82 protein-coding genes, 1 tRNA gene and 1 pseudogene (1 of these 84 running past the window's edge) are annotated in these 52972 nt (G+C 26.4%); 68 read left to right on the top strand and 16 right to left on the bottom strand.

Annotated features, from left to right (window positions below):
• Positions 1-237 carry the 5' portion of a helix-turn-helix domain-containing protein gene (locus NBW53_RS09620; RefSeq protein ID WP_250278018.1) on the bottom strand. 342 nt of this gene lie to the left of the window's left edge, so only the first 237 of its 579 coding nucleotides appear in the window; its start codon is at positions 235-237; its stop codon lies off the left edge, out of view.
• Positions 238-431: 194 nt separating this feature from the next.
• Positions 432-956: a helix-turn-helix domain-containing protein gene (locus NBW53_RS09615; protein ID WP_250278017.1), complete on the bottom strand. Its 525-nt coding sequence runs from the start codon at positions 954-956 to the stop codon at positions 432-434.
• A 174-nt stretch (positions 957-1130) separates the two neighbouring features.
• On the opposite strand from NBW53_RS09615, the gene NBW53_RS09610 reads away from it, so the two are divergent.
• Genes NBW53_RS09610 through NBW53_RS09600 form a run of 3 tightly spaced genes read left to right on the top strand, consistent with a single transcriptional unit; the run spans position 1131 to position 2301 of the window.
• Positions 1131-1343 (top strand): helix-turn-helix domain-containing protein, encoded by a 213-nt coding sequence (locus NBW53_RS09610; RefSeq protein ID WP_250278016.1) that lies wholly within the window; start codon positions 1131-1133, stop codon positions 1341-1343.
• Position 1344: 1 nt separating this feature from the next.
• Positions 1345-2109: a phage antirepressor KilAC domain-containing protein gene (locus tag NBW53_RS09605; protein WP_250278015.1), complete on the top strand. Its 765-nt coding sequence runs from the start codon at positions 1345-1347 to the stop codon at positions 2107-2109.
• Positions 2110-2163: 54 nt separating this feature from the next.
• Positions 2164-2301: a hypothetical protein gene (locus tag NBW53_RS09600; protein WP_250278014.1), complete on the top strand. Its 138-nt coding sequence runs from the start codon at positions 2164-2166 to the stop codon at positions 2299-2301.
• 37 nt (positions 2302-2338) lie between these two features.
• Here the strand turns inward: NBW53_RS09600 and NBW53_RS09595 are convergent, their stop codons facing one another.
• Positions 2339-2551: a hypothetical protein gene (locus NBW53_RS09595; RefSeq protein ID WP_250278013.1), complete on the bottom strand. Its 213-nt coding sequence runs from the start codon at positions 2549-2551 to the stop codon at positions 2339-2341.
• A gap of 132 nt (positions 2552-2683) precedes the next feature.
• On the opposite strand from NBW53_RS09595, the gene NBW53_RS09590 reads away from it, so the two are divergent.
• Positions 2684-3496 carry a phage antirepressor gene (locus NBW53_RS09590; protein WP_250278012.1) on the top strand — a complete coding sequence of 271 codons (813 nt, stop codon included), beginning with the start codon at positions 2684-2686 and terminating at the stop codon, positions 3494-3496.
• A 56-nt stretch (positions 3497-3552) separates the two neighbouring features.
• On the opposite strand, the gene NBW53_RS09585 is transcribed toward NBW53_RS09590, so the two are convergent.
• Positions 3553-3717: a ribbon-helix-helix domain-containing protein gene (locus NBW53_RS09585; RefSeq protein WP_250278011.1), complete on the bottom strand. Its 165-nt coding sequence runs from the start codon at positions 3715-3717 to the stop codon at positions 3553-3555.
• Between the two features lie 169 nt (positions 3718-3886).
• On the opposite strand from NBW53_RS09585, the gene NBW53_RS09580 reads away from it, so the two are divergent.
• Genes NBW53_RS09580 through NBW53_RS10200 form a run of 3 tightly spaced genes read left to right on the top strand, consistent with a single transcriptional unit; the run spans position 3887 to position 5032 of the window.
• Positions 3887-4045 (top strand): ribbon-helix-helix domain-containing protein, encoded by a 159-nt coding sequence (locus NBW53_RS09580; RefSeq protein WP_250278010.1) that lies wholly within the window; start codon positions 3887-3889, stop codon positions 4043-4045.
• An 8-nt stretch (positions 4046-4053) separates the two neighbouring features.
• Positions 4054-4863: a phage antirepressor KilAC domain-containing protein gene (locus NBW53_RS09575; protein ID WP_250278009.1), complete on the top strand. Its 810-nt coding sequence runs from the start codon at positions 4054-4056 to the stop codon at positions 4861-4863.
• A 34-nt stretch (positions 4864-4897) separates the two neighbouring features.
• Positions 4898-5032, top strand: coding sequence for a ribbon-helix-helix protein, CopG family (locus tag NBW53_RS10200; protein ID WP_408646997.1), 135 nt, complete (start codon positions 4898-4900; stop codon positions 5030-5032).
• On the opposite strand, the gene NBW53_RS09570 is transcribed toward NBW53_RS10200, so the two are convergent.
• Positions 4998-5189, bottom strand: coding sequence for an Arc family DNA-binding protein (locus NBW53_RS09570; protein ID WP_250278008.1), 192 nt, complete (start codon positions 5187-5189; stop codon positions 4998-5000). The genes NBW53_RS10200 and NBW53_RS09570 overlap by 35 nt on opposite strands.
• Before the next feature lie 320 nt (positions 5190-5509).
• Here NBW53_RS09570 and NBW53_RS09565 point away from each other — a divergent pair, with 320 nt between their 5' ends.
• Both NBW53_RS09565 and NBW53_RS09560 read left to right on the top strand, forming a co-directional pair.
• Positions 5510-6259, top strand: a complete 750-nt coding sequence (locus tag NBW53_RS09565) for a phage antirepressor KilAC domain-containing protein (RefSeq protein WP_250278007.1) — start codon at positions 5510-5512, stop codon at positions 6257-6259.
• Between the two features lie 60 nt (positions 6260-6319).
• Positions 6320-6520, top strand: coding sequence for a hypothetical protein (locus NBW53_RS09560; protein ID WP_250278006.1), 201 nt, complete (start codon positions 6320-6322; stop codon positions 6518-6520).
• A gap of 24 nt (positions 6521-6544) precedes the next feature.
• Here NBW53_RS09560 and NBW53_RS09555 read toward each other — a convergent pair whose 3' ends face one another.
• Positions 6545-6838 (bottom strand): hypothetical protein, encoded by a 294-nt coding sequence (locus NBW53_RS09555; RefSeq protein WP_250278005.1) that lies wholly within the window; start codon positions 6836-6838, stop codon positions 6545-6547.
• A 132-nt stretch (positions 6839-6970) separates the two neighbouring features.
• On the opposite strand from NBW53_RS09555, the gene NBW53_RS09550 reads away from it, so the two are divergent.
• From NBW53_RS09550 to NBW53_RS09375, 37 genes are all read left to right on the top strand, one after another.
• Complete coding sequence (locus tag NBW53_RS09550) at positions 6971-7129, top strand: hypothetical protein (protein WP_250278004.1); 159 nt, start codon at positions 6971-6973, stop codon at positions 7127-7129.
• Between the two features lie 82 nt (positions 7130-7211).
• A complete protein-coding gene (locus NBW53_RS09545) occupies positions 7212-7373 on the top strand; it encodes a hypothetical protein (protein WP_250278003.1) in 162 nt (53 codons plus the stop codon).
• Positions 7374-7417: 44 nt separating this feature from the next.
• Positions 7418-7579, top strand: a complete 162-nt coding sequence (locus NBW53_RS09540) for a hypothetical protein (RefSeq protein ID WP_250277401.1) — start codon at positions 7418-7420, stop codon at positions 7577-7579.
• A gap of 94 nt (positions 7580-7673) precedes the next feature.
• Entirely contained in the window at positions 7674-7817 is a 144-nt protein-coding gene (locus tag NBW53_RS09535) for a hypothetical protein (protein ID WP_250278002.1), read from the top strand.
• Positions 7818-7913: 96 nt separating this feature from the next.
• A complete protein-coding gene (locus NBW53_RS09530) occupies positions 7914-8078 on the top strand; it encodes a hypothetical protein (protein WP_250278001.1) in 165 nt (54 codons plus the stop codon).
• On the top strand, positions 8071-8289 hold the full coding sequence (locus NBW53_RS09525; RefSeq protein ID WP_250278000.1) for an LIM domain-containing protein: 219 nt from the start codon (positions 8071-8073) through the stop codon (positions 8287-8289). Before NBW53_RS09530 ends, NBW53_RS09525 begins: the two co-directional genes overlap by 8 nt.
• Positions 8290-8466 (top strand): hypothetical protein, encoded by a 177-nt coding sequence (locus tag NBW53_RS09520; protein WP_250277999.1) that lies wholly within the window; start codon positions 8290-8292, stop codon positions 8464-8466.
• Positions 8453-8623, top strand: a complete 171-nt coding sequence (locus NBW53_RS09515) for a hypothetical protein (RefSeq protein ID WP_250277395.1) — start codon at positions 8453-8455, stop codon at positions 8621-8623. The genes NBW53_RS09520 and NBW53_RS09515 overlap by 14 nt, the downstream gene beginning before the upstream one ends.
• A gap of 9 nt (positions 8624-8632) precedes the next feature.
• Positions 8633-9451: a DUF1351 domain-containing protein gene (locus NBW53_RS09510; RefSeq protein WP_250277394.1), complete on the top strand. Its 819-nt coding sequence runs from the start codon at positions 8633-8635 to the stop codon at positions 9449-9451.
• On the top strand, positions 9444-10355 hold the full coding sequence (locus NBW53_RS09505; protein ID WP_250277393.1) for a recombinase RecT: 912 nt from the start codon (positions 9444-9446) through the stop codon (positions 10353-10355). Before NBW53_RS09510 ends, NBW53_RS09505 begins: the two co-directional genes overlap by 8 nt.
• On the top strand, positions 10342-10989 hold the full coding sequence (locus tag NBW53_RS09500; protein ID WP_250277998.1) for an MBL fold metallo-hydrolase: 648 nt from the start codon (positions 10342-10344) through the stop codon (positions 10987-10989). The genes NBW53_RS09505 and NBW53_RS09500 overlap by 14 nt, the downstream gene beginning before the upstream one ends.
• Positions 10982-11599 (top strand): hypothetical protein, encoded by a 618-nt coding sequence (locus NBW53_RS09495; protein ID WP_250277997.1) that lies wholly within the window; start codon positions 10982-10984, stop codon positions 11597-11599. Before NBW53_RS09500 ends, NBW53_RS09495 begins: the two co-directional genes overlap by 8 nt.
• Positions 11592-11999, top strand: a complete 408-nt coding sequence (locus NBW53_RS09490; protein WP_250277996.1) for a single-stranded DNA-binding protein — start codon at positions 11592-11594, stop codon at positions 11997-11999. The genes NBW53_RS09495 and NBW53_RS09490 overlap by 8 nt, the downstream gene beginning before the upstream one ends.
• Before the next feature lie 9 nt (positions 12000-12008).
• Entirely contained in the window at positions 12009-12188 is a 180-nt protein-coding gene (locus NBW53_RS09485) for a hypothetical protein (RefSeq protein WP_250277390.1), read from the top strand.
• On the top strand, positions 12185-12538 hold the full coding sequence (locus tag NBW53_RS09480) for a DUF1064 domain-containing protein (RefSeq protein WP_250277388.1): 354 nt from the start codon (positions 12185-12187) through the stop codon (positions 12536-12538). Before NBW53_RS09485 ends, NBW53_RS09480 begins: the two co-directional genes overlap by 4 nt.
• Positions 12539-12549: 11 nt before the next feature.
• Entirely contained in the window at positions 12550-12765 is a 216-nt protein-coding gene (locus tag NBW53_RS09475) for a hypothetical protein (RefSeq protein WP_250277387.1), read from the top strand.
• 11 nt (positions 12766-12776) lie between these two features.
• Positions 12777-12911 carry an LIM domain-containing protein gene (locus NBW53_RS10085; protein WP_284345807.1) on the top strand — a complete coding sequence of 45 codons (135 nt, stop codon included), beginning with the start codon at positions 12777-12779 and terminating at the stop codon, positions 12909-12911.
• Between the two features lie 10 nt (positions 12912-12921).
• Positions 12922-13734, top strand: a complete 813-nt coding sequence (locus NBW53_RS09470; RefSeq protein WP_250277995.1) for a DnaD domain-containing protein — start codon at positions 12922-12924, stop codon at positions 13732-13734.
• The gene (locus tag NBW53_RS09465; protein WP_250277994.1) at positions 13628-14407 is read left to right on the top strand and encodes a DnaA ATPase domain-containing protein; all 780 of its coding nucleotides are present in this window, start codon (positions 13628-13630) and stop codon (positions 14405-14407) included. The genes NBW53_RS09470 and NBW53_RS09465 overlap by 107 nt, the downstream gene beginning before the upstream one ends.
• Before the next feature lie 141 nt (positions 14408-14548).
• Positions 14549-14905: a hypothetical protein gene (locus NBW53_RS09460; RefSeq protein WP_250277993.1), complete on the top strand. Its 357-nt coding sequence runs from the start codon at positions 14549-14551 to the stop codon at positions 14903-14905.
• A 19-nt stretch (positions 14906-14924) separates the two neighbouring features.
• Positions 14925-15374: a DUF1492 domain-containing protein gene (locus NBW53_RS09455; RefSeq protein WP_250277992.1), complete on the top strand. Its 450-nt coding sequence runs from the start codon at positions 14925-14927 to the stop codon at positions 15372-15374.
• Positions 15375-15519: 145 nt separating this feature from the next.
• A complete protein-coding gene (locus NBW53_RS09450; protein WP_250277224.1) occupies positions 15520-15933 on the top strand; it encodes an HNH endonuclease in 414 nt (137 codons plus the stop codon).
• 148 nt (positions 15934-16081) lie between these two features.
• Positions 16082-16543 carry a phage terminase small subunit P27 family gene (locus tag NBW53_RS09445; RefSeq protein ID WP_250277223.1) on the top strand — a complete coding sequence of 154 codons (462 nt, stop codon included), beginning with the start codon at positions 16082-16084 and terminating at the stop codon, positions 16541-16543.
• Positions 16521-18269, top strand: coding sequence for a terminase large subunit (locus NBW53_RS09440; protein ID WP_250277991.1), 1749 nt, complete (start codon positions 16521-16523; stop codon positions 18267-18269). Before NBW53_RS09445 ends, NBW53_RS09440 begins: the two co-directional genes overlap by 23 nt.
• Positions 18270-18520: 251 nt before the next feature.
• On the top strand, positions 18521-19612 hold the full coding sequence (locus tag NBW53_RS09435) for a phage portal protein (RefSeq protein ID WP_250277990.1): 1092 nt from the start codon (positions 18521-18523) through the stop codon (positions 19610-19612).
• A complete protein-coding gene (locus NBW53_RS09430; RefSeq protein ID WP_250277989.1) occupies positions 19599-20357 on the top strand; it encodes a head maturation protease, ClpP-related in 759 nt (252 codons plus the stop codon). Before NBW53_RS09435 ends, NBW53_RS09430 begins: the two co-directional genes overlap by 14 nt.
• A gap of 10 nt (positions 20358-20367) precedes the next feature.
• Complete coding sequence (locus NBW53_RS09425) at positions 20368-21522, top strand: phage major capsid protein (protein ID WP_250277988.1); 1155 nt, start codon at positions 20368-20370, stop codon at positions 21520-21522.
• A 19-nt stretch (positions 21523-21541) separates the two neighbouring features.
• On the top strand, positions 21542-21814 hold the full coding sequence (locus tag NBW53_RS09420) for a head-tail connector protein (protein WP_250277218.1): 273 nt from the start codon (positions 21542-21544) through the stop codon (positions 21812-21814).
• 1 nt (position 21815) lies between these two features.
• Positions 21816-22145: a phage head closure protein gene (locus NBW53_RS09415; RefSeq protein WP_250277987.1), complete on the top strand. Its 330-nt coding sequence runs from the start codon at positions 21816-21818 to the stop codon at positions 22143-22145.
• A complete protein-coding gene (locus NBW53_RS09410; protein ID WP_250277986.1) occupies positions 22145-22582 on the top strand; it encodes an HK97 gp10 family phage protein in 438 nt (145 codons plus the stop codon). Before NBW53_RS09415 ends, NBW53_RS09410 begins: the two co-directional genes overlap by 1 nt.
• On the top strand, positions 22582-23004 hold the full coding sequence (locus NBW53_RS09405; RefSeq protein ID WP_250277985.1) for a phage tail terminator family protein: 423 nt from the start codon (positions 22582-22584) through the stop codon (positions 23002-23004). The genes NBW53_RS09410 and NBW53_RS09405 overlap by 1 nt, the downstream gene beginning before the upstream one ends.
• Before the next feature lie 14 nt (positions 23005-23018).
• A complete protein-coding gene (locus tag NBW53_RS09400; RefSeq protein WP_250277984.1) occupies positions 23019-24179 on the top strand; it encodes a phage tail sheath C-terminal domain-containing protein in 1161 nt (386 codons plus the stop codon).
• 16 nt (positions 24180-24195) lie between these two features.
• On the top strand, positions 24196-24624 hold the full coding sequence (locus NBW53_RS09395) for a phage tail tube protein (protein WP_250277983.1): 429 nt from the start codon (positions 24196-24198) through the stop codon (positions 24622-24624).
• A 10-nt stretch (positions 24625-24634) separates the two neighbouring features.
• A complete protein-coding gene (locus NBW53_RS09390; RefSeq protein ID WP_250277982.1) occupies positions 24635-25033 on the top strand; it encodes a hypothetical protein in 399 nt (132 codons plus the stop codon).
• Positions 25034-25056: 23 nt separating this feature from the next.
• Positions 25057-25200, top strand: coding sequence for a hypothetical protein (locus NBW53_RS09385; protein WP_250277981.1), 144 nt, complete (start codon positions 25057-25059; stop codon positions 25198-25200).
• A gap of 29 nt (positions 25201-25229) precedes the next feature.
• Positions 25230-27485 (top strand): hypothetical protein, encoded by a 2256-nt coding sequence (locus tag NBW53_RS09380; RefSeq protein WP_250277980.1) that lies wholly within the window; start codon positions 25230-25232, stop codon positions 27483-27485.
• A gap of 394 nt (positions 27486-27879) precedes the next feature.
• Positions 27880-28302 carry a phage portal protein gene (locus tag NBW53_RS09375; RefSeq protein ID WP_250277979.1) on the top strand — a complete coding sequence of 141 codons (423 nt, stop codon included), beginning with the start codon at positions 27880-27882 and terminating at the stop codon, positions 28300-28302.
• On the opposite strand, the gene NBW53_RS09370 is transcribed toward NBW53_RS09375, so the two are convergent.
• Complete coding sequence (locus tag NBW53_RS09370; RefSeq protein WP_250277209.1) at positions 28292-28459, bottom strand: hypothetical protein; 168 nt, start codon at positions 28457-28459, stop codon at positions 28292-28294. The two genes, NBW53_RS09375 and NBW53_RS09370, sit on opposite strands and share 11 nt — an antisense overlap.
• On the opposite strand from NBW53_RS09370, the gene NBW53_RS10220 reads away from it, so the two are divergent.
• The 14 genes from NBW53_RS10220 (at position 28392) to NBW53_RS09300 (ending at position 35466) form a co-directional block, all read left to right on the top strand.
• Positions 28392-29291, top strand: coding sequence for an XkdQ/YqbQ family protein (locus tag NBW53_RS10220; protein WP_456300776.1), 900 nt, complete (start codon positions 28392-28394; stop codon positions 29289-29291). The two genes, NBW53_RS09370 and NBW53_RS10220, sit on opposite strands and share 68 nt — an antisense overlap.
• A 1-nt stretch (position 29292) precedes the next feature.
• Positions 29293-29571, top strand: a complete 279-nt coding sequence (locus NBW53_RS09360) for a hypothetical protein (RefSeq protein WP_250277207.1) — start codon at positions 29293-29295, stop codon at positions 29569-29571.
• Positions 29572-29575: 4 nt separating this feature from the next.
• Entirely contained in the window at positions 29576-30028 is a 453-nt protein-coding gene (locus NBW53_RS09355; RefSeq protein WP_250277978.1) for a DUF2634 domain-containing protein, read from the top strand.
• Complete coding sequence (locus NBW53_RS09350) at positions 30018-31085, top strand: baseplate J/gp47 family protein (RefSeq protein WP_250277205.1); 1068 nt, start codon at positions 30018-30020, stop codon at positions 31083-31085. Before NBW53_RS09355 ends, NBW53_RS09350 begins: the two co-directional genes overlap by 11 nt.
• Complete coding sequence (locus NBW53_RS09345; RefSeq protein ID WP_250277204.1) at positions 31078-31614, top strand: putative phage tail protein; 537 nt, start codon at positions 31078-31080, stop codon at positions 31612-31614. The genes NBW53_RS09350 and NBW53_RS09345 overlap by 8 nt, the downstream gene beginning before the upstream one ends.
• Positions 31615-31625: 11 nt before the next feature.
• Positions 31626-32246, top strand: a complete 621-nt coding sequence (locus tag NBW53_RS09340; RefSeq protein WP_250277203.1) for a hypothetical protein — start codon at positions 31626-31628, stop codon at positions 32244-32246.
• Positions 32247-32262: 16 nt separating this feature from the next.
• Positions 32263-32544, top strand: coding sequence for a hypothetical protein (locus NBW53_RS09335; protein ID WP_250277202.1), 282 nt, complete (start codon positions 32263-32265; stop codon positions 32542-32544).
• 2 nt (positions 32545-32546) lie between these two features.
• A complete protein-coding gene (locus tag NBW53_RS09330) occupies positions 32547-32690 on the top strand; it encodes a hypothetical protein (RefSeq protein ID WP_250277201.1) in 144 nt (47 codons plus the stop codon).
• Between the two features lie 14 nt (positions 32691-32704).
• A complete protein-coding gene (locus NBW53_RS09325; RefSeq protein WP_250277977.1) occupies positions 32705-32944 on the top strand; it encodes a phage holin in 240 nt (79 codons plus the stop codon).
• A 99-nt stretch (positions 32945-33043) separates the two neighbouring features.
• Positions 33044-33121 (top strand): putative holin-like toxin, encoded by a 78-nt coding sequence (locus tag NBW53_RS10140; RefSeq protein WP_334302897.1) that lies wholly within the window; start codon positions 33044-33046, stop codon positions 33119-33121.
• 160 nt (positions 33122-33281) lie between these two features.
• On the top strand, positions 33282-34082 hold the full coding sequence (locus NBW53_RS09315; RefSeq protein WP_250277976.1) for a M15 family metallopeptidase: 801 nt from the start codon (positions 33282-33284) through the stop codon (positions 34080-34082).
• Positions 34083-34090: 8 nt separating this feature from the next.
• Positions 34091-34576: a phage holin family protein gene (locus NBW53_RS09310; protein WP_250277975.1), complete on the top strand. Its 486-nt coding sequence runs from the start codon at positions 34091-34093 to the stop codon at positions 34574-34576.
• 260 nt (positions 34577-34836) lie between these two features.
• Entirely contained in the window at positions 34837-35007 is a 171-nt protein-coding gene (locus NBW53_RS09305) for a type II toxin-antitoxin system HicA family toxin (RefSeq protein WP_250277974.1), read from the top strand.
• A 75-nt stretch (positions 35008-35082) separates the two neighbouring features.
• Complete coding sequence (locus NBW53_RS09300; protein WP_250277973.1) at positions 35083-35466, top strand: type II toxin-antitoxin system HicB family antitoxin; 384 nt, start codon at positions 35083-35085, stop codon at positions 35464-35466.
• A gap of 54 nt (positions 35467-35520) precedes the next feature.
• Here the strand turns inward: NBW53_RS09300 and NBW53_RS09295 are convergent, their stop codons facing one another.
• Complete coding sequence (locus NBW53_RS09295) at positions 35521-36243, bottom strand: LysM peptidoglycan-binding domain-containing protein (protein WP_250277972.1); 723 nt, start codon at positions 36241-36243, stop codon at positions 35521-35523.
• A gap of 337 nt (positions 36244-36580) precedes the next feature.
• On the opposite strand from NBW53_RS09295, the gene NBW53_RS09290 reads away from it, so the two are divergent.
• The 6 genes from NBW53_RS09290 to sigK all read left to right on the top strand — a co-directional run bounded on the left by NBW53_RS09290 (position 36581) and on the right by sigK (position 42039).
• Positions 36581-37600 (top strand): hypothetical protein, encoded by a 1020-nt coding sequence (locus NBW53_RS09290; protein ID WP_250277971.1) that lies wholly within the window; start codon positions 36581-36583, stop codon positions 37598-37600.
• Between the two features lie 51 nt (positions 37601-37651).
• Positions 37652-38998, top strand: a complete 1347-nt coding sequence (locus tag NBW53_RS09285; protein ID WP_250277970.1) for a DUF5711 family protein — start codon at positions 37652-37654, stop codon at positions 38996-38998.
• A gap of 20 nt (positions 38999-39018) precedes the next feature.
• Positions 39019-39714, top strand: coding sequence for a CvpA family protein (locus tag NBW53_RS09280; protein ID WP_250277969.1), 696 nt, complete (start codon positions 39019-39021; stop codon positions 39712-39714).
• A gap of 3 nt (positions 39715-39717) precedes the next feature.
• On the top strand, positions 39718-40368 hold the full coding sequence (locus tag NBW53_RS09275; RefSeq protein ID WP_250277968.1) for a YigZ family protein: 651 nt from the start codon (positions 39718-39720) through the stop codon (positions 40366-40368).
• Positions 40369-40381: 13 nt separating this feature from the next.
• A complete protein-coding gene (locus NBW53_RS09270) occupies positions 40382-41107 on the top strand; it encodes a YebC/PmpR family DNA-binding transcriptional regulator (protein ID WP_250277967.1) in 726 nt (241 codons plus the stop codon).
• A 290-nt stretch (positions 41108-41397) separates the two neighbouring features.
• The gene (sigK, locus tag NBW53_RS09265; RefSeq protein ID WP_250279033.1) at positions 41398-42039 is read left to right on the top strand and encodes an RNA polymerase sporulation sigma factor SigK; all 642 of its coding nucleotides are present in this window, start codon (positions 41398-41400) and stop codon (positions 42037-42039) included.
• Between the two features lie 141 nt (positions 42040-42180).
• On the opposite strand, the gene NBW53_RS09260 is transcribed toward sigK, so the two are convergent.
• The 6 genes from NBW53_RS09260 to NBW53_RS09235 all read right to left on the bottom strand — a co-directional run bounded on the left by NBW53_RS09260 (position 42181) and on the right by NBW53_RS09235 (position 50169).
• Positions 42181-43206 carry a 3-deoxy-7-phosphoheptulonate synthase gene (locus NBW53_RS09260; RefSeq protein ID WP_250277966.1) on the bottom strand — a complete coding sequence of 342 codons (1026 nt, stop codon included), beginning with the start codon at positions 43204-43206 and terminating at the stop codon, positions 42181-42183.
• Positions 43207-43219: 13 nt separating this feature from the next.
• Positions 43220-43765: a 5-formyltetrahydrofolate cyclo-ligase gene (locus NBW53_RS09255; protein WP_250277965.1), complete on the bottom strand. Its 546-nt coding sequence runs from the start codon at positions 43763-43765 to the stop codon at positions 43220-43222.
• A 156-nt stretch (positions 43766-43921) separates the two neighbouring features.
• Positions 43922-45826: a molecular chaperone HtpG gene (htpG, locus tag NBW53_RS09250; protein WP_250277964.1), complete on the bottom strand. Its 1905-nt coding sequence runs from the start codon at positions 45824-45826 to the stop codon at positions 43922-43924.
• Positions 45827-45927: 101 nt separating this feature from the next.
• Positions 45928-47514 carry an NAD(P)/FAD-dependent oxidoreductase gene (locus NBW53_RS09245; RefSeq protein WP_250277963.1) on the bottom strand — a complete coding sequence of 529 codons (1587 nt, stop codon included), beginning with the start codon at positions 47512-47514 and terminating at the stop codon, positions 45928-45930.
• 12 nt (positions 47515-47526) lie between these two features.
• A complete protein-coding gene (locus NBW53_RS09240; RefSeq protein ID WP_250277962.1) occupies positions 47527-48762 on the bottom strand; it encodes a BaiN/RdsA family NAD(P)/FAD-dependent oxidoreductase in 1236 nt (411 codons plus the stop codon).
• Positions 48763-48939: 177 nt separating this feature from the next.
• Positions 48940-50169, bottom strand: a complete 1230-nt coding sequence (locus tag NBW53_RS09235) for a copper amine oxidase N-terminal domain-containing protein (RefSeq protein WP_250277961.1) — start codon at positions 50167-50169, stop codon at positions 48940-48942.
• Between the two features lie 411 nt (positions 50170-50580).
• Here NBW53_RS09235 and NBW53_RS09230 point away from each other — a divergent pair, with 411 nt between their 5' ends.
• Both NBW53_RS09230 and tnpA read left to right on the top strand, forming a co-directional pair.
• Positions 50581-51300, top strand: coding sequence for a ferric reductase-like transmembrane domain-containing protein (locus NBW53_RS09230; RefSeq protein ID WP_250277960.1), 720 nt, complete (start codon positions 50581-50583; stop codon positions 51298-51300).
• 253 nt (positions 51301-51553) lie between these two features.
• A pseudogene (gene tnpA / locus NBW53_RS09225) lies at positions 51554-52015 on the top strand (IS200/IS605 family transposase).
• A gap of 292 nt (positions 52016-52307) precedes the next feature.
• Here tnpA and NBW53_RS09220 read toward each other — a convergent pair.
• Entirely contained in the window at positions 52308-52763 is a 456-nt protein-coding gene (locus tag NBW53_RS09220) for a hypothetical protein (protein ID WP_250277959.1), read from the bottom strand.
• A 36-nt stretch (positions 52764-52799) separates the two neighbouring features.
• Positions 52800-52873, bottom strand: a tRNA-Thr gene (locus NBW53_RS09215).
• Positions 52874-52972 lie beyond the last annotated feature (99 nt).

Here is a 52972-nt window from a genome sequence, read left to right as displayed (position 1 = left end):
ATTCTCAATAAATATAGGCTCATTACCATTACGTAGCCAGTCTTCATTGACGTTGAATGTTTGGCAAATGAGTTTGAGCATATGTTCTTTAATAGGTGCTCGGTTATATTCAATATTTCCAATAACATCTCGACTAACCCCTATTTTTTTAGCAAATTCTGCTTGACTTAATTTTTTACCATTAGAATTTTTTATTAACTCTCTTCTTAACAAAACAATTCTTTCATATATTTCCATTAATTCACCTCCATTTTTATATAATACTTTTAAAATTTGTGTTTGTCAACTTAAAAAAATAAAAAAAATTAAAAAATAATAGTTGACAAACTAAAAAATAAATGATATTATGTGTTTACAACACAAAAGTTGTTAAGTACATTGAAAATTAAATACAAAAGGGGGGTATAGAAAAGAAATAATAAAAAAAGCCCCTAAGGGCTAGTTATATAATTCCAATTAAATTTATAATTTATGGCACCATCATTTTCATTATAGAAGTAATCTGTAAAGGTTTCTTCTGTAAAAACTCCTATATTATTTATAAGCTTATCTTCGAATGATATTAGTAACATAGGCGTAAGTTTTGAATAAAAAGATTTAAAATCATCTATATTTTCAACTTTGATTAGTTTTAAAAATACAGTGCTATCTTCTTTAGAATATTTAAGTTCAAAGAATAACTTACAAGTATATGAAAATAAGTTTTCTTTTATTAAGATGTTAATATTTAAATAAGAAAAATTTGTTGTGTCGATTTCAAAACTGGGTAAAACATAAATATCAAATGGAATATATTCAAAAAATTCATTAATATTAACGTTTAAATACATACATAAGGAGTTTAATGTATCAAATTGAATTCCTTGACTATAGTTGTTTGCTAAAGAGGTTAAAGTAGTTCTAGATATACCTGTATCTTTAGCAATTTTAGTAATTTTTAAATTACGCTCTGCCATTAATTTATTTAGATTACAAATAAGCAAATAATCACCTCCAAAATTAATTGTACAATATATTGAACAAAATTTCAATAAATTTTTAAAAAAGTATTGACAAGAAAACAAAAATGCGTATAATACAATATATAAAATGTTCAATATATTAAACGTTAAAGGAGGTGTAGAAAGGTAATGTATACTATGATAAACAATAAGTTTTCTGTTTTATTGGCAGAAAGACTATTAAAAATAAGTACAGTTTCAAGGGACACAGGAATATCACGAACTACATTGACAAATTTATATTACAAACGAACAAATCAAATTTCAATTGAAGTGTTAGATAAATTGTGTAGCTATTTGAATTGTACTGTAAATGATATTTTAGAATTTAAGGAGGAATAAAATGAATGAATTATTAAAAATTGATTTAAACGAAAATCAAGAGCCTATTATAAGTGGTAGGGAATTACATCAAGTTTTAGGAGTTAAAACAAAATATATTGATTGGTTTAAAAGAATGTTAGAGTATGGCTTTAATCAAAATATAGATTATGTATTGGTTGCTCAAAAAAGAGAAACCAATAATCCTAAAAATCCATATACAGAGATAACAGACCACGCATTAAAATTAGATATGGCAAAAGAAATTGCTATGATACAGAGAAATGAAAAAGGAAAGCAAGTAAGACAGTATTTTATAGAAGTAGAAAAAGAATACAACTCTCCAGAAAAAATAATGGCTAGAGCATTAAACATTGCAAATAAACAATTAGAAACATTAACACTTGTAAACAAACAACAAGAACAACAAATAAAAGAATTGCAACCTAAAGCTACATACTATGATTTAATCTTACAATGTCCAGATTTATTATCTGTAACACAAATAGCTAAAGATTATGGAAAAGGTGGAGCATGGCTAAATAAAAAGTTAAATGAATTAGGTATTCAATATAAACATAGAGATACTTGGTTACTTTATTCTAAATATGCAGATAAAGGTTATACAAGTTCTACAACGCACGATTATGCAGACAGTAAAGGTGTTATCCACTCAAGACTACATACTTATTGGACACAAAAAGGTAGATTATTTATATATGAACAACTAAAAAGAATTAATATTTTACCTTTAATTGAAAAAGAAAATATAAAAGACGCTATTTAACAAATATAAAACTTGTTGCAGTACATTGAAAATTGAATAAAAGGAGGAATAAAAATGAAATTTTTTCAGAGAACACCTAAGTTTAGTGTAAAAGTGGACCTACAATTTACTAAAATTGAACAAATAATTAAACTTATGCAAAAAACTAGAGAAGTATTTAAAGATGCAGATTTAGAAATTACAATTAGATAATTGTATAAAACAAAGCCCCCAAAAGGGTGGCTTGAAACTATTCTATAATATCATCTATAACTTTAAAATACTCTTCTAGATATTCGTTATAATCGTTTTTATTTTGGAGATATGCATCAAATAAATTAGTAAGTTGATTTTGGGCATTTATGTATTGATTAAATAAGTCTTTGATATCTTTAAATGATTGATTATTTTTTTGTAAATAAAACATAGTTAAATCGTGTAAAATTTTATTTTCTTGGATCATATTTTACACCTCCTTTTCTTGTATATTTCTACATCTATATCTAGCACATATAAATGCAGATACTAAAATTATACAAGAAAAGGAAAAATATTACAATATTTTATTAAAAATTTAATACAAAGGAGTGATGCTATGAACAACATAGAACTATTTAAAAACGAAAATTTTGGAGAAGTTAGAACTTTATTAATTAATGATGAAGTTTGGTTTGTCGGTAAAGATGTAGCAGAGGCTTTAGGATATAAAGAACCTAATAAAGCAATTACAAAACACATTGATGAAGATGATAGGATAAAATATCCTATCACGGATAACTTAGGAAGAGCACAAGAAACTTGGCTAATAAACGAAAGTGGTTTATATTCCCTTATCTTATCAAGTAAATTACCACAAGCAAAAGAATTTAAACGTTGGGTAACAAATGAGATTTTACCTAGCATAAGAAAACACGGTGGGTATTTAACGCCACAAAAGATAGAAGAAGTTTTATTAAATCCTGATACACTAATACAGTTAGCTACAACATTAAAAGAAGAAAAAGAAAAAAATGCAACATTAACACTTGTAAACAAACAACAAGAACAAATAATAAACGAATTGCAACCTAAAGCTACATACTATGATTTAATCTTACAATGTCCAGATTTATTATCTGTAACACAAATAGCTAAAGATTATGGAATGAGTGGGACAAGGTTAAATAAAAAGCTAAATGAGTTAGGTATTCAATATAAACATAGAGAAACTTGGTTACTTTATGCAAAATATCAAGATAAAGGATATACAAGTTCCACAACACACGATTATGTGGATAGTAAAGGCACTATTCGTTCAAGATTACAAACTTATTGGACACAAAAAGGTAGATTATTTGTATATGAACAACTAAAAAGAATTAATATCTTACCTTTAATTGAAAAAGAAAATATAAAAGATGCTATTTAAAGCACATTGAAAATTGAATAAAGGGGGTGTTATGAACAACAAAAAGCCCTTATGGGCTAATTATTAGACTTTTCTTTCTTTAAACTTTCAAGTCCTTTTTTAATTAATTCAATAGTGGCTTGATTTCTGGTAGAAAAGCGATTATTAAATCTAAAATCTTCAATTGCTTTAAAAAGTTCTTCATCAACTGTTATTGAGTATCGTGGTTTATCAGTAGCCATATTTAATTCCTCCTTTAATTTTTTTTTATAATTATAACATCAGTGATGAAAATATGCAAGAGATTAATTTTTGAAAAATTTTTCAAAAAAGTATTGACAAGTAACCACTGGTTCACTATAATGTTAAATATAACCAGTGGTTCATTACAATAGAAAGGGTGTGATATTAATGAAATCTAAAAGAATGACAGTTACTCTTTTGCCAGAATGGGAAGAAGAATTAGACACTTTAAAAAAAGAAAGTTTTTATAACACTTCCAAATCTGAATTAATTAGATATCTAATTAAAACTGGTTTAAATCAAATAAAGAAAGAAAGGATAAAATAGGTGATTAGATGAACAACATAGAATTATTCAAAAACGAAAGTTTTGGAGAAGTTAGAACTTTATTAATTAATGATGAAGTTTGGTTTGTAGGTAAAGATGTAGCAGAGGCTTTAGGGTATAAAAATACTAGAGATGCACTTTCAAAACATATTGACATTGAAGACAAAACTGATGTCGCAATTTACGACGGTAGCCAAAATCGTAATATGACTATCATAAACGAAAGTGGTTTATATTCCCTTATCTTGTCAAGTAAATTACCACAAGCAAAAGAATTTAAACGTTGGGTAACAAATGAGGTATTACCTAGCATAAGAAAACACGGCGGGTATTTAACACCACAAAAAATAGAAGAGGTTTTATTAAATCCAGATACAATAATAAAGCTTGCTACAGATTTAAAAGAAGAAAAAGAAAAAAATGCAACATTAACACTTGTAAACAAACAACAAGAACAAGTAATAAATGAATTGAAACCTAAAGCTACATACTATGATTTAATCTTACAATGTCCAGATTTATTATCTGTAACACAAATAGCTAAAGATTATGGAATGAGTGGGACAAGGTTAAATAAAAAGTTAAATGAATTAGGTATTCAATATAAACATAGGGAAACCTGGTTACTTTATTCTAAATATCAAGATAAAGGATATACAAGTTCTACAACGCACGATTATGTGGATAGTAAAGGAACTATTCGTTCAAGATTACAAACTTATTGGACACAAAAAGGTAGACTATTTATATATGAACAACTAAAAAGGGTTAATATTTTGCCTTTAATTGAAAAAGAAAATATAAAAGATGCTATTTAAAGCACATTGAAAATTGAATAAAGGGGGTGATTTTATGGAAAGGGAACAAACAACAATACGCCTACCTGTTGAGTTAAAGGAAAGGCTACAACAGGAGGCGTTGGATAGAGGAATTAGCTTTAATGAAATTATGATTATTGCTCTTTGGAAGTATCTTGGGGAATTATAATTTCGCCGTGATTTTGTTCATATTCTTGAATATTGTTTTTTAATATAAATTCAATTTCTTTATTTAAAGAGCGACCATTGTTTTTAGCAATGTATTTAGATTTTTCTAAAATTTGTTTTTCTATTCTTAATGGATATGGATTAGCTTGTTTTGACATATTAACACCTCTTATTTGTATATTTTAATATAAAAATTATATCAAAATGATATCAAAATAACAAGTATTCAAAAAGATATCAAAAAGATATTGACAACTGTAAAAAGGAGTGATAATATATAGATATCAAATAGATATTACAAAAAGGTGGTGTTATTATTAAAACAAAACAAACAACTTTAAGAATGCCAGAAAAATTAAGTGCTTTACTTAAAGAAGCAGCAAGAAAAAAGGGGTTATGTCAAAATTCATTAATATTAAACATCTTATGGGAATGGACAGAAAAGAACATTAAAAATTAAATACAAAGGAGGAATAAAATGAATGAATTATTAAAAATTGATTTAAACGAAAATCAAGAGCCTATTATAAGTGGTAGGGAATTGCATCAAGTTTTAGAAGTTAAAACAAAATATAAAGACTGGTTTCCTAGAATGGTTGAGTATGGTTTTGTTGAAAATGTTGATTATACCCCGCTCATTTTTGAGCACCCTCAAAATAAGCAACCAACAACAGACCACGCACTAAAGTTAGATATGGCAAAAGAAATTGCTATGATACAGAGAAATGAAAAAGGAAAACAAGTAAGACAGTATTTTATAGAAGTTGAAAAAGAATATAATTCTCCAGAAAAAATAATGGCTAGAGCATTAAACATTGCAAATAAACAATTAGAAACTTTAACACTTGTAAACAAACAACAAGAACAAATAATAAACGAATTGAAACCTAAAGCTACATACTATGATTTAATCTTACAATGTCCAGATTTATTATCTGTAACACAAATAGCTAAAGATTATGGAATGAGTGGGACAAGGTTAAATAAAAAGTTAAATGAATTAGGTATTCAATATAAACATAGGGAAACCTGGTTACTTTATTCTAAATATCAAGATAAAGGATATACAAGTTCTACAACGCACGATTATGTGGATAGTAAAGGTACTATTCGTTCAAGATTACAAACTTATTGGACACAAAAAGGTAGACTATTTATATATGAACAACTAAAAAGGGTTAATATCTTACCTTTAATTGAAAAAGAAAATATAAAAGACGCTATTTAACAAATATAAAACTTGTTGCGGTACATTGAAAATTTAATATTAAGAAAGGAGGTAAAAGTTATGATTATAGATTTTAATAGTAAAAGCGAATTTTTAACGAAAGAGCAATCAGAAAAATTAGATGAAATAGCAAGAGAAACTATACTATATTTTTGTGAAAAAATAGAAAGTTTAGGAAATGGTATAAATAATCAAATTTTATATGATATGTGTTTAAGAATAGAAAAACAGTTGGCTAGTATAACATTTAAAAATAAATAAAGCCACTTATTAAGTGGCTAAATATTAATTTTGGGTAACACTTATACTTAATAAATCTTTTGTTGTTACAGCTTGTTCACCATTAGCAATTTTAAAGATTATTACATTAGCAGTATCAAAAGTTTGATTATTATTGTTGTCAATAATTAAAACTTTTCTAAGGCTAGCCTCTTTTATAGGCATATGATATGTTGAAACTGGTGGGAAGGAGTTATCATTTTTATACTCATCTCGAATTAATATATATTCAGTAGCTCCTTCAACTTTGATTACAACATTTTCTTTATAAATTAATGTAACATTATATGTATTATCCATATCTACACCTCCTTTTCTTATATATTTCTACACCTATATCTAGCACATATAAATGTAGATACTAAAATTATATAAGAAAAGGAAAAATATTACAATATTTTATTAAAAATTTAATACAAAGGAGGAATGTTTATGGTAACTAATTTACAATTTGAAGAAACTAAACTTGAAGTCATTTCTAATTTAGCAAAACTTGAAAATAGCTCAATAAATACAATATTTATTGGAGAAATAAGTGGATTTTTAAAAGGCTTGGAATGGCAACAAATATTAAAACAAGAGAAAAAATAGCTAACTGTTGAGGTAGTTATATTTCAATAATTGTAATAGGACAATTTATAAAATTAATAAGTTAGTAAAGGAGGTGGTATAAATGGCTATTGTAAAAATTATAAAAAGTGGCAATTGTACAATTTACATAGATGATGAGTATGCAAAGACAGTTACCCCAGAAGAAAAAAGAAAAAAATTAGAAAGAATAGGAGATATATACTACGAAGCTTGGTTAAAGGGAAAACTTAAAGACCATGATTAAGCCTTAGGGCTTATTATAGTAGGACAAGCTAGTTAGGAGAACAAATGAAAAACTATTTAATATTTTTAGAAAATAGCAATCAAATAGGGTTAACAGCAAAAGATGATAGAGAAGCTATAAAACTAGCTTTGACATTTGATGAATTTAAAGCACTTAAAGATGATAAAGGAAATATTAAACTTTTAAATATGGGGTGTAGAAGATGAAATTTTTAAAAAACTGTTTATCTTTTGGAGTAGTTATTATTTTTTGTTATTTTATAGGTTATGTAGTAGGCAAAATGATATTTTAGGAGGGAGTATGGGAAAATATAAACTTACTATTATAGACAATACGTATTATATGTACTTTGATTATAAAGGAAAGCTTAAATTAATAGATTTAGGTACAAAAAATTACAATCTAGCAATAGAAAGGGCAGAAAGATACATAAAAGATATTTAAACAATAAAAAGTGGCTTAAAAAAGCCACAGTTACACACAAAAATAAATACAGTTAAATTATACTATAAATTTTATAAAAAGAAAAGAGGAAAATTTATGGATACAAAAAAAGAAAGCAATAATATCAAAAAATGGAAATTATGCAATAGATTATTAAATTCTTTAAGAGAAGCTAAAGGATTACCATTAGTGCCTTATACAAATAATCCTTATTGGCAGTCAAATATAAAAAACAAAAAGGAGTGTAGTGAAAATGTGTAATGAATGTAATCAATATATATGTGATAGTAGATGTCCATATGCAGATGCAGATATAGAAAAAGAGTGTTGTATGGAATGTGGAAATATACTAGAAAAAGGAGAAGAAGTGTATGTTAATGAAGATAACAAGCCTATTTGTACTGAATGTATGGAAAGTTTAGAGGTTAGTAAAATTATTGAATTTTTCAAGTTGCAGAAAGAAGTGATATAAATGACCTATGAAAAAGCAGAAGAATTTGCTAATAACAAACTTGAAATTGTTAGTAGTAATAAAAATTTAACAGAACAAGAGAAAAACATATATTGGAATATTTTCTTTGTAGATTATCTTCAAAATACAATTTATGAAAGGAAACTTATAAATGATTTATTATATGTTAAAAAATAATAGGGGTTATTTAAAACAAATTGATAAAAAAGAGGGCGTGGAAATTGTTGATACCTTTATTTTAGCCTATAAATTTAGTTGTGAGAAAAGCGCTTTAGCATTTAAAGAAAAGTATAAATTAGATGATTTTACAGTAGTTGAATGCAGATGTTTATAGGAGGTTTATATGAGTGAAATTATACAGATAAAACAATTACCTATTATTGAAGAAAGATTAAAAGAATTAGAAACTACAATAAAACAAAAAACAGATACAGCTTTATCTTTAGTTGTTACAGAAGATACTTTTAAAGAAATTAAGAAAACTAGAGCAGAGCTTAATAAAGAATTTAAGGAACTTGAAGATTTAAGAAAAAAAATAAAATCACAAGTTCTTAAACCTTACGAAGATTTTGAAAAAGTATATAAAGAGGTAACAGGACACTACAATATTGCAGATAGAGAACTAGCAAAAAGAATAAAAGATGTAGAACTAGCTTTAAAAGATGAAAAAGAACAAGAAGTTAGACTATATTTTGAAGAATATAAAGCAAACTTAGGTTTACAATATGAATTTATTACATATGAAAAAGCAAATCTAAACATTACTTTAACAGCTAGTTTAAAAAGTCTTAAAGAAAAGGTTAAAGAATTTTTAGATAAGTCAAATAATGATATTCAAGTTATTAAAAATATGGTACATAGTGATGATTTAATGTTCGAATATTCTAAAAGTTTAGATTTAACTAATTCAATGTTAATAGTTAATGAGAGAAAAAAAACTATTGAAGAACAACAAAAAGTAAAAGAATTAGCAGAGCAAAAAGAAAAAGAAAAACAAGAAACTGTTAAAAAAGTTGAAGAGGTACAAAAAGAACTAGCACCACCTATTATACAGGAAGAGAAAGAAAAAGAATATAAAGTAACTTTCACAGTTATAGGAACAAAGGAAAAGTTAAGACAATTAAAAGAATTTTTAAATAATGGAGGATATAAGTATGAGTAATCAAGTTCAAAAAAGTAAATTTAGTGTAGCTATTCAAACTACAGATATTCAAAAATTAATGTTAGATACTTTAGGAGATAGAAAAAAAGTACAAAGTTTTATCACAAATATAAGTTCAGCAGTAATTGCTAATCCAGAATTACAAAAATGTAATGCAAAATCTATTATTGGAGCAGGACTTTTAGGAGAAACTTTAAACTTAAAAACAGGTGTATTAGGGCAGTATTATCTTATACCTTTTGATAAAAAAGTTAAAGTACCTAAAGAAACGGGTGGTTATGAATGGAAAGTTGTAGACAGTAATGCACAATTTATATTGGGATATAAGGGTTACTTACAGTTAGCTATTAGAAGTGGTTACTATAAAAAAATAGTTGTAACAGAAATAAAAGAGGGGGAACTTATCAAGTTTAATCCTTTAGAAGAAGAAATTGAAGTTAAACTTATAGAAGATTTTGACAAAAGGGAACAAGCTAAAACAATAGGTTATTATGGTATGTTTGAATTTGTGAATGGCTTTAGAAAAGCAATTTATTGGAGCAAAAAACAAATGGAAACACATGCAGACAAGCATTCACAAGCTTTTAATTTAGAGAGTTTAAGAAAATTAGAAAATAATCAAATACCAGAAAAAGAACTGTATAAATACTCTTCTAATTGGTATAAAAACTTTGATGAGATGGGCAAGAAAACGATATTAAGACAATTATTTTCAAAATACGGAATGTTGTCAACTGAACTTCAACAAGCTATTGAATTTGAAGACAGTTCTATAAATATAGAAAATGGTTCGTTTTTACGAGAAACTCCAGAAAATATACCAGATGCACCAGAAATTATAGATGACCCAACGCCAACTGAAATAGTTAATGAAACGGAGCAGATAAATTTTGATAAATTATAATATTTTAAGTAGTGGAAGTAACGGAAATGCCACTATTATAAATGATAACATATTAATTGATTGTGGTGTCCCCTTTAAAAAAATAAAGGGGTATCACAAAAAAATACAACTTGTTTTATTAACTCATATACATAGCGACCATTTTAATAAAACAACACTTAAAAACTTAGCTTTAGAACGTCCTACAGTACGTTTTGGTTGTGGTAAATGGTTAGTTAATGATTTATTAGTTTTAGGTATAAATAAAGCAAACATAGATGTTTACGATATGGATAAAACATATAATTATGGTTCATTTAAAATTATACCTTTTTTTCTAAAACATAATGTTGAAAATTGTGGATACAAAATTCATTTTAATAATTTTAAATTATTTTACGCAACAGACTGTAATAATTTAAACGGTATAGAAGCTAAAAACTATGATTTATATATGGTTGAAGCTAATTACACTGAAAAAGGTATAAAGGAACGTATAAAACAAAAAGAATTAAACGGAGAGTACGTATATGAATATAACTCTTTAAAAAATCATTTAAGCAAAGAAAAAGCTGATGACTTTATATACAGTAATATCGGGTATAACAGTCAATTTATATATATGCATATTAACAAGGAGGAGTGTTATGAATAAAAAATGTAACAACGGTTATTTATATTTAAATTTTAAAGAATTTGAAGAATTTTTGCAAAATAAGCAACAGGAATTTGAATTACTTGAAACTTGCTGGGAATATAAATTCTCATTTTGGAACGGTGGTTACTGTTTCAACTTAAACGCAAAATTTAAGAACAAAGAAACCGGAGAACTTATTGAAGAGTGTTTTAAATTTAACGTAGACAACGAGTTATTACTTGGCATTCAAAACGATAATTTTAAAACATTAATAAATAAATATAAGCCTATAATTTTTGAGTTTTATTTACCAATTCTTGAAAAATTAAATAGAAAATCATTTATCTATAAATACGAACAAAAAAGTTTTGATTGGCGAGAAGAAGATGGGTTTTCATTCAAGATTACAAAAGATAATGTTTTTGAAGTTTTTAATATAGCAGAAGTTAAAAAAGCTAATGATGATGTTTTTATTAAGAAAATGTCAAATGCTAAATTATACGACACTTTTTATATTGGTCATATCGTTAAATTTAAAAATGATAATATTATTGACGTTGTATGCGAAAACGAGGAATTGAAAGCAGATATCATAAAATATTTGAACGAGGCTGAAGACTATGAATAAAGTAACATTAATCGGACGACTTACAAAAGACCCAGAAATAAAATATACACAGAGCAAAGAGTCTTTAGCAGTTACACGTTTTAGTGTAGCTGTTAATAGAAAATATAAAAAGGATAGTGAACAAGAAGTTGACTTTATAAATTGTGTTTCTTTTGGTAAACAAGCAGAATTTGTAAATAATTATTTTAAAAAAGGACAACAAATAGCTATTGCAGGAAAAATACAGACAGGTAGTTATAAAGATAATAACGGTAACACAAAATATACTTTTGATGTTGTTACAGAAGAAGTAGAATTTTGCGGTGGTAAAACAGAAGAAAAAAATACTCAAGAGGTAGTGGAAGATGATGATTATTATATAGTAGATGAGAATATAGATGATGATAATTTACCATTTTAGGAGATAAATATGAACTTATTTGTTGGAACAAAAAATACTTTTTATAATAAATTACAAGTTAGTTATTTTGATAAAATAAGTGATACTGCACTTATTTTATATTTAAGTAATGGGGATAGATTTAAAATCAATACAAAAACACCTCAAGAATTAGAAAATTTTATAAACGAATTGGGGAATTTAGAATGAGAAAATACAACAAATATGGTAACAGAAAAGTTACTATTGATAACATAACCTTTGACAGTAAGAAAGAAGCGAAACGTTATCAAGAACTTAAATTAATAGAAAAAGCGGGGTTAATAACTAACCTTACTTTACAACCAAAGTTTTTATTGCAAGATAAATTTAAATATAAAAACAAGACCTATCGTAAAATTGAATATATTGCCGATTTTAGCTATGTTAGGGCTAAAGATGATATTTTAGTTATTGAAGATGTAAAAGGGCTTAAAACGGACGTATATAGGCTTAAAGAAAAGATGTTTTTAAAGATGATGATAAATAAAGGATTAAAATTTGAATTTAATGTGATTTAAGAGGGATTAATATGTTTTTACAAGAATTAAAACAAGAGATTATAGGAAAATTGAAAGAAAAAGAATTCAATAATATTGATATCGAGAAAATTCTAAAAGAAATTGATGCAGAATTAAACAGTGAAAAATTTTTAAGTGCAGTAGTTGAATTTTACATTTTTTTAAAAACAGAAATTAAAAAAATGGAAGTTTTAAAAGATATTTTAGAAAACGGATTATATGATTAGGAGATGTAATTATGAGTAAAAAAGCTAAAGATATATGTGTAATTTGTGAGAAGAAATTTAAAACAGGAGAAACTTATTTTCCAGTACGAAATAAATTGATATGTAAAGAATGTTATAAATTGATAAATCCATTAGGGATACATTAGGAGGGTTATTATGGCAGAAAGAAGAATGTTTGCAAAATCTATAATTGACAGTGATAGCTTTATAGATATGCCAACAAGTAGTAGATTATTGTATTATGATTTATCAATGAGAGCAGATGATGACGGATTTGTTAATAGCCCTAAAAAAATAATGAGAATGACAGGGGCCAGTGATGATGATTTAAAACTATTAGTCGCTAAAAAATTCTTAATACCATTTGAAAGTGGAGTAGTAGTTATTAAGCATTGGAAGATACATAACTATATTAGAAATGATAGGTATAAAGAGACTATACACCTAGAAGAAAAGGCACTTTTAAGCACTACAGAAAACAAGGAGTACACATTGGATACAGTTGGTATACCAGATGACATACCATTGGGAGACGCAGGTAAGGTTAGGTTAGGTAAGGGTAGTATAGGTAAGGATAGTGGTAGTATAGTAGAATATGACAACCACCACCACAACCCTAAATCTTATGTTCAAAAATATATGAAAGTATTTCCGACTTGTTCTAGTTTAGAAATAGAAAAATTAATAAGTTATGAAGATGATGGAATGGAAGATGGAGTTATTTGTATGGCTATTGATGAAGCTATAAATAACAATGTTAGAAAGTTAAAGTACATAACTGTTATATTGGATAACTGGTTAAGCAATAACATAAAAACTGTTATTCAGTTAGAGGCCTACAAAAAAGAAAGGAGTAAACAAAATGAATCAAGCAATAAAGGACAAGCTACAAGCAATACAACAACTAATCAATCAACAAACTACGAGGAACTCAGAGAACTTACCTTACACGGAACAACTAGGTATTAAAAATTGTCCTATATGCAAAGGAGATGGAATTATTTTTATAGCTGAAAATGGAAAGGCTTATTCAAAATATTGTTCTTGCTTACAGAAAAAAATGTCTCAAGAAAGATTTTCTAAAACAGAAATAGCTAACAAGGATAGTTATACATTTAAAAATTTTAAAGCAGTAGAAGAATGGCAAAAAAATATATTAAGACAAGCAATAGATTATGTTTCAAAGTTTAAAGATAATTGGTTTTACATAGGAGGACAAGTTGGAGCAGGAAAAACTCATATATGTACAGCTATTCTTAAAAATATAGGAGAGTTAAACAATATTAGCTATGTGTACATAAAATGTGATGAAGAACTTGAAAAACTAAAGCAGTTAACTTATGGAAAACAAGAAAAGCAAGAAGAATATAGCAATATTATGTATAGATTAAAAAATACAGGGTTACTTTTTATTGATGACTTTTTTAGGAAAGAGCCTACAGAAGCAGATAAGGCTAAAATGTTTGATATAATTAATTTTAGATATTTAAATAATAAGCCTTGCATTTTCTCTAGCGAAAAGCCTTTATTAAGCATATTAGATATTGATGAAGCAATAGGGAGTAGAATATTTGAAAAGGCTAAAATTTTTAATATTGAAATAGGCAAAGATATGAAAAAGAATTATAGGTTGAAGATTTAGAAAACAATTAATATTTTAATATACCATCTAAAATTCATTAGAAAGCCCTATAACGAACGAAAAACGATTTTATGTAAAATTATACTACAAAAATGTTATGGGGCTATATGGACAAGCTAGAGGGGTTATATGGAGGATAATATGAAAACAGAGAAATTTACTTGGAAAGAGATAAATAACAATAATTGGGATAATGATATATTTGATACAGTAGAAGAATGTATTGAGGATGCTAAAGAACAAGGTTGTACTTGCTATATACAGATTGCTAATGTTAAGCCTTATAAACCTTATATTTGGGCAGATGACATACTTGAAAAAATTGAAGATGAAGTTTATGGAGAATATGATGTATATTTTGAATTTAGAAGAAATAAAACAGTTGAAGAACTATCTAAAAGATTAACAGAAGTATTACTTCAATGGTTAGATGAAACTCGTCAGCAACCTGATTGTTATGATATAGTTGAAAATACTATTAAAACTTATAGAGTCTAATTTAGTATATGGAGGAAATATGACAGACGAGCAAAAGAAAGATATAATAAAATACTTAAATAGAGCCTTTAAACTTACAAAAATAAAACAAAGGTTAGAAAGGGAATATAAACAAAAGTTAAAAGAAATGGATAGTATAAGTGTATCTTGTGAAGAAATAAAAGCAAGTAGTATTGCATCTAAAGTTGAAAATAAAGCCTTAGATTTAGTTAGCCTTAAAAAAGATATAGATTTATATAATGTTAAAATTGAAGAAGTAAAAAGGGAAATAGCTTGTATTATAGATAAACTAGAAGATGATACATTAAAAAATTTATTAAGGCTTAGGTATTTAGAGTTTAGAAAATGGGAAGATATTATGTATATTTTAAACTATTCTAGAAGAAATATTTTTTATAAACATAATGAGGCCTTAAAAGAATTGAACAAAATTTTAAAAGATTGCACTGTATTGCACTCTTATATGTGATATTATGTTATTGTAGAAATTATGTAATTATAATTTTATTGGAGGTAGACTATAAATCACTTAGTTTGACCGTGTAAAATTTTATAGTCGCAAATTTAAAGCTAGATTTATTCTAGCTTTTTTTATGCAAAAAAGGAGATGGTGTATGATATATAAACGTTGTACTATATGTAGTGCTAGATTAGAATATAATACGATATGTAGTTGTAAAGCTAAGTATAAGACAAATAGTGATAACTATAAAAATGATAAAGAAAAAAAGTTTTATAAATCAAAAGATTGGCAAGATACAACTAATATTATAAAAAATAAATTTAACTATTTAGATATATACAGTTATTATGTTTTAGGTAAAATTGAGAAAGGACAGGTTGTACATCATATAGTAGCTTTAGATGAAGACTTTAGTAAAAGGTTATCTTTATCTAATTTAATTTATTTAACTGAGAAAAATCATAGAAAGATACATAATTTAATGAAAAAAGGGACTGAAGATAAGCAAAAGGTACAGCAATTATTATTTAATCTTATAAAAAGGTTTAATATGGATTTTAAATAGGATAGGGGGTATAAATAAAATATAAGGTAAAAATGGTAGACCGCACTCCCCCTTTTCTGTACGCAAAATTCCCAATACTCAAAAAAAAGTCGGTAAAAATATATAAAAGGAGGTTGGTTATATAGGTAGACCTAGAAAATTATCAAGTATGCAGGTTAAACATCTTACAAAAGAAGAAATTGAAGAAAAAGAAGAACAAGAAAATCTTATAATAGTTGGGCGAGAAGATTTAAAAAAGCCCCCTAGTTGGCTTATAGACAATATTGCAAAAAAAGAGTTTAAACGCATAATAAAAAATTTTAATAATTTAGAAGTAATAGGAAATCTTGATATTAATAATATAGCTGGATACTGTAATGCCTACTCTTTTTATATAAGAGCTACTCGTGAGATAGTTGAAAGTGGAGTTTTAACTATAAAAAAGCAACTTCCAAATGGTTCGTATACTATGGTAGAAAACCCACTTATAAAAATACAAAAACAATATGCAGACGAAATGAGAAGATTTGCAAGTTTATGTGGACTAACTATTGATAGTAGGCTTAAGTTAGCAGTTCAAAAAACAACTAAAGAAAGGCAATGTATAGATGAAGTGTTTGGAGATATCTAAAAAGAAACCTAAAAAAATACTTGATGAACTTATACAATATGCAAATGACTGTATTAATGGAGTTATAGTTAGTGGATATAAGCATAAATTAGCTTGTAAAAGATTTTTAAAAGATATTGATAGGATAGAAAGTGATGATACTTTCTTTTTTTATTGGGACGAAGAAGAGGCAGAGAAAATAGTTAAATGGTTTAGCTATTTAAGACACAGTAAAGGCATACTTTCGGGACAACCTATTGAGCTAACCGCATGGCAAAAATTTAATTTATGTCAAATATATGGTTGGAGAGATATAAAAACAGGATATAAACGCTTTAAAAATGCATTTATAATGGTTGGACGTAAAAATGCAAAGTCTCAAATGGAGGCAGGTTGTATACTATATGAAATGTCTACTCAAAGCACTAAAAATGAAGAGTTGTATGAATGCTACTGTGCAGGTGTTAAAAAAGAACAATCTAAAATTATATTTAATGAGTGTATTAATCTATTAAGAGGCAGTCCTTTAGCTACAAGGTTTAATATAACAAAAGCAGAGATAACACACAAAAAGACAGGTAGTTTTTTAAGAGCACTTAATAAAGAAGATGGTAAAAAAGGAGATGGAACAAATCCTGCTATACTTGTTATAGATGAATACCACCAACACCCTACAACAGAATTTTATGACTTGTTTTTAGGTTCCAATGTAAAAGAGGGTATATGTATGATAATAACAACGGCGGGTGTAGACCTAAATTCGCCTTGTTATACTCAAGAATTTAAATATTGTGTTGAGGTTTTAGAAGAAGTTTCCCAAAACGACATGTATTTTGTCGATATACTGGACATAGACATAGATGATGATATAACAGACCCTAAAATATGGGAAAAGGCAAACCCTATAAGATGTAGTTATGAAAAAGGAAGGGAAGATTTAGAGGCTTTTTTCAAAGTAGCTAAAGATATGCCAGAAAAAATGAACGTGTTTAAAACAAAATGTTTAGATATGTGGGTGCAAGCTGGAGAAAATAGCTATATTAATATGGCTAAATGGAAAGCGTGTACAGTAGATTATATAGACATGGATATTAATAATAAATCTGTATATGTAGGCTTTGATATGTCGGCAAAAATAGATTTAACATCAGTTAGTTTTATTATACCTATAACTATTGATAAAATAAAAAAATATATACTTTTTAGCCACTCATTTATACCAAATGTAGAAAAATTAAGGGAAAGAATTATAAAAGACAAGCAACCTTACGATTTATGGGTAGAAAGAGGATACATTACCATTACTAATACACCTGTAGTTGACCAAAATGTTGTACTTAAATATGTAGAAGATTTTTGTAACAAAAAAGGGTTAAATATAGAATGTTTTTGTTTTGATATGCATAATGCATCTAAATTAATGCTTGAGTGTAGTGAAAAAGGCTACACAGTAGAAGAAGTATATCAAAGTCATAAATCATTAAACGAAAGTACAAGTGGCTTTAGAGAAGAGGTATACAGTGGTAATATTATTTGCGAATATAACCCTGTATTAAACTATGCAATGGCTAATGCTATTATAAAAACTAATAATGGTTTTATTAAAATAGACAAAGATAAAAGCACAAGTAGGGTTGACCCTGTGGACGCAACACTATGTGCATTTAAATTAGCTTATTATCATACAGACGACAGAGGAAATTACATAGATGATTACTTAGCTATAATAGATGATTTTTTGGAGTAAGGCATTTAACAAATTCTTTAAAAATAGATTAAACACAAGTGTTCAACAGTTAAACTTTTAGTTTGTGTGTAAAATTTTTTTGTTAAACTATTTGAAAGGGAGGTGAAACTATTTTAAAAAATGTATTTAATAAATTTATAAATATAAATTTTAAAAGAGATAGCCCAATCAATGATGATAATTGGCTTAAAATTTTTCACAGTGAAAAAGATTTATACAAAGAAGTTACATACTTTACTTGTTTAAAATTATTGTCTGAAACACTTGCTAAAATGCCTTTAAAATTATATCAAAAAACAGACAAAGGCATATTTATAGCAGATGATACAGATGTAAGTTTTAAATTAAAATATAAGCCTAATGACCTTATGACACCTACTATGTTTTGGGCAACCATTGAAAATAACCGTAACCATTATGGCAATGCTTATGTATGGATAAGGCAAGAATATACACCTAAAAAATATGGTGGAGAAGTTAAAATTAAGGACTTTTGGATAATGGATAGTAACAGTGTTAACGTGTATGTTTTGGAAAATGGAACATTAATATACCAATATACCGACTGGATAACAAAGCAAGTATATTATTTTAATCAAGACGAGGTGTTACACTTTAAAACAAGTGCTACTTTTGATGGTATAACAGGTAAGCCTGTAAGGGAAATTTTAAAAGATACAGTAAATACAAATTTATCAAGTCAAAAATTTTTAAATGAACTTAATGAAAATGGGGTATCGGCTAGATTATCTTTAACAGTAGATCCAGATATAGATGAAAAAGCCAAAAAACAACTCGTAAAAAGACTTACAGAATTTTCAAGTGGTATAAAAAATGCAGGTAAGGTTATACCAATACCCGCAGGTATGAGGCTACAACCATTGGATATAAAATTAACCGATGCACAGTTTTTAGAAATAAGAAAATATACTGCCCTACAAATAGCTAGTGCTTTTGGAGTTAAGCCAGATATGATAAATGACTATTCAAAGTCTAGCTATAATAGTTCGGAGGCACAACAAATTAGTTTTTATGTAGATACATTACAGTTTATTTTAAAACAATATGAAGATGAAATAAACTATAAATTATTGCTAAGTAGAGAGCTTAAAGAGGGTTATTTCTTTAAATTTAACGAAAAGGTGCTTTTAAGAACAGACAGCTCTACACAAGCAGAAATGTTGTCTAAACTTGTAAATAATGGAATATATACACCAAATGAGGCAAGACGTAAGCTAGATTTAAACGGTGTAGAACACGGAGACAAGCTTATGATGAATGGTAATTATATACCAATAGAACAAGTAGGTCAGCAATATAAAAAAGGTGGTGATACAAATTAAAAAGTTTAATTTTAAAAATGAAAATAACAATATTGTAGGTTCTTTAGAACTAGAAAATAATAAGCTATACATATATGGAGACATATTAATGGATAGCTTTTTTAAATGTGAAGAAGAAACAGAAGATATTTGTCCTAAAGACATTGTAAATTTTTTGAAAGATTTAGAAAATAGTGAAAATATAGAAATACACATTAATAGTGGTGGTGGTTCTGTTTTTGGTGGTCTTGCTATATATAATCTTTTAAAAACTTATAAGGGTAGAAAAATTGTATATATAGATGGTTTAGCAGGTAGCATAGCTAGTGTTATAGCTTTAGTAGGAGATGACATTTATGCTTATGAAAATAGTATGATGATGATACATAATCCTTTAACTGCTATATGTGGCTATTATAATGCTAAAGGCTTGCAAGAGCAAATAGATGCTTTAGAAAACTGTAAAAAAGCTATTTTAAGTGTATATATGGCTAAACTTAATGATAAGTCAATATCATCACAAGAAGATATTTCAGAATTAATGGACAATGAAACGTGGCTTGTTGGAGGAGAGATAGCAAACTATTTTCAGATAAAAGTTTTAGCGGCAAAAAATGATATGGTGGCTTGTGTATCAAGCTATTTTGGAAGTTATAAAAACACACCAGAAAGCGTTAAAAGTGTAGAAAACAAGGCTACAGACAACAGTTTAGAAGAAGAGAAACAAAAAATATTAGATGATTTAGAAAAAATAAGTATATTTTAGGAGGAAAAATATGAATAAAGAGATTAAAGAATTATTAGACGGAATTAAGATTAAAAAACAAGAGGTACAAAATTATATAAAAGATGATAAAGTAGAAGAAGCAAGAAAAGCAAAAGAAGAGCTTGTGATGTTACAAGATAAATTAGATATTTTATATGATTTAGAAGAGGATAAAGAAGATATTAAAAACAGTGTAATAAATAAAGAGCCTATACAAAACAATGAAAAAATAACAGAAGAGCAAGCCTTTTTAAGTGCTATTAAAAATACTGCTTTAAAAAGGGAAGTACCTAGCAATATTTTAAATGCACTTAAAACAACAGAAGATGAAGGAGTGCTTGTACCTCAAGATATTTCTACAAAAGTAAGAGAGTTAAGAAGAGAAACTAAGTCTTTAGAAAATCTTGTAAATGTAGAAAAGGTAGATAAAACAGAAGGTAGTAGAGTTATAGAAAAAAATGCAGATACAGTAGGCTTTGAGGCGGTAGATGAAGAAGCAGTATTTCCAGATATGCCAAAGCCAGAATTTGTGAAAATATCATATAAACTAAAAAAATTAGGGGGTATTTTAAAAGCTACAAAAGAGTTTTATCAAGCTACATTTTCATCTATTAAAGGTTATATTACTAAATGGATAGCTAAAAAAGGTATCACAACAAGAAATAATCTTATTTTAAAAGCTATTGATGATAAAAAAGATGGTTCAAAGGTAGCTATTACTAATATAGATAGCCTAAAAGATATAATTAATACTAAACTAGACCCTGCTATTTTAAATGGTACACAAATAATAACTAATCAAGACGGTTTTAATTGGTTAGACAAATTAAAAGATGAAAGAGGACAATATATTTTACAACCAGATATTACACAAAAATTTGACTATTTATTGTTTGGTAAATACCCTGTTATTGTTTTTTCTAACAAACAAATAAAAACTAATGCAAATAAAGTGCCTTTTTATGTTGGTAACTTAAAAGAATTTATTACACTTTTTGATTATGAAAAACTATTTATTGAAATGTCAAGCGAAGCTGGTGAGCTTTGGGAGAAAGATATGATTGGTATTAAGGTTAGAGAAAGACTTGATGTACAAGTAATAGATGAAGATGCATTAGTAAAAGGTGAAGTTGACATATCTAAAGCATCTAAAAAACAAGATTAAAAAAGGTAGATGATTATATATGCAAGAGGAATTAGAAGAAATTAAAAATTACTTGAGAATAGATTTTGATGATGATGATTCTTTGTTAAATACAATAATACTAGCTGGCAAAGAATATATTAAAAATGCTATTGGTTATATTGATATGGATAAGCCTAGCTTTAAAGTTTTACTATATACTATATGTGCAGATTTATATGAAAGAAGAAGTTATTTAATAGATAAGGCTATACATACAAATAAGATAATAAATGGCTTAATTTTACAATTACAACTATTAAAGGAAGATTAATATGTTAGTAGAAAAGCTAGATAAAAAAGTAGAAGTATACAAAAAGCAAAAAGTTATTAATGACTTAGGTCAAACAGAGTATAAATATGCTTTGTTTAAAAGTGTATGGGTAAATATTATGCCTACATCTACTAAAGTAGATAATTATGTAGCAGAAACAGACAGGGCAGAATATACTTTTAAATTCACATTAAGAGAAAATAGTATAAAAGATTTAACAAGGGATATGTATTTTATATATAAAAATCAAAGGTATAATATAGATTATTTTGTACCAAACTTTAAAAATAAGGACCGAATAGAAGCTATATGTAAGTTGGTAGTTGAATAATGGCAGATTATGAATTTAAAGTAACTAATTTAACTAATGATTTATTTAAAACAGATGATGAAGAAACATCTAAAGAGATAAAAAAGTTTTTAAATAAACAAGGTAATAAAGCTAAAAAAATAACTCTTAAAATTGCTAGAGCTAAAGTTAAGAAGAAAACAGGTAATTATCATAGCAGAATAAAAAAAGGTAAAGTATATAAAGATGATAATAACACTTGGGGTGTAAGGGTATATAGTAATGCCCCACACGCCCACTTAATAGAAGACGGACACGACGTTGTAAGAGGTGGTAAAAAAGGTAAAGGTGGCAAGGTTATAGGTAAAGCAAAAGGTAAAAAAGTATTAACTAAATTTGAAAAAGACTATGCTAATAAATTTTATAAAGACTGTGAAAATCTTGTAGATGATTTATTAGAGAAAGGGTTTAGTTGGTAATGATAGCTAGTATAATAAAAGCTATAACATATACTATAAAGTCTGAATTTGAAGATATTGATGTTAATAGCACAGATATAGATGCAGGGTATAATCTACCCTGTTTTTTTATAAAAATAGATAGTATAAAAACAGAAAAAATGAGTACAAAAATAGATACTTTATATATAGTTTTAGAAATAATATATGTTTGCGAAAATGAAAAAGAAAATCAAACAGAATGTTTTAGAGTTTCGGAAATTCTAAAAAATATATTGTTGGAAAAGCCTATAAGGGTAGGGGAAGATATATCCTTTCAAATATATGAGGATAGTTTAGACATAGGAGATGACTATGTATCTTTAACTTGTGATATAGAAATGAATTTAATAAAAGATATAGAAGAAAATTTAGACTATATGGAGGATATTATTATAAAATAAAAGGAGTTGATAAAATGTCAATAGGGTTACCAAATGTACAAGTAATATTTCAAGGGCTTGCTAATACTGCTGTTGTAAGAAGTAGCAGAGGAGTTGCTTGTCTTATTATAAAGGATAATACAAGCCTAAAAACTAAAGCAAAAAAAGAAAAATCTAGAGAAGAGGAAATAGAAGTATTACCTGATGTAGAAGAAACAGAAGAAAGTAAAATAATAAAAGAATATAATGGTTTTACAGAAGTTAATAAAGAAGAATATACAGATAAAAATTACAAAATAATAGAAGATGTATTTATAACAAATATAAAAAAATTATTTGTTATAAAAATACCTAATGGAAAAGCATTTGATGATATAAAGCCTTTTATAAATAAAGAGATAAACTGGATAGCTTATATAGGTGAAACGAAAGAAGAGCAAAAAAAATTAGCTGATTTTGTAAAACTAGAAAATAAAACAAGGACTAAAAGGTTAAAGGCTATTTGTTATGATTTAGAAAAGGCAGAAGCCGATGATATGCATATTGTAAATTTTGCTAATAAAAGTGTAACAAAAACAGATGGTACAACTGTTGTAGGTTATGAATATTTAGGAAGACTTTTAGGTGTATTGGCAGGTTGTAGAATGGATATGTCTGTTACATACACTGTTTTAACTGATTTAAAAAATGTACAAGAAATAGGAGATACAGACAAAATAAACGAGGCTATTGGAAAAGGTAAGCTAGTGCTTATTAATGATGATGATGGTGTTAGAATATCACGAGGTGTAAACTCTTTACAAACAAATGATAAAAATCATACTGAAGATATGAAATATATTGCTATTGTTGAGGCTATGGATTTAATTTATGAAGATATAATAAATACCTTTAAAAAGGTATATTTAGGTAGGTTCAAAAACTCTTATGATAATCAAGTTTTATTTATCAGTGCAGTTAATTCATATTTTAGAGATTTAGCTAGGGAAGAAGTATTGGACCCTAACTATAAAAACATAGTTTATATAGATACAGAAAAGCAAAGAGAAATATGGGTAAGCAACGGAAAGATAGAGGCTCAAAACTGGAATGATATAGAAGTTAAAAATAACACATTTAGAACAAATGTTTATTTACAAGCTAATGTTAAATTTTTAAATGCTATGGAAGATTTATTATTTATTGTCAATATGTAGAAAGGGGTTAGAATAAATGGCAAAATTACGTTCTCAAAATGTTATAGCAGGTACTTTTGGTTCTGTATGGGTAAATGATGAAGAATGGTTGCACGTTACAAAGTTTGAGGCAAAGGTAACAGGTGAGTTCGAAGATATAAATATGGCAGGTAAATTAACTACTGGTAAAAAGTTTATGGGTTGGACAGGGGAAGGTACTATAACTGTTAATAAAGTTAATAGTACAGTTACTAAAATGCTTGCAGAGGCTTTTAAAAAAGGTACTATGCCAGAAATAAAACTTGTAGGTAAACTTGCAGACCCTCAGGCCCTAGGGGCAGAAAGAGTTGAAATATTAGATGTAACATTTAGTGAATTTATGTTACTCAATTTTGAGGTAAAAACTAAAATGGAAGAGGAAGTACCTTTTAGCTTTGAAGATTATAACTTAATTGATAGTATTTAGGAGGTAATTTATGGGAGATTTTAAAAAATTAACACTAGAAACTTTATTAGATAGAAAAAGTAGGCAAGACAAAATGGGGTTATCTACACTAGATATAGATAGTCTTAATAGTAGCATACCAATAGTAAAAATAAAAACTAGAAAGATATTAGAAATAATTGACAAGTATAAAGATAATGATGCAGAAGCAACATCTAGTTATGATATGATGTGTGAAACTATATATAAAAGTGTGCCTATATTACAAGAAAGAAATTTAAAAGAGCAGTTAAACGTACCTACACCTTATGAAGTTGTAGGAGAGTTGTTTGATTTTGATGAAATGGAAAAAATATACACACATATTATGGACCTACACGGTATGACGGATAAGACACAAACGTCTGTTGATGATGAAATAAAAAACTAATTGAAACTGATGGCGAATTTGCAATGTATAGTTACTTTGTTGCAAAGGGTCATCAGTTAGATTATTTATTAAATCTATCTTTTGTAGAAAAAATATTTTTTAAGCAAACGATGATAAGAGAATTAGAATTAGAGGCTAAAAAATGGGGAGTAGATAATAATAAATAGTATAAAAATTTTAAGAAAGGAGGTGTTTTATGGGCAAGTCTAGAGTTATACAAACAGTTTTAAGATTAAAAGATAACTTTTCTAAACCTTTAAAAGATGCTAAAGCAACCGTGAAAGATTTTACAGACACGACTTCGAAAAATCACGAAAAATTTAAAAAAATGGTAAAAAAAGCTGAAAATAGTATAGCTAAAGATTTAAAAAGAATAAAAAAGAACTTTAAGCAATTAGCAACAGATATAACAAAGTCTTTAGCTAGCATATCTTATCGTGGTTTACAAAAAGGTATGGATATGTTAAAAAAGTTTAGTTTTTTAGGTGGAACTTTAGGTGTGGCTAGCTTAGGGGCAGGCATCTTTGAAGGTATGGATTATGAAACCTACAAAGTACAATTGATAACTGCTACAAAAGACACACAAAAAGCTAGTCAACTAATGCGTGATGCAATTTCTTTTGCTAATAAAACACCATTTGAAACTGGACAGATAATAGAAGCTACTGCTAAATTTGAAAGTATGGGGCTATCGGCTAAAAAATGGCTTAGTATAACGGCAGATATGGCAGGGGCTACATCTAAAGATATGATACAAGCTGTTGAGGCAGTTATTGATGCAGTAGCTAGTGGAGAGTTTGAAAGACTAAAAGAATTTGGCCTTTCTAAAAAAACTTTAGAAGATTTAGATACATCTGGAAATGTATTTAATAATAAAGGCCAAGTAATGGACCAACTAGCATTAACAGAACTTTTATTTACTGAAATGGAAAAACGATATAAAGGTGGTGCAGAAAGTCTTTCTAAAACTACAAAGGGTATGTGGTCTACTGTTACAGGAGTTTTTAAAAACTCAATGGCTAAAATAGTAGGTGTAACAGACGATGGTATGGTTCGTACAGGGTCTTTACTTGATAGTTTTAGAGGAATAGTAGAAAAAGTTGCTAATAAAATGATACAATGGCAACAAGACGGTACTATTGAAAAAATATCGGCTAAATTTGATAGCTTTTTAGCTAGGGCAAAAGATGTTTTTGAATATATTGGAGGCTTAGTAGATATTGTTAAAGAAAAGTTTGCAGAGTGGAAAGCGGACGGTACTATTGACAATATAAAAGAAAAGCTAGGTAATATATTTAAAAATGTAATAGATTTTATACCAACTGCTATTAATCTTGTTTTAGGCTTTTTAGATAGCTTAAATTGGATATTGCCTATAGTAGGAGGTATAGTAGCTGGTGTTAAAACTTGGGGTATAGTATCTAATATAACAAGTATAGCACTTGATTTAATGGCTAAAAAACAAGCTATAGTAAATACTGTTGCTAAAATATTTAACAAAACTGCTTGGTCTAACCCTTGGGTACTTGTTATAGGCGTTATTGTTGGTGCTATTGTAGCACTTATTTTAAATTGGAATAAAGTAAATAAATTTTTGAAGGAACATAGTGAAATAATAAATAGGCTTATAATACCTGCAATACAAGGTATTATAATAAGTTTATCTATATTAACACTTTGGCAAAAGAAAACAGTAATTTGGAATAGTATTATAGCTACAAAATCATTATTTTTTGCTAAATGGCAAGCATTAACTATGGGTGTTGCTAAAGCCAAAATATTTTTATCAACCGTAGTATCTATTTTAACTAAAAAAGTAAACCTTTTAACTGGAGCACAAAAACTATTTAATACTATAAGTAAAGCAAATTTTATGGGAATTGTTATTACAGCTATTATAGTTTTAGTAATGATACTTATTAAAAATTGGGATAAATTACAAATAAAGATAGATGAAATTAAACAAAAATTTTTGGAACTTAAAGAATATGCCATAAAATTTTGGGAATCATTAAAAAATGGGTGCTCAACAGCAGGAAACTTTATTAAACAAATTTTTCAAGGGGTATTTAATTTTTTTGCAAAAGGAATAAACGGGGTAATAGAGAAAATTAATGGTTTGAAAATAAATGTACCTGACTGGGTACCTATTATAGGTGGTAAATCGTACGGCTTTGATATTCCTACTATACCTTTAAAAATGCCAAACTATGCAACAGGTACAAGTTATCATAGAGGCGGGCCTGCTATGATTAATGAAGGTGGTAGAGGAGAAATCCTTGACCTTCCTAATGGTACTAAAGTTATACCCCCTGATAAATCACAAAAGTTACTTGATAAAAATAACAGTAACAATATAAATATTACGGTAAATGTATATAATCCTAATAATGTTGATGATATTATAAGTGCTTTTTCACATAAATTAAAATTAGCTATTGAAAATATTTAAATATTTATGATATAATTATTTTGACACTTTGTGTCGGAGTAACTGTAGTAGGTTGTTGCCCCTTACATAAGGGGGTGATGCTATGAAAATAATTAGATTCTTACTTTTTATTAGTATAATAGCATTACTTGTTATAAATAATACAGTAGTAGTATATTAATAACAAAAAAACAACCTAAAAAAGTTGGCAGACCTTTAGGTTGTTCTATTTTTTATATAGTAACAATAACAGGGCAACAACTGAAACAGTTGCTCCTTTTTTACTAAATGCTTAAGCATTCTAGTTATATTATAATTATAAAACTTATTTTTTATACTGTCAATATTAAAAAATTATAAATTTAGGTTACTATTATTAAAATAGTAGCCTTTTTATATTGGAAAGGTTGGTTTTATGGATATTATATTTAGTGCAAACAATAATGAACAAGTATTAACATTGCCTATAATACCTGAGAATATGCCAGAACTATCACAAAGTTATAAAAACTCTACATTTGAAAGTATTAATGGAGAATTAAATTTAATAGGCATTAAATCACTTAGAACAGTGTCTTTTTCTTGTTTTTTCCCTACTAAAAAATATAGGTTTATTAGACCTAAAGCAAAAGAAGACGGTTGGATATATGTAGCATTTTTTAATAAGTATGCTAGTAATAAAATGCCTGTACGTATGATATTACTTGATAATGACAACATAGAAATATCAAATATGGCTTATACTGTAGAAAGTTTTAATTGTTATGTAGATAAAGTAGGAGATATACAGTATTCTTTAGATTTAAAAGAATATAGATTTCCTAAAATTAAAAAGTAGGTGGTATTATTTTTACATTTTTTATATTAAAAAATAGTGAAAAAATAAATATATCTGACTTTGTAGGTAATATAACTTGGTGTGATAGTATTGACACTTTAGGTGTACAATTAGATTTTTCTATACCTAAAGACAATGCATATATTAAATTTTTCATAGACTGTGGAGATAAAATTTTATTATGTAAAAATGGTAAAACATTATTTCAAGGCATTATTACTGATAAAAATATTAATGGCATATTTGAAGAAAGTTTTACCGCTTTTGACTTTGCTTTTTATCTTAATAAATCAAAGGTAATAAAACAATTTAATAATATAAATGGTAGAATAGCTATATCTAGTATATGTAGTGAACAAGGTATAAATGTAGGAGAAATTCCTACTTTAAATACTAATATAAATCATATTTATTTTGAAAATACAATAGCAGAAATAATAGATGATATACTACAACAATGTAGTAAAGAAACAGGAAAAATATATTATAAAGAAGTTTTAAAAGATAAGCTATATATATTTGAAAGAGGTACAAAAATTATAAACCCAACTTATAAAATGGCAGTAAATGTAGCAAGTATAAAGGTATTAGATGAAATAGGACAAAACTTTTCTAAAGGTTATAGCATAGCAAATTTAAAAAATAAAGTAACTATAATTACTCAAAATGAAAAAGAGGCAAGAGTTATAGCTACAAAAGAGGATAATAAAAATATAGAAAAATATGGGCTATTACATCATATTGAAAGTGTGGACCAAAAAGATAAAAATCAAGCTACAAATATAGCTAATAACAGGTTAAAAGAGCTAAATAAAATTAAAGAAACCTTATCTTTAGAGCTTTTAGGAGATATAACTATAAAAGCAGGTAGAGTATTAAATATTAATAATAAAGAGATAAATATTAATGGTAAATTTAATATTATATCAAGTAATCATACTATTGAAAGTGGTATACATAAAACAAATATTGAACTAGAAAGGCTTTAATATGAGTGATATTAACTACATAGCAAATTTATTTAAAGAACGTAATAATCCTAGTAAAATAGGTGTAGTTATAGGTGAAATAGTTGAAGTTATAGAAGAAAAAGACTATGTAAAAGTTAGTATATTAGATGGTACTATACAAAAAGACAAGTTTTATTCTTTAATACAAAAGTTTACTATAGAAGATATAGGTAAAAAAGTAATAGTTACTATGACAGAAAATAATCAAGAACTTATTATACTTGGATATTTTAAAGAATTTTTACCTTTAAAGGAGTGATTATATGTTTCCTAAAATAAATTATAATATTATGGAAATAGAAGATAGTAAGCCTATTACTTTAGGTAAATGCTTTAAATTTGACTTTCAAAAAGGAAGACATATTATTATAGACGGAAAATTTGTAGAGTGTGATTTTCAAGAAAATATAAGGCAATTTATACAAGTCATTTTAAGGACAAAAATAAATACTTTTAAAGTGTATACAATAGATGATGATGAAAACTTTGGGTTATCTATACATAATTATATGGGAAATAAAGTTTATCATAAAGGGTTTATATTGTCTGAAACTAAAAGGGAGATAACAGAACAACTTTTAAACCACCCTTTTATAAAAGATGTAGATAATTTTAAATTTGAGTTTGAAAATACATTTTTAAATATAACTTTTACTTGTTTTTTACATAATCATGAAATTTTAAATATTAATGAGGTGGTAGAACTTGAATTTTAATAAAAAATCTAATGAAATTTTAGAAGAGATTTTACAGGGAATACCAGATACTTATGAAAAAAGAAAAGGATATTTTTTGTGGGATATTCTAAAAGCTATATCCATTAGAATGTGTGATACTTTAAAAAGTTTAACTATTGTATCTAGTAAGTTAGATATAAATAACTTAACAGGTACAGAGCTTGAAAGGTTTATTACACAACGTACAGGTATAGAAAGAAAAAAGGCTACATATTCTCAAGGTGTTGTTACTGTAAAAGGTAATGGGACTATTAATATTGGAGATATATTTGAAACAGAAGGGCTTATTCGTTTTGAGGCAATAGAACAAAAAAACATAATAGATATGGGTAATGTTAATATAAGATGTGTTACAGCTGGTAAAATAGGTAATGTTCCTATTAATAGTATTAAAAAAATGCCTGTTACAATTGCAGGTATTAACTCTTGTAATAACGAAACAGAAACAGAGGGAGGTTATGATGAGGAAATAGACATAGATTTAAAAAATAGATATTTTGAAAGATTAAGAGAGCCTGCTACAAGTGGCAACATATATCACTATAAAAGGTGGGCTAAAGAGGTTGAAGGTGTAGGAGATGCTAAAGTAATACCACTTTGGAATGGACATACTACTGTTAAAGTTATTATTGTAGATAATGATAGGTTACCTGCCGATGAAAATCTTGTGAAAAAGGTACAAGAATATATAGACCCTAACATAACAGGAGAAGGAAGAGGGCAAGCACCTATTGGAGCATTTTGTACAGTAGTTAGTGCCACTCCTAAAACTATATCTATATCAGTTAAAGCTGTATTTAGCAGAAACTATGATAAAGAACAATTAAAGAAAAGAATAATCGAAAATATAACTTTATATTTAAAAGAAATAGCATTTAAAAAAGATGTATTAAGTTATGCTATTGTAGGGTCTAAAATTTTAGATGTAGAAGGTGTTATTGACTATACAGATTTAAAAATAAATAATCAAACATCTAATATAGAATGTAATCAAGAAGAGGTTTTTACATTAGAAAGAGTTGATTTTATTGAATAATAGAGTTATTAATTTTATAAATAAAATATTTATAAATGATGATATTACAAAGCATATAGCTAGAATAAGCCAAACAGAAATAGAAAATATAGAAATAAAAATAGATGATATAAAAAGCAATATATTTTTGGATACATCTACTTGGGGCCTAAATATATTTGAAAAAGAATTGAATATAGAATATGTAGAAGATAAGTTAATTGAAGAAAGAAAAGCTATAATAAGTGCTAAATGGAGAGGAGCAGGTAAACTAACTTTAGAGCTTATACAAGATACTGTTAAGGCTTATACAGACAATCTTGTAAAAGTACGATTTAACGGAACTATAATAATAGATTTTACTAATAAAATAGGCAAACCTAAGGATATAGGTAGTTTAATAAAAAGTATTGAAGATATTAAACCAGCACATTTAGGAGTTGATTATATTTTTAAGTATAGAACTTGGGGAGATTTAAGCTCTTTAACTTGGAAAAGTATATCAAGTAAAACTTGGAAAGAGGTACGAGAAAGTGAAAAATTAATATAGGAGGTAAGCAAATGAGTGATAACAAATTTACAAATTTAGATAAACTCGAATATCCATTAGAAGACGATTCTATAGATATTAAAGTATTAAATAATAATACAAGGCTTTTAGATGAAAAAAAAGCAAATATATCAAGCCTTGAAAATGTTGCTCGCGAAAGTAGCCCTATGGATATTGAAAATAATATAAAGTCTGTATCTAGTAAAGTTGATGCAATATCAGATAGAGTAAACAGGCTACCAGGTGCAATTAATAACAACACAACAAACTTACAGAAGCTTAACACTAGTACACAAGACTTACAAAATAAAGTAACAGAAATATCAACACAAGTTGGTAATTTAGGAAAAAAGTTAAATAATTTAAGTAGCGTTAAAAAAGTTCAAGTATTTAACGGTAGTTTTTCTAATAGAAGAGATATGGACTCTAAATCAATAACCATTAATTCTGTTGATGTTAATAAAACATTAGTATTAACCAACTGTTTGTCAAATGATACAACAAATAATGATAATACAGAAATAATTGCATATTTGTATAATGCAAGTACATTAAGATTTAATTGTCTTTATGGTTGGGGTAATGACTTTACACCTACTAAATATTTCGTTCAAGTCATCGAATTTAATTAAATAAGGAGGATTGAATATGTATTACGCATATTTAGATGAAGATAATTTTTGTTACACAATAGGTAGTTTATCGGAAGAATTAGAAGAAAATTCAAGAATAATAAAGATTAACAATTATGACCCTAATTTAATCAATAGAAAATATGATATTCATCAAAAAAAATGGCTAGATATTTTTAAAGAATTAAACACTAAAACTCAAATATCTTCACAAGCACAAACAAACGCACAAATTTTAAATGAGTTAAATTATTTAACTTGTTTACAAGAAATAAACTCAATGAAAGGCGGTAACTAATAATGAGTACATATGAAAGTTCAAAAATAATAATTCAATCTGGTAAATATGAAAAAGAAGATATGCTAAAAAGACTTGATTTGTTTTTAAATTTTAAAAGAATAACTTTAGAACAATATACAGAACTTGTAAATTTGATGAATTAAAAGGAGAAATTTATATGAGTAAATTTAATTGGAAAAAACGCTTTAAAAATCCTATATTTTGGGTAAATACATTATTAGCTATTGCTACACCTATACTTGCATATTTTGGTATGAATGGACAAGATTTAACAACTTGGGAAAGCCTATTTAATTTAGTATTAAATGCTTTAAAAAATCCTTATGTTTTAGGACTTGTCTTAGTATCTTTATGGAATAATATTATTAATCCAGTAACTAAAGGGATAACAGATTAATAATTGACATATAACAACAAAAAATATATAATTGAAAAGAGCTAATCTTAATAAGGGTTGTTAGCCTACTAACTCTAACAAGAGTTAGGGGGTGGTATTATGAGTACATATGAAACAATATCATTAATGATAAGTTTTGCTACTCTAATCATTTTGATAATAAATACAAAAAAATAACAGCCCTGTGTTCGCCAAAACTGTGGCTGTTAATTGAATAAAAACAATTAATAGTAGGCTAACAATTAAGATTAGCTTTTCTTATATTCATTATAGCATATAGTTGGTTTAAAGGCAAGTAATACTTGCTTTTTTTTATGCAAAAAATAAGGAGATATTTATGAGTAGAGATATAACATTACTACACCCCGAAGTGCAAGCTATAATACCTAAATTTTTAGAAGAATGTAAAAAAAATGGGTTGATAGTTGGAATTAGTCAAACTTTTAGGACAGAAAAAGAGCAAAATGACCTATATGCACAAGGTAGAACAAAGCCAGGTAATATAGTAACAAATGCTAAATATCCATATAGTAATCATAACTGGGGTATGGCTTTTGATATTTACAGAAATGATGGAAAAGGTATATATAATGATACAGACAATTGGTTTGCAAAGGTAGGAAGTATAGCAGTTAAATTAGGGTTTGAATGGGGCGGAAATTGGAAAGGCTTTCCCGATAAACCACATATAGAGTTTACTAAATATGGGAATACAACAACTCTTGCTAAAAAATATGGAACACCCGAAAATTTCAAAAAAACTTGGAAGGAAGTTGATAAATATATGTTTGTAACTAGAAATTATAGCTATAATGGTAAAACAAAAGCATTTACTGTAATAAATGAAAAAGGTGAAAACTTTATAAAAATAAGAGACTTAGCCGAACTTTTAAATAAAAATATTAAATATGATGCTAATACTAAAATAACAAATTTAGAAGACATTCTAGAAAATATAAATGTAGAAGCTAACAACAAAAAAGTCACTGTTAAAGCTATAAATAGTGGTGGATTTAACTTTGTAAAAGTTAGAGACTTAGCAGATTTTTTAGGATTTGAAACAGGATATAATGAAACTAATAACAGTATATTTTTTAAACTAAAACAATCTATTTTAGATAAAATATTTAAAAAGTAGGTGTTAGTATGAATATTTTTGAAACAAAAGTAAATTATATAATATCTACAATAACAGGTATATTATCGGCTATTTTAGGTGATTTTTGGTTTTTATTTATATTTTTACTAGGCTTAAATATAATAGACTACACAACTGGAGTAATGAAAGCTAGATACTTAAAAAAAGAAAGTTCAAGACAAGCAATGAAAGGCTTTATTAAAAAGTTTTTAATATGGTGCTTAATAGCTATGGGCTTTGGCCTTGGTATTGTATTTAAACAAATAGGTCAAATAATAGGATTAAATTTACATATAATGTTGTCTATTGGTTGGTTTATACTTGCCCATTGTATAATAAATGAATTTAGAAGTATTTTAGAAAATATGGTAGAGCTTGATAAGGGGCATCTTGTTCCTAAATGGTTAATAAAAGGGCTTGAAGTTGCTAATCAAATGATTGATAGAAATGTTAATGAAGTAATTAATAACTTAGAAGAAAAAGAGAGTGAATAGACACTCTCTTTTTTATAAATATGCAAAATTTATAATTTATATATATAATTTTAGGACATAAATTTTTAGTTGCTTACAATGATAATGGAAAAAACTATTATAGTATATCGGAGTTAGCAGAGGTTTTAGGCAAAAAGGTTATTTATGATGCTAATACTAAAGTTACTAAAATAATTTAATGGATAATAAGTGTAAAATACGTATAAAACTATTGACGAATACGCGTAAAATATGTATAATATAATTAAGAGGTGGTAATAATGAAAAGAAGAGAGCTAATAAAAATGTTAGAAAAGGCTGGTTGGTATTTAAAAAGAAACGGTGGTAACCACGATATTTATACAAATGGGAAAGATATTGAGCCGATACCAAGACACCCAGATATTAATGAAAGATTAGCTAAAGAAATAATAAGGAAAAGAAATTTATAAACTTTTCCTTATTAAAAATATTTTTAATTTTAAATAATGTTTATTACCATAATATAATTAAAGGAGTTGTATTTTATGAAATATGTGTATCCAATAGTTTTGACTAAAGAAGATGATGGTTACTATGTAAGAGTACCAGATTTTGATGCTAGTACACAGGGAGAAGATTTAGCAGATGCTATTGAAATGGCTAGAGATTTAATTGGTTTAATGGCTATTGATTTTGAAGAAGACAAAAAAGAAATACCTATGCCAAATAGTGCTAAATTTGAAAAAGAGGAAGATGATATAGTAACTCTTGTAGATGTTGATTTTTTAGAATATAAGAAAAAACATAGTAATAAAATGGTTAGAAAAAATTTAACAATACCTTACTGGCTTAATGTAGAGGCAGAAAAAGCAGGGATAAACTTTTCACAAGTTTTACAAGTGGCTTTAAAAGAAAAATTAAATGTTTAATATGGGGAGTTTTATACTCCCTTATTTATACTTATATAAAACTTATAATTACTATTATCTTGTATGGGATAATGTATAACCCCATTCATATGTCATAAGTAATACAGCATTTGCAATATTTCCAATTGCACTATAATTATGAGCTTCATATAGTAGTCCTTTCTGTGTGCTAGAGGTTTTTGGAGCTAAAGATACAGTAACAGGATAGCCTTGCTTATTAAGACTGGAAGTTACATTATTTATAAAAGATACAAAAGACATACTATCTTGTGGGAGAACAAACTCAAAATCTATATCTAGACCAAAGTAGTCTTTTTCTTTAAGAGTTTTAAGAATATTATATATTAATATATTTTGAATTTCTACATCATTTAAAATTTTACTAGCTAATTGATTATCAAAATTACCATTCTCATTTAAAGGTGATAATAGCATAATAGGCTTAGTATCATATTCTTTTATAATATTTAAAACATTTTCATCATTTGCAGGGATAAGTTCTCCATTTTCTTTAAACCCATAAGAAAATACAGTTGCAAATGTTAAATAGGGTAAAGTTTGTCTTAGCAAATCTTCTTCTATATTTGTATATAAATAACCATTAGTTGCTATAGTACCTATTTTTTTTGTATTTTGAGGTATAACTATAGTTTGACCTATAACAAGGTTATCACTTAAATTTATCATATTTTCTTTAGCTAAAAATTCTGCTGTTGTATCATAATTTTTTGCAATAGAAGATAGAGTATCTCCTTCTTTAACTACATAAATTATCATAAAAATCTCCTTAAAATATTTTATTACATTATATGCTATTATATAAATTTTTACTATAAAATTGCAGACTGAAGACAAAATATTTTAGGAGTGATTTTTTTATTTTTATGCTGTGTATAAAAATTATAATTACTAGATGTGGCTTTGCATCAGATTTTATAAAAAGATAGATTTCTAGAGATTTTAACCCTTCCCTTGTGCGAATAAATTAGTTTTCTCATATAGTATTTCAAAATTTTTTTGAAAGTTTGTAGACTTTATCTACAACCTGAAATTTTAGCTATAAAATTAATTATATATCATATATTTATATATAAAAAAAATTAAAGGAGATATTATGACCAAAAAATACATATTAAAAATAGCACTTATATATACAGGAACTATATTGGGTGCAGGGTTTGCAACAGGAAAAGAGCTTGTAAACTTTTTTGCTATATTTAATAAAATAGGTATAGTAGGTTTTTTTATAGCCTGTTTATTATTAAGCATATGTTCTATAGCTATATTACAAGCTATATATAATACAAAAGCAAAAACATATGATATGTTTTTATATGATATATTTGGAAAGTTAGGTAAGTACATACAATATTTTAATACAGTTTTACTATTTGTTTTATTTTCGGCTATGTTGGCAGGAGGAGGGGCAACTATATCAAATATACTTAGTATAAATGAGCCTATAAGTTTAGCTATATTTTGTATTATAACTTTTTTTGCACTTATATTTGGTAAAAAGGCTATTATAAATATAAATACAGTATTATGCCCTATATTAATATTAGGTGGAGTTTTAATAGGTATATATTTACAGTTTTTTTCAAGTGTAAATGTTTTTAGCAATAACACAAAAGCAATCATATCACCATTTATATATACATCATATAATGCAATAACTACTATATCTGTATTATTTGCAGTAAAAAATATTGTTATAAATAGAAAAGTTGTAGTTTTTGGTGGATTATTAGGAGGAATTTTTATATTTTTTATAGGCATATCTATGCTACTACCTTTAATAGAAAATATAACATACATAAAAGATGCACAACTTCCTATATTATCATTAATAGAAAATAAAGGTATAATAAAAAATTTATATAGCTTTACTGTTTTAGCCGCAATTTTTACAACGGCAGTTTCTAATGGAGTTGCTTTAGAAGATTCATTTAAAAATCTATTTAAAATAAAGGGTATTTATATAAAAATAGGTATTATAGCCTTAGGAGTAATATTTTCTACAATGGGATTTTCAGACATAGTAGCAACTGTATATCCAATATTTGGGTATTTAGGTCTATTTGAAATATTAGTTATAGTTATTATGTTTTTATTTAACTGTATTGACAAATAAAGCATATGCTTTATAATTATATTAGAGCTTTGTATACTTTAGGAGATACTTATGAAAAATTTAAAAAAACCTATTATTGTAGCAATATTTATATTAGTTACTATTATATTATCTATGTATTTTACTCCAAAACAAAATGTTAATAAACAGCAAATTGTAAAAAAAGATTTTAAGGCTATAGATATTAACTCTGGAGAACAAGTATATACATATGGTGCGTATATATATATTTATGGAAAGTCTGGTATAAAAATTTTAAAAAATGATGAAGTTTTGTTAGAAGATAAATTTTCTATTGAAAACCCCTATATAGTTACATCATATAATAAAATTGCTATTTGTGATGCTAATGGGAAAGTTGCAAGAGTTTATTCTAACGAAGGACATTTATACACAGTGAATGCTATAAATAATATACTAGGATTTACAATTAATAAAAATGGATTTTTATCTATAATATTTAAAAATAATACTAACTATCAAATAGAATTATACAATAACAAAGGGGATAATATATACTCTATAAAGGATATAGGCTATAAAGAGGGAGTTCCTGTTGGATTATCTATATCGGATGATAATAACATTTTAGCTGTTTCTTATATAAGAATAACAGGTGCTACAGTAGATTCTAATATAGTTTTTTATTCTATACAGGATAACCAAGTTTTTGGAGGATTTATAAAACAAAATCAAATAGTAGGTATTATAAAGTTTACAGAGAAAAATAGCCTAGTTAGCATATCGGATAAAGAAATTTTTATAATAAAGGCTAATTCTATTAAAGCTAACGAACAGATAAAAGAAACTTACAGAAAACCTTTAAATAATATACTAAAATATGTTGAATTTTTAGACGGCATAGGTTATGTTGTATGTTATGGTCAACCTATAATAACAACAGAAGAATTTATACCAGAAGATACTGTTGTCTTTTATAATTCATCTGGTGGAGAAATAGGTAAACATTATGAAAAAAACCAAAGAATAACAAACATATATGTAAGTCAATATGGAGCTATTTTAGAAAAAAATAGATTATTTATAGCATTAGATACATCAGGTAAGAAAATTTGGGACTATCAAGCAACGCAAGATATAAAAGAAGTCAATTTTTATAATGATGCTAACAAAGCTATAATTGTTACAAATAATCAAATAAAAATAGTAAAGATAAATAAAACTTTATTAGATAAACAAATAGACCCTAATAATACAACACAAGAAACAACTAATAATAAACAAAATGATAAAATTACAGAACAAACAACTATTAATAAGGAAAATGATAAAAAGTTACAACAAACAACTATCAATCAAAAAAATGATAAAAAAACAGAAACTACTACTAAAAATAAAAAAGATGAAAATATTAGTACTACAACTAAAAAAGAGTAGGTTATAATTTAGGAGGAAAAATGCATATTTTAGATTTTATTTTGATAGCAATTTTTATAGCTTGTATTATTAATGGATATTACAAAGGGCTTTTTAGAGAAATATTTGATATTATAGGATTTGTATTAGGTATAGTAATATTTGCAATAATATATCCTATAATTAACAATGCGTTATTAAAAAGTACATTTTTAACAAAAGTTAAAGATTGGGTAGTATATGATTTAAAATTAGGACAGTTTGTTACAACTACACAAGAAGATATTGTGGCTGGTATACAGTCATTAAATGTTCCTAATATTATTAAAGATTTATTATTAGAAAATAATAACGAAGTTTTTTATAATGTGTTTGGAGTAAAAAATGTAGTAGATTACATTTCAACTTTTGTAGGGGTTATAGTTATAAGCCTTATAACAGTTTTTGTAGTAATTTTAATAGTTAGTATATTAATGAGTATATTATCAAGAACAACAAACTTTTTATCAAAAGTACCTGTGTTAGGTAAATTTGATAAAATAGGTGGCGTATGTTTTGGTGTGTTAAATGGTATATTTACAATATGGCTTGTTGGTATTATTGTTTTAGTACTGTCTGTTTTTCCACCTTTATCTTTCTTAAAAGGACAGTTAGATGGATTTTTAACAGAACCATTAATAAATAATAATATATTAGTAAAAGCTTTATTAAATTTAATATTAGGGATTATAAATTAGGTTATGAAAAAATGCTTTAAAACAATAAATGAAAGAGGAAATGCTGAAATAATAGAGAAAAAATCAAGGTTTATAGCTAATGTTTTACCTATTTCCACAGAAGAAGAAGCAATAAACTTTATATCTAGCATAAAAAAGCAATATTATGATGCAAGACATAATTGTTTTGCATACATAATAGGCGGAGATATACCTATTATGCGTTTTAGTGATGATGGTGAACCAAGTGGTACGGCAGGAAAACCTATATTAGATGTATTACTAGGTGAAAAAATCGAAAATGCAGTAGTTGTTATAACTAGATATTTTGGTGGGACATTGCTTGGCACAGGAGGCCTTGTAAGAGCTTATGGGAAAGCTACAAAAGAAGGAATTTTGGCAGCAAAAATAGTAGAGATGGATAGCTATAGCCAAATTTTTATAAGTGTAGATTATTCTTTAATAGGGAAAATACAATATGAAATAGCTAACAAAGGGCATATCCTTATAGATACTGAATATACAGACAATGTTAAATTTAGTGTTTATGTAAAAAGTGATGTGGCAGATGATTTTATAAAAAATATTATAAACTTAACAAATAATAACGTAAATATAGAAAAAGTTGGAGAAAAATTTTTAAAATTAATAGAAGGACAAGTTGTTTTAGACTAAATGGAGGGATAATATGGCAGGACATTCTAAATTTGCTAATATAAAACATAAAAAAGAAAAAAATGACGCTATAAAAGGTAAAATATTTACAATTATAGGTAGAGAAATTGCCGTAGCAGTTAAGGCAGGTGGTGCCGACCCTACAAGCAATTCTAGACTTAGAGATGCAATAGCAAAAGCTAAATCTAACAATATGCCAAATGATACAATAGAAAGAAGCATAAAAAAGGCAGCAGGTAATATAGATGGAGTAAACTATGAAGCTATTGTATATGAAGGTTATGGACCTAAAGGTGTTGCTGTTATAGTAGAAACACTAACGGACAATAAAAATAGAACAGCTGCTAATGTTAGAAGTGCTTTTACAAAAGGTAATGGTAATATGGGTACAACAGGTTGCGTTAGCTTTATGTTTGATGAAAAAGGGCAAATTATGGTTGAAAAATTAGATAATATAGAATCTGATGAGCTTATGATGATAGCATTAGATGCTGGAGCTTTAGATTTTAACGAAGAAGAAGAAGGGTATGAAATAATAACAAGCCCAGAAGATTTTTCTGCAGTTAGAGAAGCAATAGAAAAAGCTAATATACCTATAATAGATGCAGAGGTTAGTATGATACCTCAAACATATACAGTTTTAACAGATGAAGAAGACATTAAAAAAATGAATAAACTATTAGAACTTTTAGACAATGATGATGATGTAAAAAATGTATATCATAATTGGGAACAATAATAATGTTTTAGGTTAATTTTTTAGTTTCTTGTATAAAAAATTTATACAGGAATAAAAATTCTAATAACAAGACAAGGTTCCTTGTATTGTGCAAAAGTTAGATTTTTAGGTGCTTTAGCCTAAATTAGCTTTTTTATCTACTACCTTAATAAAAGTGTGGGAACCCACACTTTTATTATTATATAAATTTTTATTTAGACTTGCACAAAACAAACATCTTTAGCATATTATATAAAATAGCTTTTGCTGGGGGTGTTTTTTTGCTTTTTTCATTTTTTAATTGTTTTTTTATGTTTTCTTGCATAACAGGTGGGAATACTTTTCCTAAGCCATTAACAGTAGAAGAAGAAGAAAAATATTTAAACGAATATAAAGATGGTAGTATAGAAGCTAAAAATATACTAATAGAAAGAAATTTAAGGCTAGTAGCACACATTGTAAAAAAATATACTAACTATCAAAAAGATAGTGAAGACTTAATATCTATTGGAACAATAGGGCTTATAAAAGGTATTACAACATTTAAAAATGATAAAGGTATAAGACTAGCAACATATGTAGCTAGATGTATTGAAAATGAAATATTAATGTATATAAGGGTTAGCAAAAAACATAACAAAGATGTTTATTTACAAGATACAGTTGGGGTAGATAAAGACGGAAATGAAGTAACTTTAGAAGATAAAGTGGCCGATGAAAGCGTTAGTATTGATGAAGAAGTTATGTTAAAAATGCAAAGCAAAGTATTATATGAAAAAATAAGAAAAGTTTTGAGTGGGAGAGAAAAAACTATAATAGAGCTTAGGTATGGACTTATAAATGGGGAAGAACTTACACAAAGAGATATAGCTAAAAAGCTTGGTATAAGCAGAAGTTATGTATCTAGAATAGAAAAAAAAGCCCTAGAAAAACTTTATAAAGAAATGGAATAATACATTATAAATTTTAGTTTTAAATAATAAAGCTATAAAGCATATGTTGCTTTATGGTTACATAAATAAAACACCCAAAAAGCTATAAATTTAGGCTACAGATTTATCTGTAGCCTTTTAAAAATGTTATTTTTTATAAATTTATATATACTCGGCTAAATTAAACAATAGTTTTTTTGTATCATCTATATTTAGACAAGGATCTGTAATAGATTTTCCATATGTTTTACCAGTACAGTCTGAGCCTTCTTTTATATAGCTTTCTATCATAAACCCTTTAATAATATTTTTTAAATCATTATTTTTATTTATACTTTTTAATACATCTTTTACTATTTCTGGTTGTTTATAAAAAACTTTGCCAGAGTTAGAATGATTAGCATCTATTATTAAAGATTTATTTTTTAAGTTTGATTTATTATATAGATTAGCTATATTTAAAAGACTTTCATAATAATAGTTAGGACAATGGTTTCCGTCTAAATCTACACTACCTCTTAAAATACCGTGTGTAAATATATTACCAGTTGTATTTACCTCATAACCATCGTAAATAAAATTATGAGTTTTTTGAGCGGTATATATAGCATTAAACATAGTTGATATATCACCATTTATAGGGTTTTTCATACCAATGGCACAGTCTATACCACTTGCCATAATTCTATGTTGTTGATTTTCTACACTTCTAGCTCCAATAGCTACATAGCTTAATAAGTCTTCAAAAAATGGATATGAAAAAGTATATAACATTTCATCGGCAATGGGAAAACCATAATTTTTTATTATTTTTATATCTAATTTTCTTATAGCTATTATTCCATCTTTCATACTTGGGCTACTATTAATATTATGTTGGTGTATCATACCTTTATAGCCATCACCAGTTGTTCTAGGTTTACTGGTATATATTCTAGGTACTATAAAAAGTTTTTCTTTTACTTGTTCATTTATTTTATAAAGCATATCTAAATATTCACAAACAGATTTTTCGTTATCTGCAGAGCAAGGTCCTATTATAACTAACATTTTATTAGATTTAGATGATAATATATTTTTTATTTCTTTATCATTTTGTAATTTTATATTTTTTAAATTTTTATCTAAAGGTAATAAATCAAATATTTCTTCTTTAGTGGGAATTTTAGATATTTTTTTAAAACTCATATTTTTCCTTTCTTTAGTATACATTTTTTTCAGTAATTATAATATCTACTTTTTCATCATAATAATCAGGATTAAAATCACATATAAAACTTTCAAAGCAAATGCCAACAGAGGCTAAACATATGTTATTTTTTAAAAAATAATCATAATATCCTCCTCCATATCCTATACGATATTTATTTTTATTATATATAATAGTTGGAACAATAATAATTGTTGTATTATCACTAATTTTTTCTTTTTCATATAAAGGTTCTAAAATGTTAAATTTATTTTTTATAAGATTTTTTTCATTATATTTTTTAAAAATCATAGTATTTTTTGAAGTTATAACCGGACAATATATATTTTTATTATCTTTTTTAGCTTGATTTATTATATACTGTGTGTTTATTTCTTTTTCTAGGCTTAAATATATAAAAATATTTTTAGCTTGTTTATATATAGATAAATTAAAAAAATTATTAGATATAGCTTGGCTTATAGAATTAATATAGGTATTAGGAAAATTAGAACGTATATTCATATAGCTATTTCTTAAAAATTGTTTTTGGTTCATTTTATAAAGTCTTTCTTTATTATAATTTATTTTTATCTTAGTTTAACAGAATATAACAATTTATTCAACAATTTATAAAAAATAATTAAGGCTAAAGACAAAAGTCTTTAACCTTGTAGTTATTATATCAGACTGTAGACAAAGTCTACACCCTTATTATATATTATTATTTAAAAGCATCTCTAATATTTTATTACTACGTTCTATAAAGCTAGTCATAGAATTCATATCAAGATGTTTGTGGCTCATTGTAGCTAAATCATATATTTGATTGCATATTAAATTAGTTTTATCTTTTTTAGTTTCATCATCTTTAATTTTAAGAAGAAGTTTAACAACGTTATTATTGCTATTTAAAACTAATGTTTCTTCAGAAGGCATAGCACCAAAAGGCATATTCATACCATACATTTTAGCCATTTCTTCCATTCTTCTAGCTTGTTCGCTAATTTGTATAACACCAGATATATCAGTAGCTTTAAGACTTTCTACTTTAATCTTTAAGTTATCACCTTTTTGTAAAGTATTTTTAAATAGTGTTTCTAAAGAATCGTTAATTTCTTTATCTTCTTCTTTAGAGTTATCTTTTAATGTATCAGATAAATCACTATCTATTCTAACAAAGCTAATACCTTGATTATACATTTCTAAAGTAGACATATAAGGATTATCTAGTTTAGTGTTTAAAATAACGGCGTCCATATTGTTATCTTTAAACATTTTTATATATTGAGCTTGTTGGTTTTCATCTGTAACATAAAATACTTTGTTTTCGTGATGTTGTTTATTTTGTTCTAAATATTCGTTTAAAGTTACATATTTATTATTAATAGTTTTAAATAATAAACTATCTTTTACCTTTTCATAAAAATCTTTTTCTCTAAGACAACCATATTTAATAAATTGGCTTATATCGTCCCAAAATCCTTCAAATTGTTCACGTTGTTTTTTAAATAAGCTATTTAATTTATCAGCAACTTTTTTAGTAATATATTTACTCATTTTTGTAACGTAACCGTCATTTTGTAAAAAGCTACGGCTTACGTTAAGAGGTAAATCTGGACAGTCTAATGTACCTTTTAAAAGTAGTAAAAATTCAGGTATAACTTCTTTTAAATTATCGGCAATAAATACTTGATTATTATAAAGTTTAACTTGACCTTCAATAGAGTCTAATTCGTGTTTTAATTTTGGAAAATATAAAATACCTTTAAGTTTGAAAGGGTAGTCCATATTTAAATGTATCCAAAATAAAGGTTCGTTAAAATCTGAAAATACTTGATGATAAAATTCTTTATATTCTTCGTCGCTACATTCGTTAGGTTGTTTTAACCATAAAGGATTAGTTTTGTTAATAGGTAAAAGCTCTTTTATATCATTTTCATCTATTGTGTCATTTTCGTTTTCTTGTTCGGCTTCTTTTTTCATTGCCTCTAAATCTTTAAAGAAAATTTCAATAGGCATAAAATAACAATATTTATTTAAAATTTCACGAAGTTTAAATGGATTTAAAAAATCTTTACCTTCTTCTCCTACAAAAAGTGTAATAGTTGTCCCACGCTCTGCTCTATCACTTTCGCCTATTTCATACTCTATACCACCATCACAAATCCATTTGGCAGGCTTAGCATCTTCTTTATATGAAAGAGTATCTATCATAACTTTATCTGCCACCATAAATGCAGAATAAAATCCAAGACCAAAATGTCCTATAATATCTCCGCCGTCTTCTAGCTGGTCTTTATATTTATTAACAAAATCACTAGCACCAGAAAAAGCTATTTGTGTGATATATTCTTCTATTTCATCGGTAGTCATACCAATACCATTGTCTATAATCTGGATAGTGCTATTTTCTTTATCAAGCACTACTCTAACGCTAAATTTTTCATCATCTTTAAGCTTTGCCTCACCCATATTAGATAATTTTTTTAATTTATTTATAGCATCACAACCGTTAGACACTAGCTCTCTAATAAAAATATCTGAATCTGAATAAAGCCATTTTTTTATAATTGGTAAAATATTTTCGCTATTTATTGAAAGGTTACCTTTTTTCATTATTTATACCTCCTAAAATTTAAATGTTATTTATATTTTAATACTATAAATATGAAATGTCAAGAAAAATTAGCACTCTTTTTAAAAGAGTGCTAGTAATATTATAAACTATTAATAATAGCCTCGGCACATTTTATACCATCAACACCAGCAGATACAATACCACCAGCATATCCACAACCTTCACCACAAGGATAAAGCCCTTTATATTTTATAGATTGTAAGGTTTGTTTATCCCTAATAATTCTAATAGGTGAAGAGCTTCTACTTTCTATTGCAGTCAAAAGACCATTTTCATCTGCAAATCCTTTTATTTTTTTATCCATTTCTATAAGCCCAAGTCTAATAGATTGATATATAAAGTCAGGGAAAATTTGTTTAAAATCTGACGGAGTAACCCCTGGTTTAAATGTCGGTTGTATGTTGCCTATAGAAGTAGAGGCTACTTCTTTTAAAATATCACCTATCTTTTGAACAGGTGCAAAGTAGTTACCACCACCAGCTATAAAAGCTTTTTGTTCAAGCTCTCGTTGAAAATCTACACCAGATAATATATTATTATTATCTAAATCTTCAGGATATACTTCAATTAATAAAGCACTATTTGCATTTTTTCCACTACGATCAAAATAGCTCATACCATTGGTAACAAGCCTATTTTTTTCAGAAGAGGCATTTACAACATACCCTCCAGGACACATACAAAAAGTATAAGCGCCTCTATTGTTAGGTAGCCTTACCGCAAGTTTATAATCGGCCGGTGGTAAATAACAAGCAAATTTGCCATATTGTGCGTTATTTATAAATTCTTGACTATGTTCTACACGGACACCAACGGCAAAAGGTTTTTTTTCAATAGGGTGATTTTTATTGTTTATAAGCTCAAAAGTATCTCTAGCGCTGTGTCCTATTGCCAATATAACATTATCACTGTTAATATTAAAAGTTTCTCCAGTTTTAATATTTTCAACAGTAACACCAGTTATAGTATTATCTTTAGATAATAAATTTATCATTTTATGTTCAAATAAAACTAATCCACCAAGAGAAATTATTTCTTCTCTTATATTTTTAACCATAGTTATAAGCTTATCGGTACCTATATGAGGCTTTGCCCTATATAATATTTCTTCTGGAGCAGAAGCCTTAACAAATTCTTCTAGCAAAACTCTACATCTATAATCTTTTATACCAGTTGTAAGCTTACCGTCAGAAAATGTGCCAGCGCCACCTTCTCCAAACTGTACGTTAGAGTTTTCATTTAAATTGCCACTTTGCCAAAAATTATCTATATCTTTTTTACGTTCATAAACACTTTTACCACGTTCAATAATAATAGGTTTAAGCCCACTACGAGCAAGTATTAAACTTGCCATAAGTCCAGCAGGACCGAAACCGATAACAACAGGGCTTTTTTTACACTGTTTTTTAGGTATAGTATATGTAAAAGGTTCAACTTTTGAAACATCTTTTATTTTTAAATATTTTTTTTCATCTTTTATATCAATATCTAAAGAGAGGACATAAAAACCACCACGTTTTTCTCTTGCATCAATAGATTTTTTAGAGATTTTTATATTTAATATATCATTAATATTTGATTTTAAAATTTTACAAATAATAGCCTTTAGTTCATTTTCTGTTATTTCTTTTTCTAAAGGATATTTTATGTTTGAAATTCTTATCATTTTTTTTCCTTTCTAATTAATATCTTCTACGCAAGCCTTTGTACAAACATAGGAAGAGGACCAAGCCCATTGGAGATTAAATCCACCACAATCTCCAACAACATCTAATATTTCACCGGCACAATATAATCCTTTTATTATTTTAGATTCTAAAGTTTTATTGTTAAATTCATCAGTGTTAATACCTCCGGCAGTTACTTGAGCATTATTAAACCCGTTAGTATCTAAAATTGGAAGTTTATAGTTTTTTATTAAATAAGCCATATTTTTAAGCATATCATCTGTTAAATTTTTTACTAAAAAAGATAACTTTTCTATACCACTATTTTTAGCAATAATATTTCCTAAACGTTTGTTTAAAAGACCATTAAAGTAATTTTCCATATTGGTATAACTTAATATATTTTTTCTATCTTTTAATATTTTAAAAACTTTTTCTTGTGAAAAATTTGGCATAAAATCTATATATGCTATTAAATTATTATATCTTGCAAACAAGGTGGAAAGTTGAAAAACAGGTGGCCCAGATATACCATAGTCTGTAAAAAGTATCTCTCCAAATTCTTCTTTTAAAAATGTAGTATTATTATACATTTTTAAATTACCTGTTATTTTTATACCTTTTAATGATTTTACTTTTTCTGGAGGAGTTTTTAGCTGTACCAAAGCTGGCGTAAGGCTTGTACAACTATGACCTAAAGATTTTAATATTTTTATGCCACTGCCGTTTGAACCTAAGTTTGGACTAGCAACTCCACCTGTTGCTAATATTATTTTATCTGCTAAAATAGTTTCATTTTTTGTAGATACTATTTTAAACTGTGATTTTTTTTTATTTATTGCTTTTACATCAAATTCTGTTTTTATAGGTATATTTAAACTGTCTATTTTATTTCTAAGAGCATCTAATATGCTAGAAGCTTGTTCGCTATATGGATAAACTTTTCCATTTTCTAAAACTGTGTGTAAAACACCTAAGCTATAAAAAAACTCTATTGTGTCTTGAGGTGAAAACTGTTCTAAAAAATATTTAGTAAAAAGTTTATCTTTACCATAAAAATTTTTATATGTTGTATTAATATTTGTAAAGTTACAGCGGCCATTACCAGTTGCTAATATTTTTTTGCCAACTCTATCCATTTTTTCAAGTATTATTATGTTTATATTATCTTTTGATAAATTGTGAGCGTGTATAGCAGATGAAAGACCAACAGCACCACCACCTATAATAGCTAATGTTTTTTTCATTTTATCACCTTAATTTATATATTTATAATATAATTAGTATGTAATAAACCAACTATTTTGTCAATATATAAAATAACATAAAGTGCTAATAGTAGCTAATAAAAAAGACTAATAAAATGTATCTTAAACCTAAAATATTTAAGATACACTTTAAAAGTCTTTATTTTATATTTATAATTAGTTTAAAACTGTAATTTTAATAGGATTGTTAATTGGTGGAAGGCTTCTTGTCATAATAGGGCTATATTCTATTTCTAATTTTTGTCCTTCTTTTAACCAGTTATAAGCGTGTAAATCTTGACCATTTTTATATTCAATTTTTACATCATCATTTAAATTTAAAACTACATCGCCCATTTTTTCATCTGTTACTAAAATAGTTTTATTTTCTTTATCTACATTTTTAATAGTAGCTATACCATTTATAGTTTGATTTTGTGTATTATCTGTGTCTACATTTTCTACAACTTTTACCATTTTTGGTGTTGTCATAGGAGGTATGCTCATAGTCATAGCTTTGCCTAAAACTACTTCTAATGATTGGCCTTTTTTAAGGCTTGTATCTTTTGTTGTATATTCTACTTTAAAATCTGGTGCTATATTTAAAATAATTTCACCTTTTTCTTCGTCTTTAAATAGTACTTTTGTATTGTTATCGTCATCTTTTTCCACATTTAATACTTCACCGTAGGAAATTTTATCCACAACTTTTACACTTTTTGGTGTATTAATAGGAGGTTGGCTAGCAGACATAATATCACCATATTCTACTTCTAATGCTTGACCTATCATAAGGTTTTTATCATCAGATTTATATTCAATTTTTACATCTTTTATATTTAATACAACTTCTCCTTTTTGTGGGTCTTGTATTGTAATAGTATTATTTTCTTCATTTATATCTTTAATAATAATTTGTTTTTTTCTTTGCTCTGTATTGTTAGGTTTTTCTCCAATAAATAATGTATTATTAGTTGTTAATTCTATTTCTATACCAATTAAATTAAATAGTTCTATTGGAACATAAGTAACACCATTTTTTACAATAGGTGCTTGACCTAAAGGTTGTGGAGCCATTCTTGAAAATGTATAAGCATCTTTTGTTGTAGAAAATGTAATAAAGTGTGGTGCTTTTGTCATATTTATAGTTTTAGTATTTGTATCGTATTCTACATTATATCCAAGTTTTTCAAATACTGCTCTAACAGGTATTAAATTTTTATCGTTTTCTTTTAATACACTATAATTTTCTAATAATTCACCATTAATATATATTTCATTTTCTTTAGTATTATTTTGCTCTAAAGTTTGTTTTTGTAAATTAGGTTCATTATTAGCAAAAACAGTTGTTGTCATTAATGTAGCAATAGCTATCATAGGTATAATTTTTTTAATATTTTTTTTCATAAAAATCTTCTCCTTATATTTATAATAATTTATATTTTGATTTATAATTTCTTAAACGGATGTTTTATTTTTTTTGTTCCACAAAATAAAAAAATTTTTTAAAATTTATTATTTTTTATTTATATAATTATAATTATATTTAGGAAAGACTTTTAATTTTAATATTAAATTATTAATTATTTTTTGCAAAATAAAATACAGTTGTAGAAAATTGTTGACATATATATACATTTGTGATATTATACTTCTGTTAGCAAATTCTAACAAAAGTTGCTATTAAGTTAATTTATAATTATGTTAAAAACAAAAATAATTTTTAGTAATTATTATAATTTTAGTTTAAGTTTATAATTTTTGCTAAATAAGTCGCAATTAAATTTAAAATTATAAGATTTGGTTAAGGAGGTAAATATGTATCCAGTTCTTTCACTTGTATTAGCTTTACTTTTCGTTTTAGGTTTAGGTAATCAAATAAAAAAATATCCAAAATTCTTTTATTCATTATCTGTAATTTTAGTAATTGCTATTGGTATTTACTATCAGTTTAAATTAAAGGAAGTATTTCCAGAATGGTTTACACATTATATTGTAAATCCTTTTAAACGAGGAGCATTTTCTACTGCTTTATTTATTATAGTTATGTATACTGGAATATTAAATTCAAAATGGGCTATAACTAAAAAATTGTATAAAATTCGTGGAGAAATTTCTATAATAGCTTGTATTATTACTTTAAGTCATAATTTTGTTTATGGATTTACAGGTAAAAAACATTTTATAACTTTATTTACACATCCACAAGATATGAAATTAAAATATTTTATTGCTGCTATTATTAGTGTAATAATGATTTGTATGATGCTTCCTTTAATGATTACTTCTTTTCAAAATGTAAGGAAAAAGATGAAATATCATACATGGAAAAATATACAAAGAATGGCATACCCATTTTTTGCCCTTATATATATTCATACTATGGTTTTATTTGGAACAAAAGCATCTGAAAAAACACTTGAGATAGCTTTATATTCAGTTATTTTTATAGGCTATGGTATTTTAAGAGTTGCAAAAGCATTAAGGAGCAAATCAACCGTAAATGTTAATAATAAAAAAATATATTATGCATCTTAAATATAATATATTAAAGTTTTATACTGGGGAAAATTTGATAATAAATTTAAATAAAAAAACTATATGATAAATATTTATCATATAGTTTAGGGTGTAGACTTTGTCTACACCCTTTTTGTTGTCGCCGAATAGGCTTGATTAAACCACCAGCTATGCTGGTGGTAGGTAAAAACTCTTATAGAAAAGTAAAAACCTCCTATGATAGAATATAATTGGTCTGGGAACCAAAAATAAAATAATAGGAGGTTTTGTCATGAAAGACATAAATAGTTTATCACATTCTAAATGGAGATGCAAATATCATATAGTATTTGCACCAAAATATAGGAGACAAGAAATATATGGAAAGATAAAAGCAGATATAGGGAAAATATTAAGAATGCTGTGTGAAAGGAAAGGAGTTAAAATAATAGAGGCAGAAGCTTGTAAAGACCATATACATATGTTAGTAATACTACCTCATTTAAGTGTCTAACAATTTATGAGATATTTAAAAAGTAAAAGTAGCTTAATGATATTTGATAGGCACGCAAACTTAAAGTATAAATATGGAAATAGACATTTTTGGTGTAGAGGATATTATGTAGATACAGTAGGAAGAAATAAAAAAGTAATAGAAGAATATATAAGAAATCAGTTACAAGAAGATATATTAAATGACCAAATAAGTTTAAAAGAATATATAGACCCATTTATGGGTAGCCAGAGTAAGTAGGCAAAAAAATAGCCACTTTTAGTGGCAGCCAAGAAATAGTAGTGTAATTATCAGACCATTCAGTGCCTCTTTAGAGGCTTACAACAAAAAAAGCCCTTATAGGGCTTGAGCAAACCACCCGTTTAACGGGTGGTTTTGATTATAATAATTTGTGATTACGATGAGTATATTATGTAAAAATCAATATTTTTAAGGGCTTTAGCCCTATTAGATTTTTACATAATATAAAGCATTTAAAAATATAAATTGAAAACTATTTTGTACTTTATTTTTAGTATGTATTATATAGTTTTTATTTAGAATTATTTTTTTTCTCTTCTTTTTCTTTAGCTTTTTTAGCTTTTTTTATTTCTTTAAGCTCTTTATCTGTTTTCATACCAACAACATTTACTATGTATATACCAGCAAGCTCAACTTTTACATTCTTTTTTACAGTTATAGCGTTAAATACTTTTTTATCACATATTAAAGTTAAAATTTGAGGACCTATTTTTGCTTGAACAAAATAAAGCTTTAAAAATTTATATATTTTAGGCATTTGTTCTGTAACCATTTTAGGCATATTAACGTCTGTTATTTTACTTTTTTTCTTATCTATAACAAAAATAGTGGTTGTTTGTTTTGAGCGATTTATCATATCTTGATGGTCGCCCATTTTTTTCATAGCTTTTCTATTAACCCAAACCAATATACCTAATATAACGCCAACTATTAGTGTAATAATAATTAATATATCACCTGTACTCATATTATATTCCTTTCTATGAAAAAATTATATAAATAAAGCTGACAAGCGGATTTGAACCGCCGAACCTCTTCATTACCAATGAAGTGCTCTACCTGCTGAGCTATGCCAGCAAACTTAAATAAAATTTTAACATATATATACATATAAGTCAAGTTAATAAACCCTAAACAGTTGTTAAAGTAAAATAAGAATATTAATAGTTATAGTTT

The organism is [Clostridium] colinum (assembly GCF_940677205.1).
Taxonomy (GTDB): domain Bacteria; phylum Bacillota; class Clostridia; order Lachnospirales; family CAG-274; genus Tyzzerella; species Tyzzerella colina.
The sequence above is the reverse complement of the archived record's forward strand: the minus strand, read 5'-3'. Positions and strand labels throughout refer to the sequence as shown.

Bases quoted from the DNA above. Each gene is read 5' to 3' on its own strand.
- NBW53_RS09605 (WP_250278015.1), top strand. From the start codon at position 1,345: ATGAATGAATTATTAAAAATTGATTTAAACGAAAATCAAGAGCCTATT.
- NBW53_RS09340 (WP_250277203.1), top strand. From the start codon at position 31,626: ATGAGTGATAACAAATTTACAAATTTAGATAAACTCGAATATCCATTA.
- NBW53_RS09470 (WP_250277995.1), top strand. From the start codon at position 12,922: ATGGCAGAAAGAAGAATGTTTGCAAAATCTATAATTGACAGTGATAGC.
- NBW53_RS09575 (WP_250278009.1), top strand. From the start codon at position 4,054: ATGAACAACATAGAATTATTCAAAAACGAAAGTTTTGGAGAAGTTAGA.
- NBW53_RS09595 (WP_250278013.1), bottom strand. From the start codon at position 2,551: ATGATCCAAGAAAATAAAATTTTACACGATTTAACTATGTTTTATTTA.
- NBW53_RS09530 (WP_250278001.1), top strand. From the start codon at position 7,914: ATGGATACAAAAAAAGAAAGCAATAATATCAAAAAATGGAAATTATGC.
- NBW53_RS09255 (WP_250277965.1), bottom strand. From the start codon at position 43,765: ATGAACCAAAAACAATTTTTAAGAAATAGCTATATGAATATACGTTCT.
- NBW53_RS09420 (WP_250277218.1), top strand. From the start codon at position 21,542: ATGCAAGAGGAATTAGAAGAAATTAAAAATTACTTGAGAATAGATTTT.
- NBW53_RS10140 (WP_334302897.1), top strand. From the start codon at position 33,044: ATGAGTACATATGAAACAATATCATTAATGATAAGTTTTGCTACTCTA.
- NBW53_RS09275 (WP_250277968.1), top strand. From the start codon at position 39,718: ATGAAAAAATGCTTTAAAACAATAAATGAAAGAGGAAATGCTGAAATA.
- NBW53_RS09360 (WP_250277207.1), top strand. From the start codon at position 29,293: ATGAGTGATATTAACTACATAGCAAATTTATTTAAAGAACGTAATAAT.
- NBW53_RS09525 (WP_250278000.1), top strand. From the start codon at position 8,071: ATGTGTAATGAATGTAATCAATATATATGTGATAGTAGATGTCCATAT.
- NBW53_RS09475 (WP_250277387.1), top strand. From the start codon at position 12,550: ATGTTTTTACAAGAATTAAAACAAGAGATTATAGGAAAATTGAAAGAA.
- NBW53_RS09490 (WP_250277996.1), top strand. From the start codon at position 11,592: ATGAATAAAGTAACATTAATCGGACGACTTACAAAAGACCCAGAAATA.
- NBW53_RS09520 (WP_250277999.1), top strand. From the start codon at position 8,290: ATGACCTATGAAAAAGCAGAAGAATTTGCTAATAACAAACTTGAAATT.
- NBW53_RS09540 (WP_250277401.1), top strand. From the start codon at position 7,418: ATGAAAAACTATTTAATATTTTTAGAAAATAGCAATCAAATAGGGTTA.
- NBW53_RS09335 (WP_250277202.1), top strand. From the start codon at position 32,263: ATGTATTACGCATATTTAGATGAAGATAATTTTTGTTACACAATAGGT.
- NBW53_RS09355 (WP_250277978.1), top strand. From the start codon at position 29,576: ATGTTTCCTAAAATAAATTATAATATTATGGAAATAGAAGATAGTAAG.
- NBW53_RS09460 (WP_250277993.1), top strand. From the start codon at position 14,549: ATGAAAACAGAGAAATTTACTTGGAAAGAGATAAATAACAATAATTGG.
- NBW53_RS09555 (WP_250278005.1), bottom strand. From the start codon at position 6,838: ATGGATAATACATATAATGTTACATTAATTTATAAAGAAAATGTTGTA.
- NBW53_RS09260 (WP_250277966.1), bottom strand. From the start codon at position 43,206: ATGAGTTTTAAAAAAATATCTAAAATTCCCACTAAAGAAGAAATATTT.
- NBW53_RS09220 (WP_250277959.1), bottom strand. From the start codon at position 52,763: ATGAGTACAGGTGATATATTAATTATTATTACACTAATAGTTGGCGTT.
- NBW53_RS09290 (WP_250277971.1), top strand. From the start codon at position 36,581: ATGACCAAAAAATACATATTAAAAATAGCACTTATATATACAGGAACT.
- NBW53_RS09405 (WP_250277985.1), top strand. From the start codon at position 22,582: ATGATAGCTAGTATAATAAAAGCTATAACATATACTATAAAGTCTGAA.
- htpG (WP_250277964.1), bottom strand. From the start codon at position 45,826: ATGAAAAAAGGTAACCTTTCAATAAATAGCGAAAATATTTTACCAATT.
- NBW53_RS09385 (WP_250277981.1), top strand. From the start codon at position 25,057: ATGTATAGTTACTTTGTTGCAAAGGGTCATCAGTTAGATTATTTATTA.
- NBW53_RS09480 (WP_250277388.1), top strand. From the start codon at position 12,185: ATGAGAAAATACAACAAATATGGTAACAGAAAAGTTACTATTGATAAC.
- NBW53_RS09560 (WP_250278006.1), top strand. From the start codon at position 6,320: ATGATTATAGATTTTAATAGTAAAAGCGAATTTTTAACGAAAGAGCAA.
- NBW53_RS09315 (WP_250277976.1), top strand. From the start codon at position 33,282: ATGAGTAGAGATATAACATTACTACACCCCGAAGTGCAAGCTATAATA.
- NBW53_RS09370 (WP_250277209.1), bottom strand. From the start codon at position 28,459: ATGAAAAATTTAATATATGCATTGTCTTTAGGTATAGAAAAATCTAAT.
- NBW53_RS09390 (WP_250277982.1), top strand. From the start codon at position 24,635: ATGGGAGATTTTAAAAAATTAACACTAGAAACTTTATTAGATAGAAAA.
- NBW53_RS09325 (WP_250277977.1), top strand. From the start codon at position 32,705: ATGAGTAAATTTAATTGGAAAAAACGCTTTAAAAATCCTATATTTTGG.
- NBW53_RS09310 (WP_250277975.1), top strand. From the start codon at position 34,091: ATGAATATTTTTGAAACAAAAGTAAATTATATAATATCTACAATAACA.
- NBW53_RS09585 (WP_250278011.1), bottom strand. From the start codon at position 3,717: ATGGCTACTGATAAACCACGATACTCAATAACAGTTGATGAAGAACTT.
- NBW53_RS09330 (WP_250277201.1), top strand. From the start codon at position 32,547: ATGAGTACATATGAAAGTTCAAAAATAATAATTCAATCTGGTAAATAT.
- NBW53_RS09515 (WP_250277395.1), top strand. From the start codon at position 8,453: ATGTTAAAAAATAATAGGGGTTATTTAAAACAAATTGATAAAAAAGAG.
- NBW53_RS09495 (WP_250277997.1), top strand. From the start codon at position 10,982: ATGAATAAAAAATGTAACAACGGTTATTTATATTTAAATTTTAAAGAA.
- NBW53_RS09600 (WP_250278014.1), top strand. From the start codon at position 2,164: ATGAAATTTTTTCAGAGAACACCTAAGTTTAGTGTAAAAGTGGACCTA.
- NBW53_RS09505 (WP_250277393.1), top strand. From the start codon at position 9,444: ATGAGTAATCAAGTTCAAAAAAGTAAATTTAGTGTAGCTATTCAAACT.
- sigK (WP_250279033.1), top strand. From the start codon at position 41,398: ATGTTTTCTTGCATAACAGGTGGGAATACTTTTCCTAAGCCATTAACA.
- NBW53_RS09280 (WP_250277969.1), top strand. From the start codon at position 39,019: ATGCATATTTTAGATTTTATTTTGATAGCAATTTTTATAGCTTGTATT.
- NBW53_RS09230 (WP_250277960.1), top strand. From the start codon at position 50,581: ATGTATCCAGTTCTTTCACTTGTATTAGCTTTACTTTTCGTTTTAGGT.
- NBW53_RS09455 (WP_250277992.1), top strand. From the start codon at position 14,925: ATGACAGACGAGCAAAAGAAAGATATAATAAAATACTTAAATAGAGCC.
- NBW53_RS09285 (WP_250277970.1), top strand. From the start codon at position 37,652: ATGAAAAATTTAAAAAAACCTATTATTGTAGCAATATTTATATTAGTT.
- NBW53_RS09400 (WP_250277984.1), top strand. From the start codon at position 23,019: ATGTCAATAGGGTTACCAAATGTACAAGTAATATTTCAAGGGCTTGCT.
- NBW53_RS09235 (WP_250277961.1), bottom strand. From the start codon at position 50,169: ATGAAAAAAAATATTAAAAAAATTATACCTATGATAGCTATTGCTACA.
- NBW53_RS09415 (WP_250277987.1), top strand. From the start codon at position 21,816: ATGTTAGTAGAAAAGCTAGATAAAAAAGTAGAAGTATACAAAAAGCAA.
- NBW53_RS09305 (WP_250277974.1), top strand. From the start codon at position 34,837: ATGAAAAGAAGAGAGCTAATAAAAATGTTAGAAAAGGCTGGTTGGTAT.
- NBW53_RS10085 (WP_284345807.1), top strand. From the start codon at position 12,777: ATGAGTAAAAAAGCTAAAGATATATGTGTAATTTGTGAGAAGAAATTT.
- NBW53_RS09565 (WP_250278007.1), top strand. From the start codon at position 5,510: ATGAATGAATTATTAAAAATTGATTTAAACGAAAATCAAGAGCCTATT.
- NBW53_RS09300 (WP_250277973.1), top strand. From the start codon at position 35,083: ATGAAATATGTGTATCCAATAGTTTTGACTAAAGAAGATGATGGTTAC.
- NBW53_RS09615 (WP_250278017.1), bottom strand. From the start codon at position 956: ATGGCAGAGCGTAATTTAAAAATTACTAAAATTGCTAAAGATACAGGT.
- NBW53_RS09270 (WP_250277967.1), top strand. From the start codon at position 40,382: ATGGCAGGACATTCTAAATTTGCTAATATAAAACATAAAAAAGAAAAA.
- NBW53_RS09580 (WP_250278010.1), top strand. From the start codon at position 3,887: ATGAAATCTAAAAGAATGACAGTTACTCTTTTGCCAGAATGGGAAGAA.
- NBW53_RS09550 (WP_250278004.1), top strand. From the start codon at position 6,971: ATGGTAACTAATTTACAATTTGAAGAAACTAAACTTGAAGTCATTTCT.
- NBW53_RS09380 (WP_250277980.1), top strand. From the start codon at position 25,230: ATGGGCAAGTCTAGAGTTATACAAACAGTTTTAAGATTAAAAGATAAC.
- NBW53_RS09510 (WP_250277394.1), top strand. From the start codon at position 8,633: ATGAGTGAAATTATACAGATAAAACAATTACCTATTATTGAAGAAAGA.
- NBW53_RS09450 (WP_250277224.1), top strand. From the start codon at position 15,520: ATGATATATAAACGTTGTACTATATGTAGTGCTAGATTAGAATATAAT.
- NBW53_RS09295 (WP_250277972.1), bottom strand. From the start codon at position 36,243: ATGATAATTTATGTAGTTAAAGAAGGAGATACTCTATCTTCTATTGCA.
- NBW53_RS09570 (WP_250278008.1), bottom strand. From the start codon at position 5,189: ATGTCAAAACAAGCTAATCCATATCCATTAAGAATAGAAAAACAAATT.
- NBW53_RS09485 (WP_250277390.1), top strand. From the start codon at position 12,009: ATGAACTTATTTGTTGGAACAAAAAATACTTTTTATAATAAATTACAA.
- NBW53_RS09440 (WP_250277991.1), top strand. From the start codon at position 16,521: ATGAAGTGTTTGGAGATATCTAAAAAGAAACCTAAAAAAATACTTGAT.
- NBW53_RS09395 (WP_250277983.1), top strand. From the start codon at position 24,196: ATGGCAAAATTACGTTCTCAAAATGTTATAGCAGGTACTTTTGGTTCT.
- NBW53_RS09535 (WP_250278002.1), top strand. From the start codon at position 7,674: ATGGGAAAATATAAACTTACTATTATAGACAATACGTATTATATGTAC.
- NBW53_RS09410 (WP_250277986.1), top strand. From the start codon at position 22,145: ATGGCAGATTATGAATTTAAAGTAACTAATTTAACTAATGATTTATTT.
- NBW53_RS09465 (WP_250277994.1), top strand. From the start codon at position 13,628: ATGAATCAAGCAATAAAGGACAAGCTACAAGCAATACAACAACTAATC.
- NBW53_RS09245 (WP_250277963.1), bottom strand. From the start codon at position 47,514: ATGATAAGAATTTCAAACATAAAATATCCTTTAGAAAAAGAAATAACA.
- NBW53_RS09375 (WP_250277979.1), top strand. From the start codon at position 27,880: ATGGATATTATATTTAGTGCAAACAATAATGAACAAGTATTAACATTG.
- NBW53_RS09545 (WP_250278003.1), top strand. From the start codon at position 7,212: ATGGCTATTGTAAAAATTATAAAAAGTGGCAATTGTACAATTTACATA.
- NBW53_RS10200 (WP_408646997.1), top strand. From the start codon at position 4,898: ATGGAAAGGGAACAAACAACAATACGCCTACCTGTTGAGTTAAAGGAA.
- NBW53_RS09445 (WP_250277223.1), top strand. From the start codon at position 16,082: ATGCAGGTTAAACATCTTACAAAAGAAGAAATTGAAGAAAAAGAAGAA.
- NBW53_RS09610 (WP_250278016.1), top strand. From the start codon at position 1,131: ATGTATACTATGATAAACAATAAGTTTTCTGTTTTATTGGCAGAAAGA.
- NBW53_RS09590 (WP_250278012.1), top strand. From the start codon at position 2,684: ATGAACAACATAGAACTATTTAAAAACGAAAATTTTGGAGAAGTTAGA.
- NBW53_RS09425 (WP_250277988.1), top strand. From the start codon at position 20,368: ATGAATAAAGAGATTAAAGAATTATTAGACGGAATTAAGATTAAAAAA.
- NBW53_RS09240 (WP_250277962.1), bottom strand. From the start codon at position 48,762: ATGAAAAAAACATTAGCTATTATAGGTGGTGGTGCTGTTGGTCTTTCA.